Here is a 57,671-nt window from a genome sequence, read left to right as displayed (position 1 = left end):
AATGCGAGAAGCATTTAGCGTGTTGACGAGTGGCGATGAGCAAATGATAAAGGAGTGGGTGTCTAAGTTCGGTATGTGGGGTCCCTTGGCGCTTATCGTTGCCATGGTAATTTCGATGTTCCTTTTCGTGATGCCTAATCTACTACTGCTGATAATTTCATCTCTCAGTTACGGACCATTATGGGGGTCTGTCATATCATTAGTCGCAGTATTCGTTTCATCTTCAATTGCCTATGCTATTGGTTACTCAATCGGCCCGGTGATATTGAGGCGTTTGCTAAAAGAGGAGATGCGTTTAAAATTGACTCGATTAATTCGAAACTATGGAGTCGGCGCTATTATTCTGTTTAGATTATCGCCCATACTATCCAATGAGGCAATTAGCTTTATACCAGCCGCTTTAAAGATGAACTATAGGAGATTTATAACAGCTACGATGGTGGGTTCTGCACCCGTTATTGGAATCTTAGCTTTTACTGCAGCCGAGGGCAATTTCAAACCCGTCCTCATCTGGCTGTCAGTTATTAGTATCGTGGCTTATATAGTCTATATCTTTATAGATATCAGAACAAAAAAAAGACGGGAGACAGTTTCGGTACGCTAAGGGTGTTGGTTCCTTTGGTTACGCTCCTTGGCGAGGTCACTTTTTGCCATAAGCTCCTTGTAGCTCCTTTCGTTTTCAAAATAGGCTACCTGACCTTGGTCGCCGACTAAAACAATATATGCATCGGCTTTATCAACATCTTTCAAGGTGTAAGGGTCAACCGCAATTCGTGCTTCTTTTTCCTTAGGGATGCGTTCTTGACACATTTCACAACAGCCGTAATAGATTTTCCCCTCGTAAGAAACCTCCAATTGCGGAATGCCCATATAGGCATCATTAACCATACATACCAAATTGTTTGGCACTTGGTCACCAACTTGTGGAGCTACATTTGCCGCGGCCTCTGATGACTCATCGCTTCCGGCTAGATTGCACGCGGATATTGATATCAATGAAATGAAGATAATACTGATGTATTTTAGTTTACGAACGATCATGCTGTAAAGTTATCGAATTCTTTCGATTTGTTGTTATCTTTGTTTAAAACCATTATAAACTTTTTAATGCCGACGCGGTTACTATAACAGCATCAGAATCAACATGGAAAACTATGAAAGACAATCAAAATTCTTCTAAAGAAACATCATACCTACCAATATCGTGGGATGATATGGAACTACTATATACACTCATCAAAAATAAAAAGGAAGGCAAGGTGTTCTTTTTCGGTAAGGACGGACAATTGGACGAAACCAAAGGTCATATAACGGCTATACACGACGAGAAGAAGGACGGTGTTTACGCCATCATGAGTGGGGGAGATAAAGTCCGTGTTGACCGGATTATTACAATTTTTGGTCAGGTTGGTGCGGCCTACGATGAATACGAAGCATTTGGAAATGCATGCATGGTTTGTAAATAATAGTACATGAATGCATCTTGGCTTTCAGATCACTCTTTAATGGTCACCTATGTCGTCGGCGGAATAGGGACTCATTTGAGAACGATTAGCAAGTTAATAGATAAACGTGTAAAGCAAAGGATATGATTATTTTAAATTTTGAACAATTATAGCGCTTCTGAAGTTAATTCCTTAACTGAATCCTAAAAACCTCAGTAAGCTGAAATTTCTTATGAAGATAATCGATTTAAAATACCTTGTTCATGAGCTCATTACGTGGGCAGATAATCGTAAAAATGACGAATTCGTTGCTCTCCCTATCCTCAAAATAGGCGACGAGATTGAGTACATACTCGATCCTGAAGATCACGATTTTGATAAAGAAGACTACTATCTTTCCATCGTTTCAGCAATTGCGGATTTGGATATGGTTGGTCTTTACAACTACAAGATTATAAAAATATATAATGACCCGAACCGGGTTTTGAATAAAATGCAACAAATACGCGACAAAGAAAAGCAAAACTTCACTAACGGTTAAATCAATTAACTTTCTTATAGTCAATATATATTTACTATATTTATTCCATGGCATATCAGGCATCAATACCTAATTGCGAAAAATTAAAACGTGCATTACCTCGTTATGATTTTTTATACGAAAATAAAGCATTTGCACGTGTGGCTGCATCATCGATGCTTTATATGCCAACAACTATAAACCTTCATCCAAATAAAGTAGTAGCAAGCCGATGGAAACTTTTGCCTTTTTGGGTAGAAACTGAAAAGGAAGCACAAGAGTTTACACACACATTAAAGGCTGAAGCAGAGAGCCTGTTTGACAAAGGTTCCTATAAAAGCTATATACAGAGATATAGAGGATTGCTCTGGGTGGATGGTTATTTTGAAACACATTATGATGAAAAAAATGATGTAAAAGAAGATTTTTGCATACGAAAAGCTGATAATGGCGTTTTTTCTTTGGGAATTGTGGTGGCACCCTGGTTAAATCCGGAAACCAACGAGATTATTAACACTTTTTCTGTTATTACCACGGAAGCAAACGCTCAGCTGGAAAAAATCAATAATATCTCGAAACGTATGCCCTTAATTATTCCCGAAGGTTCAAGAGAGTCTTGGTTGAGCGAGGACCGCGAGGAAGCGATTAAAGCGTTGATGCTTCCTTATCAAGGAAGCCTAGACGCTGAGCGCATTGATCGTACTATTTATAGCCGAATGTAGTCGTTTTTGAAGAATTTTAAACCCGTAAACATGCCCTAAATCCTCTGACACCATAGTATGACTCGGCTCCATTATGGTAAATGAATACCGTATCGAAGCGACGATCCCCAAAGATAGCTCCGCCTAAATCACGAATGTGTTTCGGTGTGCGGAGCCAACTAGATGTTTTCAAATCGAATTCGCCAAGCGTCTGCAATTGCTTGTACTGTTCTTCCGTTAATATCTCAATACCGATCTCTGCTGCCATATCGATAGCACTATTTTTAGGTTTATGAGCCTTTCTCGATTCAAGTGCCTCTCGGTCGTAACAAATACTCCTGCGTCCTTTCGGGCTTTCTGCTGAGCAGTCAAAGAACATATATTCATCTGCTTTTTTATCATACGCCACTAGGTCAGGCTCTCCTTCGGTAGCCTCCATTTTTGAAAGAGCCAGTATTTTCTTAGGATTTTTCTCAAGCTTGGCTTGTACATCTTTCCACTGGATACCTTTATGACGATCTTTGTTTTTCTCGAAACGAGCTTCTAGGTTTTTTAAGAATTCTGATTGCTCGGGAGCTGATAATGACATTTTACTCATAAATTAGGGATATTAATACGATTCTTGAGTAAATATAAAAAAACAACAAAAGCTAATCCAAATATTCTCAATAAATAGGTCAACTATATGACATTATCGTTAGAATATGTAGATTATTTTTTAGTAATATGTGCAAGACTATCATAAACAATTTTGCTTGTGATAAAGTCATTAAACATGATATTAAATATTAATTAAGCGTATGAAAATAGGGATAACAGGAGCTACTGGACAGCTAGGTCGTTTGGTAGTAGAGAAATTGAAACAGAAAACAAAGGCAGAGGATCTAATAGCCTTGGTTCGTAGTCCGGAAAAAGCTACCGAATTGGGAATTGAAATACGTAAATTTGATTATTCAGAACCAGAAGGTTTAAAAGGTGCTTTACAAGGAATTGACCATTTGATGTTGATTTCAGGAAGTGAGGTCGGAAAACGGGCAGCTCAACATCAGAACATAATCAATGCTGCGAAAGAATCGGGTGTCAAATGGATTGTCTACACCAGTCTATTGAAAGCGGACACGTCAACATTGAGTTTAGCTGCAGAGCATGTTCAAACCGAGGAAATGTTGAATTCGTCGGGAATCCCTTGTACGATTCTGAGGAATGGCTGGTATACTGAGAATTATTTGATGTCTATTAAAGAAGCCCTTACTGCGGGATCCCTATTAGGAAGCGCGGGAGAGGGTAAAATATCGTCCGCCACTCGTGAAGATTTCGCCGAGGCAGCGGCCATTGTGCTAACGAGTGACGATCAAGTAGGTAAGGTCTATGAGCTTGCAGGCGATGATGGATATACGCTGGCAGACCTAGCGGCAGAAGTTGACCGCCAATCTGGCAAAGATTTTCCGTATGTTAATCTTCCCGAACCTGAGTATGTTGAAGTCTTGAAATCCATCGGTGTTCCGGAGGACTTTGCTCCAGTTATAGCTGGTTGGGACGTGAGTGCTTCGAGAGGCGACCTGTATGATGATTCGAAAAACTTGTCAAGGCTGATTGGTCGCCCAACTACACCGCTGAAGATTGCAGTTGAAGCAGCCTTGAAATAAAACCATTATTTAGAAACGTAATAGCGCTCCTAAACTTAGTTAGATTTAGGGCGCTATTTTTTTCCAGTTCTTTTTTGTGTTTCATCTAAATGTTCTTTAATTTGTGATTAATCCGATATGTGGACGTAATCAATATTTCGGAGTTACTGAAACCTCAACCTAAAATTATTACAATGATCTCCAGATTTGCAATTACGTTTTTATTATCGATTTTATTATGGTCAAACGCTTCTGCTCAGCAAGAATATACTGCACCTGCGCTGTCTTCGCCTGACTCGTGGTCGATGATTTTATTGCCTGATCCGCAAACCTATAATAAATTCGAAAGGAATCAACCTATACTTGAACTTATGACGGCTTGGATCAGTGAGAATATTGATCCGTTAAACATTAAGATGGTGTTATGCACTGGAGATCTAGTTGAGCATAATGAGTTTATCAATCCGGATGGGAAAGTAGGAAACCAACCTAGTATATCGCAATGGAAACATGTGTCCCATGCCTTCGAGCGACTAGATGGTAAGGTTCCTTATCTTACAGCACTTGGTAACCATGATTATGGGTATAAAAGCATCGAAAATAGAAAATCGAACTTTAATACGTACTTTCCGGTTGACAAGAACTTTCAAAACCAGAAACTACTTAGAGAAGTCGGATTAAATGCAGAGGGAATTCCAACATTGGAAAATGCTGCATTTGAATTTACTTCTCCTCATGGAAGGAAGATGCTATTTCTCGTATTGGAATTTGCACCTCGGGATACAACAGTAGCTTGGGCAAAAGAAGTGATTAGCCAAGAAAAATATAAGGATCATACTGTTGTTGTTTTGACTCATACTTACATGAATAGTGAGAATGAACATATTGTCAAAGAGGGGTATCCGATTGAGAATGGCAATTACGGGGCAGCATTATTTGAAAAGCTAATTGCTCCATCTAATAACATACAAATGGTATTTGCTGGTCATATTGGTGCACCCGACAATCCTCAAGCTCATATTGCTTTTCGTACTGATGAGAATGCTTCTGGAAAAAAGATTCATCAAATGGTTTTTAACGCCCAAGCCTTAGCAGGCGGCTGGATGGGTAATGGGGGAGATGGGTGGTTGCGGATTTTAGAGTTTACCGCCGATGGAAAAGTAAAGGTTAAAACCTTCTCACCCTTCTTTGCGATTTCTCCAACCACGCAAAAATACGCATGGCGAACGGAACCTTATGATGAATTTACATTTAAGCTGGAATAAAGCTAAATTGCACCCTTTTTTTCATGTCCAGGACCATGTTTCTTAACATGTGTTAATCCTTCTGCTTTCGGAGCTCCGTAACTTAGCATAAAATAAAAAAGGATTATGGAAAATAAAATATTAGGGTTGCATCATGTAACCGCAATTGCGAGCAACGCAAAAGTAAACCTTGATTTTTATACGAATGTTCTCGGAATGCGTTTGGTTAAGAAAACTGTGAATTTTGATGATCCCAGTACGTATCATTTCTATTTTGGGGACGAAATAGGAACTCCAGGAACTATCTTAACTTTTTTCCCATGGGCGGATGTACGACAGGGTGTTAACGGATCGGGGATGGCCACCCATATAGGATATTCTGTGCCTCAAGGAAGTTCGAGTTTCTGGAAAGATAGACTAACTCAGTTCAATGTTCCTATAAAGGAAGAAGAGGTATTTGGTGAAAAAACGATCTCGCTCAAAGATCCTGATGGGTTGAACTTGCAATTTATCGAGACGAACAACGAAGATCTGAGAGAAGCATGGACTACTGGTGCGATCACGCAGGAGGTGGCTACGAAAGGCTTTCATAACGTTACGCTAACATTGAGACAGACAGAACCCACTCTGAAAGTATTGACTGATATTTTGGGTTATGGATTTCAGAAACAAGACGGGGATAAGATGCGGCTAGTGACTGATGCTATTGAAACTGCAAATATTATTGATATTCATGAGTCTCCAATGGCTGGCTCGGGATTGAATGCTGCTGGCACCAATCATCATATCGCATTTCGAGTAAAAAACGATGATATATTAATGGAGTTCCATGAAAAGGTATTGTCAGCTGGATTGCATATAACTCCTAAGATTGATAGGGATTATTTCTTCTCTTTATATTTTAGAGAACCAGGAGGTGTATTGTTTGAATTAGCTACTGATAACCCTGGTTTCATGCGTGATGAGTCGCGCGCAGAATTGGGCACGAATTTAAAATTGCCTAAGCAGTATGAAGCCATGCGTTCTGAGATCGAAGAGGTTTTACCAGACTTATCTTAATATTATAAAAATTGGTATGTAAAAACTTTAGGATTATGAAACATAACTTAAGTATAGAAACAGCGGGACTCACTTTAGAGAAAGCATCAAAAGCGTTAATCATGATTCATGGACGGGGTGGAAGTGCTCGTGATACATTGAGTTTGTCTCAATATCTTCAAGTGGATGACTTTGCTTTATTGGCTCCGCAGGCAACCAATCATACTTGGTATCCGCATTCATTCATTGCTCCTGTGGATCAAAATGAACCATGGTTAAGCTCTGCTATAGAACTTATAGATGAAGCGGCTCAACGAGCTTTGGGTGCAGGAATTCCTAACGACAATATTTACTTTTTCGGTTTTTCACAAGGTGCGTGTTTGAGTTTAGAGTACTTGGCTAGAAATGCTCAAAAATACGGAGGTGCAGTCGCTATCATCGGTGGTGTCATTGGAGAGACTATAAACTCTAATCATTATAAAGGTGACTTTCAGCAAACTCCGATATTCTTAGGAACCAGTCATCCAGACTTTCACGTTCCATTAGAGCGAGTCAATGAAACGAGAGATATTTTAAGAGATATGAATGCTGATGTCACAGTAGAAGTTTATGAAAATGCTGGTCATGCGATTCTTCAAGAAGAAATAAATTGGGCCAATAAGCATATTTTTAAGTAAGGATTTGTTTTAAATATTACTAAAAGGCACCGGAAGGAGGAAGTTTTGCGTTATTGCAAGGCTTCCTCCTTTTTATTTCAATGCTAAATAATTTAGTATTATATTTGTATTGATTTCATAAGTCATATATATTTTAGCAAAAGATTATGGAAATGAAAAAGGGGTTAATTGACAAGTTGAAACGTGATATTCTATTATGGCAAGGCTATAAACCACAAAGCAATCATACTGAAGAAAAGATAGGACTGGGTGGACTTGAATCTGCTTTTCCTAATGGAGTATTTCCAAAAGGAGCAATTCATGAATTCATTTGTTTTCAACCAGAGAGTTCAGCAGCCAGCAATGGTTTTGTGGCAGCTCTTCTATCTGTTTTAATGAAGCAAAATGAAGTTTGTTTATGGGTCAGCACGTCCAGAAAGCTTTTCCCTATTGCTTTGCGAATGTTTGATGTGAAGCCTGAGCAAATTATCTTCATCGATGTAAAAACAGAAAAAGAAGCATTATGGGTCACGGAAGAGGCATTGAAATGCGAAGGCTTAACAGCTGTTGTTGCTGAAATCAATAATTTAAATCTCATTGAATCTCGCAGATTACAACTTGCAGTTGAAGAATCGGGAGTTACGGGCTTTATCATCCGAAAAAGTGTGCACAAAGCAATAACGACAGGTGCAGCCGCCCGCTGGAAGGTTATCCCGTTGCCAAGTGAAACAGAAGCAGGAATGCCTGGAATAGGTTTTCCTCGATGGAGTATCGAGTTGATCAAAGTGCGTAACGGAAATCCGGGAAATTGGGCATTTGATTGGATGGGAGATAAGCTTGTTGAAGTACTAAGCCATAAGCAAGAAAAGGAAACATCTTGGTTTGATCTTAATGTAAAGCTATTCGGTTAGAACATGAAAAAACGGTTTGCTTCCATATGGTTCAAACATTTGTTGACGGATTGGTTGATTATCCGTAGACCGGAGCTCAAAGAGAAACCTTTCGTTTTTGTTATGTCAGAGCATGGGGGTTTAATGATTACTGCAGTAAACCACCTCGCTCAACAACAAGGTATAAAGATAGGTATGCGTGCAGCTGACGCCAAAGCTATTTGTCCTGAAGTGGAAACCATTCAAAGTAAAGATGATAGATCCTTAAAGTTACTGAAAGGACTAGGAGAGTGGTGCATTCGTTTTTCCCCAATCATCATGATAGACGAATTTTCAAAAGATGGTTTATTTATGGATATCAGTGGCTGTACACATCTTTGGGGTGGCGAAGACCGATACCTTAAGGAGCTTGTTGGTCGGCTAAAATCTAAAGGATATACAGCCCAAATAGGGATTGCAGATTCTCTAGGAGCGGCTTGGGCGGTTTCTCGATTTAGAACTTTAAGTTCTTGGGTGACTACCGGAAAAGATATCGATGCGCTAATGCCCTTACCTCCTCAAGCGCTTCGTTTACCAGAAGATACGCTATCTAAACTAAAAAAGCTTGGTTTCTATCAGATAAGAGCTCTTTTAAATATTCCACGATCTGTACTAAGAAGACGTTTTGGAGAAAGCTTTTTGATGAGATTGGAGCAAGCATTAGGTACAAAAATTGAAGTAATAAAGCCGTTAAAAGAGCCTCTTCAATTTCAAGAGAGACTAGCCTGTCTGGAACCAATCAAAACAAGAGAAGGAATTGAGATTGCATTGGAAAAGTTACTTGAACAATTGTGTCTAAGATTACAGAAAGAAGAAAAAGGTGTTAGAGCAGCTACTCTGACTGGCTATCGAGTTGATAATAAATTAGTTAAAATTTATATTGGTACGAATGTAGCCAGTAATGATATGGAGCATTTGTTTAAACTTTTTCAGCTCAAAATAGAAAATATAAGACCAGGTTTGGGAATTGAATTATTCATTCTTGAAGCTGTAAAAGTTAATAATGCTAAGCCCGAGCAAGAAGCATTTTGGATAGAAAACAAAGGTATTAGCAGTCAGGGAGTCGTTCAATTACTCGACCGAATTGCAGGTAAAGTAGGAGTAGGTGCAATTCATCGTTACCTTCCTGCAGAACACTTCTGGCCAGAGCGATCTCTCAAAAACTCTTTAACCATAAGCGAGAAACCTAGTACCTATTGGCGTTTAGACCACCCTCGCCCAACAGAACTGCTTAAGAAACCTGAGCCTATAGACGTAATGAGTGTGATACCAGATTCTCCACCTAAGTTTTTTATTTATCAAGGTGTCAGGCATACAATTATAAAAGCTGATGGTCCAGAACGTATTGAAAAAGAATGGTGGTTAGATAATGAAAAACATCGTGATTATTATCAAGTAGAAGATGAAAGGGGGCAACGGTATTGGTTGTTTCGTTCAGGGTATTATGATAATATCGAGGGTGTAGAATGGTTTATTCATGGCTTTTTTGCTTAAAATGAAGTAAAATGGAATACAGCGAGCTACAGGTTACTTCTAATTTTAGTTTTTTGCGTGGAGCCTCTCATCCTTATGAATTGGTTCACAAAGCTGCTGATTTAGGTTATAAAAAAATCGCGATCACAGACCGGAATACAATGGCAGGAATTGTTAGAGCCCATGTTGCTGCTAAAGAAGCTAACATGAAAATAATACCTGCATGTCGACTTGATTTGCTTGATGGATCGAGCTTGCTTGCTTATCCAACAGACAAAGATGCGTATGGAAGATTGTCTGCTTTATTATCACTAGGAAATATACGTACAGAAAAAGGTGAGTGTCATTTATTTAAGAAAGACGTATATGAATATTCTGAAGGCATTATTTTCATAGCAATAAGCCCCTCTAAACTGAACCGTTATTTAACTTTTGAAGATGACTTTATTCAAAGCATTGCTGAATATAAGGAAGCTTTAGGTGAACAATTATACCTGTCGATATCCCGAACCTATTTAGGAAATGATGATAAACTTATTTTTCGAGTACAACAACTTTGTAATCAACACAATCTGTCTATAGTAGCAACCAATGATGTTCATTACCATGACCCTGTACGTCGTGAATTACAGGATATACTCACTTGTGTTCGAGAGAAATGTACTATTCATGATGCGGGTTTTCGACTTCATCAAAACGCAGAACGTCATCTTAAGCCTATAGATGAAATACACAGATTGTTTAAGAAGCACCCGGAAGCTATTCAAAATGCAATTGAGATAGCCGAAGCATGCACTTTCTCTCTCGACGAATTGAAGTATGAATATCCTGTCGAGATTAATCCTAATGGTCGTACACCGATTGAAGAGTTAGAATACTTGACATGGAAAGGTGCTCATACCTATTATGGTGAAAAAATACCGGAAAAGATAGAGGGGATGATTCGCCGAGAAATGGAATTTGTGAAAGAAAGAGATTATGCTAACTATTTTCTTTTTGTGGAAGATATAGTCCGTGAAGCACGTAGTAGAGATATATTATGTCAAGGAAGAGGTTCTGCTGCGAATTCTGCTATTTGTTTCTGTTTAGGTATCACTTCAGTTAACCCAGATAAGTTTGAGTTGTTATTTGAACGTTTCATATCATCCGAGAGAAACGAGCCACCAGATATTGATGTTGATTTCGAACATGAACGACGTGAAGAAATTATTCAATATATATATAATAAATATGGTCGGGATCGTGCCGCAATAGTAGCTACTGTTACTCAGGTACACCAAAAGGGAGCCATTCGAGACGTTGGCAAAGCAATGGGCTTATCCATTGATACGATCAATCGCTTATCAAGTTTGATTTGGAGATCAGGAGATGGTCAATTTGATGATGAAACAGTGACTAAACAAGGTCTCAATCCTAATGATCCACATTTAAAAAAAACATTGAGTTTAACCGCTCAAATGATCGGTTTTCCTCGACAATTAGGGCAACATACAGGAGGTTTTATTGTAACTCAAGGAAAACTGACTGATCTGTGCCCGATTTTAAATGCTCGTATGGATGGGCGTACGAATATCGAATGGAGTAAAGATGATATTGAAGAGCTCGGTTTTTTAAAAGTCGATGTGCTCGCCTTAGGCATGTTGACTTGTATAAAAAAGGCATTTGATATATGTAAAAAAAACTACGGAGAGAAATGGACATTAGCCACCGTACCCCAAGATGATTCCAATGTATATGAAATGATTAGTCGCGCTGATACGTTAGGTGTTTTTCAGGTAGAAAGTCGCGCACAGATGTCTATGCTCCCCCGGTTAAAACCAAAAAGGTTTTATGATCTCGTCATTGAGGTGGCTATTGTTCGTCCGGGACCTATACAGGGTGATATGGTTCATCCCTATTTGCGACGGCGTAATGGAGAGGAGGCGGAGGAATATCCGATGCCTGAATTGAAATCTATTTTAAAAAGAACACTCGGAGTGCCGCTTTTTCAGGAGCAAGCTATGAATGTTGCGATTAAGGCAGCTAATTTTACTGGCCATGAAGCTGATGGTCTCCGTAGAAGTATGGCTACTTTTAAGTCTAACGGGCAGATTAACCGGTATAAAGAAAAGTTAATTAATAGAATGATTGAGAGAGGCTATTCTCAAGAATTTGCAGAGAGATTATTTAAACAACTTGAAGGTTTTGGAAGTTATGGTTTCCCTGAAAGTCACTCAATAAGTTTCGCTTTATTAGTATATGTATCTAGTTGGTTGAAATACAAATATCCAGCTGTTTTTGCAACGGCTTTACTGAATAGCATGCCTATGGGTTTTTATCAGCCGGCGCAGATCGTAATCGATGCACAAAAACATGGAGTAGAAGTTCTTCCACCAGATATAAACCATTCGACTTGGGACAATCAGCTTGAGAGAAAAGAAAATAAACCCTATGCTATCCGTTTAGGCTTCAGACAAATAAAAGGTCTTCAAGAAAAGGAAATGAATCAGCTAGTGAAAACAAGAGGCTCTGGTTATAAGGCAATTACTTCATTAAGAAATACGGGTATAACTATTTCGACTTTAGAGCAATTAGCAGATGCCGATGCATTCAGGTCCATTGGTTTCGATCGACGAAAAGCTTTATGGGAAATTGCAGCCTTACATGATATGCCTATTGCGATTTTTAAAGATCAACCTTCTGAGAGTGTATTAGAAGGTCAGGTTGAATTACCATTGATGACACCGGGAGAGCATGTATTACAAGACTACAACACACTTGGGCTGTCGTTAAAAGCACATCCAGTAAGTTTTATTCGTCAACAATTGGAAATGTTGCGCGTGAAGTCAACCCAAGCTATCAATGAAGAACTTACAGATGGACAGTTTGTAAAGGTAGCAGGACTGGTGCTCGTTAGGCAACGTCCTGCTACGGCCTCAGGAATATGTTTCATTACTATTGAAGATGAAACAGGTTCTACTAACTTGGTGATATTTGAAAAGTTATTTAAAGTCTATCGTAAAGAAATTATGAACGCGAAGCTCCTGATGGTAGAAGGAAGGCTGCAGAAAGAAGGGACGGTCGTTCATGTTGTCGTTAGAAAGTGTTACGACTTAACAAAGCTAATGAGTAAGTTAGCACAACGCCTTCCCGTGATCCCGCAACACATTGAAAACCAGAACAATATCCCTTCTAAAGTATTTTATAAAGGCAGAAACTTCAAATAGAAACCTGTTTATAGTACCGAGTATGATTATAACAATGTAATGATATTCCCCAAAGCTGCATTTTGTACATTTGAGATTAAGGAAATTACAACAATTAAAACAATATAAAATGGATAAGAAAAACGTTTTGGTAATCGGAGCGAACGGAAAAGTGGGAACATTATTGGTGAAAAAACTTAAGGATACTAAGGAGTTAGCTCCTGTAGCTGGTATTCGAAAGCCTGAGCAAGTTGAAAAATTTGACAAATTAGGTGTTCAACATATCATGTTTGACCTAACAGCCACTGTTGAAGAGTTAGCTGCCAAAATGATCGATGTTCATGCGGTTGTATTCTCAGCCGGTTCGGGTGGACACACTGGCTATGACCAGACATTGGTTATCGATCTTGATGGCGCCATAAAATCCATAGAAGCCGCAGAAAAAATGGGAGTGAAACGATACATTATGGTAAGTGGTATTGATGCTGATAGTCGTGAAAACTGGGAAAATAGCGGTATAAAACCGTATTATATTGCAAAGCATTATGCCGACCGCTTTCTGAAATCTTCTAAACTTGAATATACAATCTTACGACCAGGACTACTGTTGGATGGTGAAGGCACAGGGTCAATTGCCTTGGAAGCAGGAGCCAATAAGCGACAAATATTCCGAGATGATGTTGCTTCAACAATTGTGGAATGTTTAACAAATGACAATACGATTGGCCAAAGTCTTGTTTTGGTAAACGGCGACCAGGCAATTGACTCTTCAGTACAGCAGCTTTAGTAAACATTTGTGTCCTTCTATTATGCATCTCCTTGCGTATATCTGCGTATAACGAGAACATAAAAAATTTCTATATTGCAGCGCAATAATTTAATTTGTCGCTATGGACATCCTAATGACCTCCCTTTCCGTTCTGCTAGTTGTATTGGGTCTTTTGCCGTTTATTCAAAACCAACACTGGGTGTTTCGTGTCCCAGAGTTTATTAAGTTACAAATACTGGTATTACAAGTTGTTGTTTTCCCTCTCACATTTGTGTTTGTTGAACTAACTCCATGGGTGTGGACTTTACAAGCTGTGCAATTAGGATTAATTGTCTATCACGTTTATATCCTAATGCGCTATACAAAGTTTTGGCGATCCCACAAGACTGAGAAAAGTGAAGACGCTTCAGATTCAATAAAGATAATTTCATGTAATGTTTACCAATTCAACGAAGAGCATGATAGGTTCATTGATTTGGTGAGAAATGAAAAACCAGACATATTCCTGACCATGGAAAGCGACAGTAATTGGGAACGTTCTATGCGTGTCCTAGAAGAGGATTACCCTTTTCAAGAAAAAATCACTCTCGATAATACTTATGGAATGCATTTCTATACCAGATTGAAAGTTATTAGTGCGACAACTCATTACTTTGTTGCTGATGATTTACCGAGCATAGAAGCAGAACTTGAAACCGAAGATGGTTATCGTTTCGTGTTTTTCGGAGTGCATCCGCCTCCTCCGAGTCCAACTGAAGAGGAAAACTCAAAAGAGCGTGACGGAGATTTGCTATGCGTCGCCAAAAAAATAAGAGGCACAAAAAAGCCGACAGTAGTTACCGGCGACTTTAATAATGTGGCATGGGCAAAGAGCTCCCTCTTGTTTAAGAAAACGAGTGAACTGATTGATGCGAGGATTGGTCGCGGAATTTTATCCACTTTTCATGCTAATTATTGGTTTTTTAGAGTCCCCTTAGATCTATTATTCCATAGCGCGAATGTATTAATCGACAAGCTGTTTATTTATCCTTCAGTTGGCTCTGACCATTTCCCAATTGGTTGTACATTTCATATCGACAAACAATCGGATGAGCAGGAGAAAGAAGTTAAAGAATTGGAAAAAGGGGAAATGGAAGAGGTAAATGAACTAATAGAGGAAGGTAAAGAAGAAGAAACAGATAATAGAGTAGAAGAATAATGAATGGAAATTATTTAATTTATGGTGCCGGCGGCCACGCAAAAGTATTGCAAGATTTGTTGGGGAAGTTGGATTTAGAGGTTGAAGTTTTCTTTGACGACTCAAATCAGCTTGACAACATCAGGGGCGTCAAAGTGTCCCCCTATGAAGCTGCATTTTCTCCGGATAGCCTGATCGTTCTGGGAATCGGGAATTCACGTGTGCGAAAACTACTTTCCGAGAAGGTGAAACACGGTTTTTCCGTACTGATACACCCAACTGCTGTGGTAGCTTCCGATGCGATAATAGAAGAAGGAACTGTCGTTCTTGCCGGTGCAGTTATTCAATCGGGAGCAAAAATAGGCAAACATGTTATTGTTAACTCTAACGTAACAATAGATCACGATGCGATCGTGGAAGATTTTGTTACCACCTATCCGGGTGTTTATATCGGTGCCGAGGCTGTAGTCGGTGAGGGTGCTGTCATCAATCCTAATAGTGTAATTATGCGGTTCTCCGAAATACCCTCTTATTATGAAATCGGTCCGAGTGAAATTGTGGACGGAAAGCTATAAAACATATTATAGAACATTAAAATAAAATAGAAATGTCGAAAAAAACTAAAGTAGCACTAATCACCGGAGGAAGTTCCGGTATTGGTTTGGGAATTGCTGAAAGCCTGTTGAAAGAAGGATATTGTGTAGCTATCACATCTCGTTCTCAAGAACGAGTAGACAAAGTTGTGGGTCAGCTAAAACAAATCGGAGCTGGTGAAATAATCGGTATCGAGGCCGATACACGATCCCTTGAACAACAACAAAATGCAGTTCAGCAGTGTATAAGTAAATGGGGACAATTGGACGTATTTGTAGCCAATGCGGGCGTCGGTCATTTTGCGCCGGTTGAAGAACTAAGCTTGGAACAATGGCATGAGACTATTGATACCAATTTGACTGGCCCATTTTATAGCATCAAAGCTTCCGTCGAAGCTTTAAAAGCAAGCCAAGGCTATTTTATTACCATCTCAAGCCTAGCCGGGACTAATTTTTTTGCAGGCGGTTCTGCTTATAATGCAAGCAAATTTGGTCTGACCGGATTTACACAAGCAATTATGCTTGATTTGAGAAATGCAGGAGTTCGTGTAACCACCATTATGCCAGGTTCTGTGGCTACAGCTTTCAATGATCACCAAGTAAGCGATGCCGATAAATGGAAGATTCAAAAAGAAGATATTGGAGAATTGGTAGTAGATATTTTAAAGCTGAACAGTCGCACTCTTCCAAGTAAAATAGAAGTTAGGCCTAGTAAAACAAGTTAAAAAATTATTAATCAATTTTATGGCTATCAATTGGATTAACTAATATATTTTGTATTTTTAATGGCTAATTGTTAAAAATGAATCATTGGTAAAATGATTGGCCACCAATTAGAAAAAAATAAATACAGAAAACCTTGGACAGAAAATCTTTTATAAAGAACTCATTTATATTTGCGGGCGGATTAGCCTTTTTACCATACCTGTCTTCTTGTGAAGACTCCGTAGAGCAAGCGAATCTGGTCTTAGCAGAATTGGGTGAAACTATAATTCCTGAGACGACTACTCCAGGAAGCAAAACTTTAGGGCTTCATAATTTTGTGAGGAAAATGGTTGAAGATTGTGGTGACGAGGAACAACAGAAACTTTTTGGTAAAGGTCTGGTTGCCTTCGAGTCGCGATTTAAGCGTTCCAATGACATCATCTTTGAAAACGCAACACCATCTCAGCGTTCGGAATTTTTAAAAACCATTGAAACAGGTGAACTTGAAGCTACGGATGAACGCGAGTTCGAAGAAAAGGAAATAATTGAAAGGTTCTATTCTTTAGTCAAAAGCCTGACTATTAGAGGATATAAAAATTCTAAGTATTATATGACCGAGGTTGTGCCTTATGAGTTGGTTCCAGGTCGGTATAATCCTTTTTACAAGATTGCATAGTATAGTATGATAAATAATAATAATTCTAGTAATAACTTCGATGTTATTGTGATAGGCTCTGGTATTAGTGGAGGGTGGGCAGCAAAAGAATTTACTGAAAAAGGATTCAAAACCTTGGTTCTTGAGCGCGGTAGAGATGTGAAACACATCCAAGATTATCCGACGACAAACATGGCGCCTTATGAGTTTGAACATAACCTAGAAGTGCCTTATGCTATTCGGAAAGAAAACCCAATTGTGAGTCGCTGTTACGCGTTTAAAGAAGATGCGATGCATTTTTTTGTTAAGGATAAAGAGCAGCCCTACATTCAAGATAAACCCTTCGACTGGATAAGAGGTTATCAAACGGGGGGGAAGTCACTATTATGGGCGCGACAAACTCAACGTTGGAGCGACTTTGATTTTGAGGGTCCTGCTAGAGATGGTTTTGCGGTCGACTGGCCGATTCGTTATAAAGATATTGCGCCTTGGTATAGCTATGTTGAAAAGTTTGCAGGTATCTCTGGTAACAAAGACAACGTGCCTCAACTTCCGGACGGTGAATTTTTACCTGCATACCCCTTAAACACAGTTGAAGACTACTTTAAAGGGTTTCTTGAAAATAATTATGCGAACCGCACGGTCGTATCTGCACGTTGTGCGCATTTGTCAAAACCTCAACCCATACACATAGAACAAGGAAGAGCCCAATGTATGAACCGAACGCTTTGCCAAAGAGGATGTCCGTTTGGTGGATATTTCAGCAGTAATTCATCAACGCTCCCATGGGCCGCAAAAACAGGGAATCTTACATTAGTTAATAATGCCATCGCAGAATCTATCATTATCGATGAAGATACAGGTTTAGCAAAAGGTGTCCGAGTGATTGATTCGAAAACAAAAGATGCTATAGAGTACTTTGCAAACGTCGTCTTTGTCAATGGTTCGGCGGTTAACTCCGTGGCTTTACTCCTCAATTCGAAGTCAAAAGTCTATGAAAACGGTATTGGCAACGAGAATGACTTAGTAGGTAAGTATTTTGCTTTTCACAATTACAGCGCAAGAATATCTGCACAATATGAAGGGGAACTGGATTTTTCTACCGATGGTAGAAACCCGGCTGGCGGAGGCTATATACCGCGATTCCGAAATCTGTATAAACAAGAGACTGATTTTCTACGAGGATATGCAGCTGGGTTCAGTGCCGGAAGATATTCTTATGCTGACACGGATTCGATTGGTATTGACCTTAAAGAATCCCTAGATAATCCGAAGCTCGGTATTTGGAGTGTCGGGTCCCATATGATGGGAGAGACTATTCCTAAAAAAGAGTCTTATATCAAGCTGGATTCTTCTGAAGCAGACGAGTGGGGAATGCCTCAAATACGAATCTCAGTCGACTACGACGATAATGATGTTAAAATGAAGGCTGATTATCTCGATCAATTTGAGGAGATGTTTGAAAAGGCTGGATTTATTAATATAAATAGAAATGATGCGACTCAAGCACCAGGATTGGATATCCATGAGATGGGAGGTGCAAGAATGGGGTTAGACCCCAAAACTTCGGTGCTAAATGCATATAATCAGGTTCACACATGTAAGAATGTGTTTGTAACTGATGGAGCCTGCATGACGTCTACTTCAACACAAAACCCGTCGTTAACTTATATGGCATTAACCGCACGTGCAGTTGATCATGCAGTTAATGAATTAAAAAAAGGAAATATTTAATAGATTTGCGGCATTAAAGGAAGATGTAGAAAAAGAATAATGAACGAACAACTTTTTAATGCCAAGGAACGCATTAAGGCTTTTTTACTTGAGGGCAAGACAATATCAAAATGGGTAATTTTATTTCTTGATTTCCTGATAATTTCTTGGTCCTTTTCATTTTCTTTTCTTCTGGTTAAAGGTTTTGATTTCTCTCAAATTGACGGAAACCGGTTTTTGATCTATGTGGCAGTGTTTTGTGTCAGTGCACTAACGGTCTTATATTTCGGAAGAATGCATACAGGTCTATTACGGTATTCGAATAGTGTTGACCTAATTCGTATTTTTTCCGCATCCATTACTTTTTCGGCAGTTTTTCTCGCATCGATATTACTCTTTGGTTCATCCGTAATTGACGGCGCATATTTGAATCTCTTCTTAGTTGTACTCATTAACTTTTTTATATGCACATCACTTCTGGTCATGCTTAGAATCATGGCTAGAAATACCTATCAGTTTTTAACCCGACGTTTTGCGGGAAAAGATTTTGTCAGAACATTAATATATGGTTCAGACCGAAATGCAGTCTTAGTAAAACAAGCGTTAGAGGCTAATCGCGAAGTGAACTATGTAGTTGTGGGCTTTATTGATACGAATAGGAAAAGACTTTACAGTTACATGGAGCAAAAAAAAGTTTATCATTTTAAAGAACTTCCGGATTTAAAGAAATATAAAAAGATTGAACAGTTAGTTATCGTTCATGAAAACCTTGACGAAAGATCAAAAAAAGTTGTAATTGAGCGGGCTATCAGACTCGGCATTAAGATCGTTACTGTACCTCCAACAAGTGAATGGTTGTCAGGCACCTTGGATAAAAAGCAGATGCAGAAACTTAAAATTGAGGATTTGCTGCAGCGTAAACCTATCAAAATCGACCAAAGCAAGGTTGAGAATGATCTCTGTGGAAAACGTGTTTTAATCACGGGCGCTGCCGGATCAATCGGGTCTGAGATTGTACGACAGGTAATGAACTACAAACCGGCTCTTTTGGTTCTCTGCGATAATGCCGAGAGTCCTTTGCATACAATACAGTTAGAGATTGAGGAAAAGTTTCCACAAGGAAAAATCGAAGTTGTCATATCGGATGTCAGGGATGAAAGCAGGATGGATAAACTGTTCCGTCTTTGCGCACCTCAGATAGTGTATCATGCTGCAGCCTATAAGCATGTTCCCTTAATGGAAAGTAATCCGCTTGAAGCCATTGCGGTTAACGTTGCAGGCACAAAGCATGTTGCCGATTTATCTGTAAAATATAAGGCTGAAAAATTTGTTATGGTGTCGACAGATAAGGCGGTAAACCCGACCAATGTGATGGGTGCTTCAAAGCGCTTGGCTGAGATCTATATTCAATCGCTGAATCAATTTGCGGAGAATAGTACACGTTTTATCACAACGCGGTTTGGAAACGTATTAGGCTCCAATGGCTCAGTAATTCCACGGTTTAGATCACAAATAGAAAAGGGTGGGCCTGTCACTGTCACTCACCCAGAAATCACACGATATTTTATGACCATTCCGGAAGCGGTACAATTGGTGTTAGAAGCTGGAACAATGGGTCATGGAGGTGAAATCTTCGTATTTGATATGGGGAAACCGGTAAAAATTATTGATATGGCAAAGAAGATGATTCAGCTTGCCGGCTACGAAGAGGGTAGAGATATCAAAATCGTATTTTCAGGTCTCCGTCCAGGTGAAAAACTCTACGAAGAATTATTAGCTACGGCTGAGTTAACATTGCCAACCCATCATGAAAAGATAAGTATCGCGAAGGTACGTGTTTATCCATATGATGATACGAGCAGATCTATCGATGAGTTAATAGGGGCTACGAAGACAAAAAATAATGAAGCAATTGTTCGTAAAATGAAGGAAATTGTCCCGGAATTTATAAGCAAAAATTCTGTCTATGAGCAACTTGACCAACCATCCTGATTCGAGACATGAGAACGATATCAAAATCGTCGATTCTCATGCTCATTTTTGGGACCTAAAGCAATTAGATTATCCATGGCTGGATCAGGTGCCCGCTATTAAACAAAATTTTCTAACGGAAGATTATCAAAGCCAGTCGAGTGGGATTCCGATAAACGAGATTGTATTTGTTCAAAGCGACTGTAGCGCAAATCAATCGCTTGATGAGGTTGATTTTGTAAGCAATCTGTCTTCGATTGAACCCAGGATAAAAGCGATTGTAGCGCACAATCCAATAGATAATGTTTCAAAGGCGATAAATGGACTTAAAGAATTAAATAAAAACCCATTGGTAAGAGGAATCCGCTGCATGTTTGATGATTCCAGTCGATTTCTTGCTGCAGATAGCATTCAAGTGTTGAGAATGCTTCCAGACTACGATTACAGTTTCGATATATGTATCAACTTTTGTGATGTGTCGACGGTCGTTAAAATGATAGAGCAATGTCCTGACACTCGCTTCATTATCGATCACCTAGCGAAACCGGCTATAAAAGACGGTCAATTCGAACAATTCAAGGTAGGTTTGAGTCAATTAGCAGCATTTCCCAATGTTTCTGCGAAAATATCTGGGCTGATAACCGAAGCGGGGAAAGATTGGACGGCAGACGATTTACAACCTTATGTGGCATTTTCCGTTGAACATTTTGGTTTTGAGCGCTTAATGTTTGGCAGCAACTGGCCGGTTGTTCTCATAAATGGGACATTTAAGGACTGGTATGAGACCATTACAAAGTTTATGAATCCATACTCCATAGAGGAGAACGACCAATTTTTCCGCGGAACCGCTCGGTCTGTGTACCGGCTTGAATAGCAGTTACCTAAGCAATTACATACACGTATATTCTGTTGTTCTAATAAAGAAATTGTCTCTATTGGCATGGTTTTTTCTTTTTCTTCATTGTTTAGATTGATTAATATAAATATCGACACTATGAAAAAGTTATTAATAGTATGTCTATTGGGTCTCGGAGCCTCGGTAACAATTTTACCTGCTTGTAGTAATGCCGATGGCAAACGATCTGAAGAAATGGCTGAACGCTTCGAAATAGAACAACGCATTAAAGATAGTTTGAAGCTTGATAGTTTTGAACGGGCCGAAGCAGCAAAGATAGCCTTGGAAGAAAAACAAGCTAGGGAACAAGCAGCTTTGGAGACTCAAGCTTCAAGCAGTACGCAGTCGAATCAAGTGCAATACGCTTCCGACAATGAATATGCTAATGAAGGATATCAATATCCCGTAGTTGAAAAGAAAAAAGGCTGGAGTGATGCTGCTAAAGGAACAGCAATAGGCGGTGCAGTAGGTGCCGGACTTGGTGCCCTAATCGATAAAGATAAGCGCGTAAGAGGTGCGATCATAGGTGCGGCTATCGGCGGTGGTAGTGGCTATGCTATTGGAAGAAAGAAGGACCGCCAAAGTGGGCGAGTACAGAAATAGTTTCTCGACACTTCTCTTATATAGAAAATTAAATTACCATTGTTAAAAGGGAATCTATTCGGGAACCTATCCGAATCGGTTCCCTTTTTAATCCTTAAAAATCCATTATTTACCTAAAAACGGCTGTGTATTTAAAGCAATAACTCTATATTAGTGTTGTATTTACTGGACCTTAAAACAAAATTATGACGACCCGTAGACTAAAAACACAATTTTATTTTCTTTTAACTACCTTATTTCTCGTTACCATAACGAATGCATATGCTCAGAATCCCAGAGTGGAAGATATTTTTGACGGGAAAACTTTACAAGGATGGAAACAACTAACCGGTTCGGCGACCTATGATGTCGTAGACGGAATGATTGTGGGAACAACGGTATCTGGATCACCGAATAGCTTTCTGGCGACCGAAAAAGAATATGGAGATTTTATTTTAGAACTAGAGGTAAAAATTGAAGGCGGAAAAAACAACTCTGGCATTATGACTCGGAGTCATTTTGATGCGAATGGTAATAACGGTGCGGGCCGAGTCTACGGAAGACAAGTAGAAGTAGATCCTACAGATCGGAAATGGTCGGGTGGTATCTACGACGAAGCAAGGAGGGGATGGCTTTATCCACTCGACCTCAATGAAGCTGCTAGAGCTGCATTTGATGTTGACAAATTTAATCACATTCGTATAGAGTGTATTGGTGATGAAACTAAAACGTGGGTAAATGGCATTCCGACGGCGCACGTTATTGACACGGTTGATCGCCAAGGTTTTATAGCACTACAAGTGCATTCTATTGCTAAAGATCATCAACCTGGAGAGAAAGTATATTTCAAAAACATAAAATTGAAAACCGACAATCTAAAACCAAAAGATTTTCCATCTAATATTAAGATTGTGAACTTGAAAGATGAAGAGCCCAAGTAATAAAAATAATACTTTCAATTGTTGGCAATGTGTATAATGTACACTATATTTGTATCATCATAATTTAGGTTTATAATTGGTTAGTAAAGGTTCCCATTCTCCCCGTTTGGGAACCTTTCTTTTTACCCATACTAAAAACCATAATATTTACCGAACACCATAATATTTACTAATTTAAGATAGCATTGATGTCTTTCATAAAACATCTGGAAAAATCAACTATTATAAATTTTATACAATTCCTTGGCTTTGCTTAGAAATATATTGACGGTTTACTATATTCGTAATTAAATCACTAATGAAAAAGCCAATTCTAGTCATAAAATTTGGGACAGCCTCCATTACAAATAAGGAAGGAGATTTAACAGATCACGTTATTGCGGATATTGCACGCCAAGTTGCTGAAGTCCATAGCTACTACAGGATCGTCCTGGTTTCCTCGGGGGCTGTAGCTGCAGGCCGATCATACATCAGCAACTATAAACAAAGATTAAGCGAGCGTAAAGCTGCTGCTGCAATTGGCAATACTCTCTTATTGAATAAGTATTCCGATTATTTTCGACCCTATGGAATATCGATCGCCCAGAGCCTTTGTGAACGAAACCATTTCTCCAATAGGAAACAATTCTTACAATTAAAAAAGACCTATGAAAAGCTTTGGGATAACGGCATTATTCCAATTGCTAATGAAAATGATGTTGTAAGTAACTTAGAACTGAAATTTTCCGACAACGATGAGTTAGCTACCCTAATCGCAGTCGGTTTTAATGCCTCGCTCTTATTATTCAGTACTTCCGTTCCCGGCGTACTCGATGAAAATAACGCAATTATTAGAGAGTTAGACACAAGTGACAAAAAACTGTTGGGGTTAGCTCGAAAAGAGAAGTCGGACGCTGGTTTGGGTGGAATGACGTCAAAATTGACCTATACCCGGCTCGCCAATCAGATGGGGATAAAAGCGGTTATTTTTGGTATCAATACACAAGATGGAATATTAAAGGCATTAAAAGATGAGGCAGGAACTGTTTGCAACGCACGTTTCTGTTCTGTGTCGGCCAAAAATCGCTGGTTAGCTAGCGGAAGCTTAATTAAGGGAAAGGTGAAAGTTGATTTAGGTGCGGAAAAGGCTCTAGCTAAGCGCTTTAGTCTTTTAGCCGTGGGTGTACAATCCGTAGTTGGCGACTTCGAAGTAGGAGAGGTCATTGAAATTATAGACCACGACGACACAACAATTGCAGTGGCTATCACAAAAATATCGTCAAAGTCATTAAAAGAAAATCTGAATACACAAAATTTAGAGGTCGCACATGCCAATGACCTCGTTTTGGTATGACGAGATCCTTCTGCTTTAGGAAAATTAGTCACAGAAAAAACTCTCATTCAATACTTATGATGAAAAACGTTTAACCTCTACCTTTTTTTGCTTAACTTTCAATTCGATAATTGGAACTGATGAGACTCCCCCTTTCTCAACATTTATTTTTTGTGGAGTGTACTCGGTGAAAACGTTATCTGGTAAGGAATCTTCGTCTACCTGAATAATGTATTCTCCGATAGGCGCAAACACGGTAAATTGGCCAAGAGTGTTACTGAGTGTTGATATTCGATTGCCTTCTTCATTGAGCAGCCAAACTCGAAGTCCTCCTAGTTGGTTACTCACTTCTTCGCTGAGACGTTCATCGTAATTATAGGCAAATCCACCCGTTACCCTACCTGTTTCCTGTAAGGGAATATCCAAACGATAACTCTTTGTATTAAGATAAATTTCTTCGGGAGTATTTGCATACCAATCAGACGAAGGCACGTCGATTGTATACGCTCCGTGGGGTACTTTTTTATAAACAACAGATCCGTCTGTCAAGCTAACAAAAGTGATATCACCAATTTTAACAATCCGGTCATTAGCCGGAATATCACCATCGTCAAACACGCCATTGGTATTCTTATCAAAAAACAGGAATAGCTCGATATTACCTCTTTTGCATAGTGCTCTATGGTTGGCGGCGGGTAGCTTATAGCTAATGCCAGTATGCATATTTACGAAAGAAGAAGATCTATAAAACGTACTTTTGTAATCGTAAACATATGCGTTCAAAAAGCCAGAAAATCGTTTCGAAAACTCGTAGGAATTATCGGTTGAAAAAGACCAATTATTCCCTACATATGAATCCCTGTTGAAATTGACAGATAAAGAGGTTTTCAGTCGATTATTAAGAAATGATTTATGAAATGTCGGGGATATATTCAATCGACTCATACCTCCATCGTTGTCCAGATAAACAGCTTCTCGAACACTAAAACTTCCGCGTTGATAATATGCATTCAATGTGAACGTTCGATAATTCCACAGGAAACTAGCTCGTACTTGTAACTGTCGCTCACCAGAACTACTCAACTGACCAAAGCCATTCTCGGAACTAAAATTAAACATGTGTTGCTCATTCTTAGTTTTCCAGCTAAAAGTTTCAGTCAGACGCCACGATTTTAGTTCTTGCTGGGACTCAGTCGTGCCAATATAGGAATTTACGTAAGCCTGATCTAACTGATGCTTCCCTGCAATATTCATGTTGAAGTTATTGGATATCGCAATGGAGGTTCCGGCTTCCAAGCTATTGCTCGTTGATTCAGAATTAAATAAAAAATATCTTTTCAGGTAATTGGGATCGTAGTTATAATAATTGTAACCTAACCAGATAGTAGCTTTATTAAAACGGCGACTTATTCTTTCGTTAAATTGAGCTAAACCGCGTCTTGTACCAGGATAATAGCCTGAACTATAGAAATTATTGCTCGTAATATTATATTCGCCTAACGACCCGTTTAATTTTGCTCCAAGTGCTAAAGAAGGTTGATAGTTGCTATTACCATCCAGTGTTCTCGTGAGCCCACCGCCGACCTGAACGGCTGCAGCCAATTCATTGTTAAGTTGAAATGCATAGTCGTTCATCAGAATTATACTCTCAGTTGTATGAAGTTCCGATTGGTCGTAGATAACCGACGCTTGATATTTCTTTTTATTCGTGGGGTTGTTGAAATAAGCATTTGCAAATGCGGTATAACCCCGATCGCCGACTAAGTGGCCTTGGCTGCCCAACAAGTTGTAATTCTTATCTGCGATACCAACTTCTATAGATTGAGTCTCCTTGTCATTACGATGATATAATTTTACACCACGTCCGTTTATAAAGGTTTCAAGGCTTTCATTCAAGCTACCTAACACGATTCCAGTGTTCTTACGTTCATAATTTAAATACGTATTGGTGACTAGAGGGTCAATATTATTTCTTGTATAGATGTAAGAATCCATATTAAAAGCGAGTGACCCTCCGACTGCGTTAAAGGTGCCTCGACCGTTAATCTGTACTGCTTCATTTCCGGTAAATATATTGCGTCCGCTAACGCTAATACTGTTCGGACTGAAGGAGTTATAGCTAAAGCCTTGATGAAGGGGATCCCGGTATGTCCGCGCTCCGGCTGCATTTTGTATCGGAACCATGATATTATTTATTAAATCACCGTTGGCATATAGCGCTGCAATATTCACAGTATAGTGATTGACTTCCAATAGCTCTTTTGTGATGATCCGTTTAAAACTTACTACCGTATCTTGGAAAGCAGAAAGTATAATCCTTTTATGCTTAATAATATTACCACCCGTCAGGTTAGGGAAAGAAGCCGTTATATTAATGTCCTCTCGATTATTCCCTTCATTCCTTAAAAGGGCTGTTACTTCAACTGAATCACCAACTTGCTTCATTAATTGTGTAGATCCATGATGTAGTAATCGCACTTTTGATATAGATTGAATGAACAGACTACTTTTAAAAGCGGTCACTAACTGTTCTTTAAGATCAATGAGCTGAACGGCAAAGGAGGTAGTCCCTGCAGGTACCAATTCACTTATTGATATCCGTAAAGGATAGTAAATAGAAGATTCGGCATCCAACTGAACAGGGATGAGATCGCGTCCGACGATAGAAACTCCGTGAGTTTCATTTATTTTAATATATCCTTGAAATGGACTCGGTTCCAGATTCTCTATTTTGAGTGTAAATGCAGCAATTGATCCGTTTTCAACCTGTTTTACGCTATCAGTCGATATGGTAACTTTCGCCGACCTAACCTGAGCGTGCAGAACACCGACACAACCAGCAAAGCCACCCCAAAGCAATACAGTTAAGAAAAAATATAGAGAATATTTTCGGCGTTCGATCATTTGTTATTTCTTAGACTATTGCGGTATAAGGGTATACATCAATGTTGTCTTGTATGAGTCTGGTTTTGCTTGGAGCATTCGCTCGTCATTGGGCTTTGTAAAATAACGCATATCAAAACTACGTGGCAGATTGTTTGAATTTATTCCATTAAAAACAGTTTGTAACTGATCTGAAAGCGCAACTTCACCTCCTAATGTTCCGTTAGCATCTGTTATTCTGAGATTGACCGCGTTTACTGGCAGCGAATTATTCACCGATGTTAGGTTAGGAGTTAGAGCTTTCACTTGCAGCGCATAAGGTGTAGTAGATGTGATCGTCAGTCCATTAAAGTAGTTTTGTGAAACTCCATTTACATAATCGCTTAACGTACGAAATTCCAATACGCCATCTCGTGCACTACCATTAATTTGGATAGAGTAAGTGGGTTCAACCGGTAACTGATCTTGTGGATATACTTGAAATGACCCTAAAGTCGTCGATTCAGCCACAAGTTTTCCCTCTCCATCAACCAAAGTAAAAGTTAGTTGCATGTTGTAGTTCTGCCAACTCTTTACTTTTTCCAAATAGGCACCACCGTCTATTATAATATCATACGTAAAATTCCATTGCCTATAATAGCCTCCCACTGGGAGCGGTGTCATTGAGTTCGCGATAATCGGCATATCAGAAAAGGAGAGAGGGATTGGCGTATCATTTGTACCGATCTCCTGAAGGGTCGGTGCCGGAGGATTAGGATTATTAATCCGTATTTTAACACGAGCTGGGTCAAAGACTTTGCCTTCTGAATTTGTCATTGGTTGCGATAATCGAATGTACAGAGACCAGTTCTGAATGCGGCGATCAATACGATCAATATGAAGTTCTGAGGCATAAGCCCCTTCTGTCATAGATCCTTTATATGAGCTCAGCGCTATCCAGTTGCCGACGTGAGCATTTAGTCGTACTTGCGAAAATGCCCCAAAAGGCCCAACCAGCAGAAGGGAAAAAACAACTAAGACAAAGTGCTTATTCATACGTAAAAGATAATTCGGCCATTTTTACAGCTGATGCATGTTCGTAGTCTACTATGGCGCTTGCAATATATTTTCCAACAGCTAGATTTTCTGGCAATTGGAAATATACGGTCCGTTTATCGCCCGGCATTGAGTAAAAAACGATGTCGTCCAGCTTTGTTTTTTTACCAGTATTTTGATTCAACACCTCACAAGTAATCGTTCCGTCGGACCATACGTTACCTTTGTTTTCAAAAACAAATTGGAGCTTATCATTTTGTTCTACTTTATGAGCAAAACCCATGATTTCCAGATCAGCTGCCCGACTTATATTATTTCGATGATAAACCTTAACTCCTGAACGTACAGCTATTTTAATGTTTGCACCCTTTTCGTCTACACCATCAGAGGGGTTAATCTGCGTTAAAAAAATCATCGCGGTATGTACAGGGATCTCTTCACTCAAGGTATCAGGAACTCGCATCCTTATATCCAATTCATGACTCGCCCCTGGAGCCAGTGAGAAGAAGGACTGAGGAAGAATTTCTATCCATTCCGCTGCAGACGTTTTTAGTTCTCCTGCTTCTTTAATCACGTTATTGCCCAGACTGTCATATTCCCAGTCATTAAATGAAACAGCCAACTCCAAAGTCTGTGTTTTACTGGGGTTACTTACTAAAAGCTTTTTGGTCTCAACTTGTCCGGGTCCTAAAGTAAAGTAGGTGCGGGGAGGGCTAACGGATAGGCTCGTTTGTGCGTGACCAAGTATGGGTAGCACAATAAAAAAGCTTATCAAGTAGCTTATAAGGGAATTAGTTTTTATTGTCATGGTTCAATATATTCAAAAAGTCGCAAAGAATAAAAGCAGTTCTGGTTTTCCCCAAAACTGCTTTTATCTGTTCATTTCCAGATTAGACTCAGATAGCAGAAGAACCTGCTTATTGAGCTATAATCGAATAGGTAACTTTCGTCGTATAAACAGTTGGATCTTCATCGTTAAAATACTTGTTAAGATATCCATCGTTTCCGATACCAGCATATTTGATGTTAAAAGTTTTATTCGCTCCACCTGTAGAACTGCTAATTAAATCTGTCTCGGTTGTAGAAAGTGATACATTGTTATAATTAGCTCCGGCTAATGGACTAGTCGATCCTTTACTCGCCTGTACCTTAATAGTAGATGCAGAAATTGTCTCTTCGCCCGCAGCTCGTTGAATATCGTTTGATTCACTCTTTACCCTAACGGCGAAACCACCTGTGCTGTATACTACCAAATGATCTGGTATATCTACTTCAACGCCGTCAGCGTAATCGGCTTCAGAATCATAAACTAAATCGATGTTATTAGAAGTCGCTGGGTTAATTTCAATTGTTTGAATTGGGTTCAACTTAACATTCAATGTAACTTCCGCAGATCCGGATCCGGTTTGTGCAAATGAAAATACGGTTGCTGTTAAAATAATCGCAGAAGTCAATAATAATTTTTTCATGGTTTTTTAAGTATTAAATTTGTTTTTTTTAATCATTATGCGCATGTCTATTATTTTTTTTGCGCACCACAAATTTAGATACAAGTCAAACCAAAGATTGTAGTAAAATATCTAGATTGTTGTAGTTTAATAACTACAACAATAGCGAAGAATTTTACGTGATCTACTGCGGTTCAATACTATAAACAACATCGACCAAAAGATGTTCTTTTTCTTTCGGAACGTAAACAACGTTATTCTTTTTATGCGATTTATTACGAGGTGACTCCTTTCGTATGGTTACGCGAGTCGGACGATCTATTTTGTTGATTACATAGGCTGTGGTAGCAAAGCTATTGACTTGATTAGCGAACGTGCTATCCATATGAGCATCGTTATAAGCAATTGCTTGAACGGGGTAAAGTTTAATATTAAGCTTTACTTGGGCTTGAGCGAGAACCATCATCGCAACAAGAACCGGAAGGGTTAATGCAATTCGTTTCATAGCCTTTCATTTTAGAATCCACTCCTTGAATTTACAGAATAAAATTAAAGAAAGCCATAAACGACTTGTAATTCTTTTATCCTATCAAACCTTCATAAAACCGGAAAACGTCAATCAATTCAGGAATATTTTTAACTTCTAATTTTTTAAATATCCTTGCTTTGTATGTACTCGCCGTCGATGAATGAAGGTTTAATTCCTCTGATATGTCTTTTAAGGATTCTCCCCTTATAAGCTTTTCAGCAATTTCCATCTCTCTTGTGGATAATGCTTTTAGAGGATTAGGTGATTTTTTGTCTTGAGATCGACTGGTGTTGGATATCAATTCATCTCTAACATCCTCGCTGACATATTTACCTCGTCGGAACATTTTTTCTAATGCACGTCGCACGGTGTCTTCATCCGCCATTTTCTGAAGAAAACCATCGGCACCCATTTTAAGATACCTAATAGCATAAACGCTTTCTTCCTGAGACGAGAAAACTAATATTTTAGCATCAGGCTGCTTTATTTTGATGAAATCAAACGTTTGTTGGAAACTGCCGTTCGGCATATTGATATCCAAAATAATTAGATCGTATGTGTTCTTTTTAACAAGCTCTAAAACACCCTTAAAGTCGACCGCTTCTTCTATAAGACTCTGAGTACGCAACTTCTTAACCATAATAGATAATCCGACCCGAACGATACTGTGGTCATCAGCTATCAATATTCTTTCAATCATGTATTCTGCTTTTGTAAAAACGTGTTAGGGATATTTAATTCAAATTTAGTCTCGGACGCCTCCGAAGTGACCCATATATCTATCGCTAAAAGGCTAGCTAATTCTTTCACGACAATTAAACTCAATCCAGATCCCTTTTCGCCTTGGGTGCCTGTAAATCGCGGACCATCAAATGAAAACAGCTTGGTTGTATCTTCAATACCCATACCTTGATCTACTACTGACAATTTAATTTTATCTCGACCGTCATTCATTACCGACACTGTAACAGTCCCACCATTATAGGAATATTTGATCGAATTCGCTAATATTTGGGTTAAAATAAATGAGATTAAATAGGCATCGGTTTGGATGGTTAGAGAATGGTCACCGATATACTGAAATCGTAACTGTTTTTCACTAATTAACACTCGTAGTCGCTCTACTAAAGCCACGTACAGGTTATACACAGAGACGGGCTCGATGTTAAGCCCTTTACCATGGGCCGTATATTTAACCCACTGAAGCGCATTCTCGGTTGCTTGACGATTAATCTCAACTTCCGTTTTTAATTCCGGTAACATTCCGAAAACTAAATCTTGAGGTACCTCCTTATTGTCCAATGAATCGACAACCCATTTTAAATTGCTGCTAATACCTCTTATATCATGCGCAAGCAAGCTCAAAGCGCGTTTACTCAAATCCAGTTGATGCTGAAGCTCTTCCTTTTCCTGCTGCAGCTTATCTAATTCTTTCTGAACTTCTTCCATTCACTTTCTCTATTCATGAGTCGCCCCCCTCGGTCAACATATTTACAACTATTGTGATCTCGTTATTCGTTTTCTCAAGTAGATCCTCTGTATAGTTTTTATCTAACTCTCCCAGCATCTCAAAGGCAACTGCCAATTTGCATAATTCAGTTAAACCGGCAGTGAGACTAGTTCCTTTCAGCTTATGGCCGAGTTTGTTCAAAGCTTCGAGGTCTTCCTCGTCCATCTTCTTTTTTAGACTTTGTTTGGTTTCGTTCAACTCTCCAACTAAAATCTCAACAAACTTGCTTTTGAATTCGGGGTTAATAATCGCATGTTCGTCAAACCAGCTTTCATTTATATGCTCAATTTGCCCGTCGTCTTCATTAGTAGTTAATTGCGGCTCTATATCGTCAGGTAGCCTATGACCGACCCATTTTTCGAACATTTCTTCAATTGTTTTTTTTACGACAGGCTTAGCCACAAAATCATCCATTCCTGCAGCCAAGCATCTTTCAATTTCTTCACTCGTAGTTCCAGCTGTCAACGCTAAAATCGGTATATGGACATCTTTATGAACTTTTCTGATTTCCTTCGTAGCGTCCAAGCCATTCATATTAGGCATTTGCACGTCCATCAACACCAAGTCAACTTCTTCTGATTTAAAGATATTAACAGCCTCTAAGCCATCTTTAGCTTCATATATAACGGCATCGGGTGATATTTGGTTAATGATCGATTTAGCCAGGAAGAGGTTTACACCGTTGTCCTCAGCTATTAATACTTTTACGTTATTGCATAGAATGGGTTCTATAGTCGACTGATTTAGTTTCTGTTCGGTATTTTCCTTCTTCAACCGTGCGAGCACTTGGTACATTTCTCGCATCTTAATTGGTTTAACTAAACGAGACTCGACTTTTAACTCATCACACGCTGATTGCAACTCATCGTTATCGGAAGAGCTATACAGCATAATTATAGGTTGCTCTTCATGACTGATATTTCCCTTAATTTTTCTGATGGTTTCAATGCCATCCATAATTGGCATATGATAATCCATGATTATGACGTCGTGTTCTATTTTGCCTTGAAGAATCAATAGAGCTTGCAAACCGCTATCGGCTTCATCCACCGTAATTCCTTTAAGCTCTAACATATGTCGCAAAATACGACGATTGCTTTCATTATCATCGACGACTAAAACACGTTTAATATCTTGGAGCGTTAAATCGTCAACTTCAGATTTTTCAGCTTTAAATTTGATGTCAAAATAAAAAGTACTGCCTTTACCAACCTCGCTTTTCAATTGAAGAGTACTTTTACCAAGTTTCAGTAGCCTGTTTGAAATCGTTAAGCCTAAACCTGTTCCTCCGTATTTTTTAGTGATCGAGCTATCTTCTTGTGAAAAAGCCTCAAATATTTCCTGTTGTTTTTCAAGCTTAATACCGATACCTGTATCTCTCACTTCGAATCGGATCAAGGTTGTGCCATCGGTATGCTCCTTAAGCGGTGTAATCCTTAGTTCTATTTCGCCTTCTTCAGTAAATTTCGCCGCATTTGCCAACAGGTTCACTAAGACTTGTTTTAACCTGACCCCATCACCCCAAACAACGTCTGGCAAATCCGGCGATAGGTTGATTAACAATTCCAATTGCTTTTTATCAACTGTATATGTAATTAAATCACATGCCTGAGCGGCAAGATCATGCAGATCGACCCTCTCGTTCGTTAGACTGATTTTGCCTGCTTCGATCTTCGAGAAGTCAAGAATCTTGTCAATGATCTCTAATAGGGTGGTTCCGGACTGATTAATAATATTGACATATTGACTTTGAACATCATCAAGAGAAGTCCTGCTCAGCAGGTCCGTAAAGCCAATAATACCGTTTAATGGTGTTCGGATTTCGTGGCTCATATTTGCTAGAAACTGTGATTTAGCTTTACTGGCTTGCTGAGACGCTTTACTGGCGTTTTTAAGATCTTCCTCTAATTGGATTCTTTCAGTTAGGTCAACTGCACTCCCGATAATATACATCTTGCCCGTATCGTCTTCCTTCACTACATTGCTAAACATCCATGTTCTTAACGTACGATCCTTTGTTACAACCTTCATGATTCCATCAGCCTTCCCAGTTTTCACAACCTCTTTTAAATATTCCTCCAGCAGATGATGACGATCTTCCGGGATAATATCAAACAAACTCATATTAGTAAGCTCCTCTGGATCATAACCGCTCATCAGTGAGCCGGTTTTATTTACGATTATAAACTTCCCAGTCAAATCGTGCATACATAGTAGTGATTGAGAGTTTTCAAAAAAAGCTTGAAACAGCCTTTCATTTTTGTAGCCCTCCAAAAGACCTGGTTGTTTATTTGTACTATCTTTCATTCGTTGTTATCCCTTTATTACCACAAAAATATGTTTTTTGTTTTATGTCTAAATGCTTTTATGTATTATATATAATATTCCCAATCAAAATTGGCGTGATTTTCGCTAGGATAGCCATTACAATTGTAGCTCCATTAGGTTTTCGGACGTGCTTATGAAACATAAATACATTTATACGCTGACACTTACTTTCGTTATCGTTGCTCTTATGTCAACAATCGACTCAGCCAGAGCTCAAATGACATATCAACCTTATTCTTACCATTTTTATCAGAAGTTGAACCGCTCTCTCTATAATAAAAATTCTAATCAACACACAGCTATCAAGCCGATGGTGCTTGATGCAGAAACAGAACTATTATACGACTCTCTGATGAACGTAGGCTATACTGAGCGAAGTACATGGGGGGGAAGGAAACTTTGGAATGAACATTTAATTGACATTCAAAAAGATGATTACACATTCTACGCGGATTTTATACCCGATTTCCAGGTTGGAAGAGACTTCGCTGGTAATGGTAAGACAACCTGGTTGAATACGCGGGGATTCCAAGCAGGGGGGACGATAACGGATAAGTTTTTCTTCTATACGAGTGGTTACGAAAACCAAGCGGTATTTCCCGACTATGTTGACGATTTTATAAATACTAATCGAGTTGTTCCCGGTCAGATGTACGGAAAGATAGGAAAGGAAACCCAAGATTGGGCTTACGTATCTGCAATTGTATCTTACGCTCCGGTTAAAAATATTAATCTATCGTTGGCTTACGGTAAAGACTTTATCGGTGATGGATACCGATCTATGTTATTGTCTGATGTGTCGTCCAATAAAACATCCTTTAAATTTAACGGTACATTCGGAGATGTGAGCATATTGAGTATTTGGTCGTATATGCTTAGCCCTAGAGAGACGGAAAACGAAGAGTTTAGCCGTAGTAGAAGCCTGAGAAAATATGGTGCATTTCAGTATATAGATTGGAACGCGACGAAGGAACTATCATTAGGTATTTTTCATTCCTTTATGTGGGGTAATCGTTCATCCATATATTATATGCCAGATTCTTCAGGTTTGGCATTGCCAGAAGGGGAATCCAATATGATACAAGTGGGAGTCAATGCTAAATACAAGGTATTAGATAAAGCATCTTTATATGGTCAAGTTTTACTAAGCAAAAACATCGGCGCTCAGATTGGTATCAGAGGTTTTGATGCATTTGGAATACGAAACTTGAATTTCTTAGGTGAGTTTAATATGGCACAGCCGTATACTTACACTGACGGAGACCCATTAACAAGTTACAGCAACTATCATCAACCGTTGGCTCATCCTTTTGGTGCTAACTTCAATGAGTTTGTAGGGATTGTAAATTACTCCTTTCAAAAATTCGATTTTTCACTCCAAGGGAATTACGGAACATATGGCTTGGATCCCAACTCGACTGATAATTACGGGAAAGATATATTCAAACCATACTATGAACCCTATGACCAAGGAGCTAGCATCGGCCAAGGCTTGAAAACTAACTTGGCATATCTAGACGGTCGAGTAGCCTATATTCTGAATCCTAGATATAATCTTAGGCTTGAAGCCGGCGCTGTATTTAGGCGAGAAAGTAATAAAGAATGGACCAAAAATACGGGAATGCTTACATTGGGATTGCGGGCTTCCTTCAGAAACCTTTACTATGATTTTTAAAAGTCATAGTAAAGGTTTCTGAACGATGATCGAAGACCGAAAGTGACCATAGCCGTTGTATTCCGACCTAACTCATTAGATTCTCGTCGTAGTACACCACCCAGTTCTAAACGTAAATTGTATTTAGGATTAAATAGATAGGAGATACGTCCGTCTAAATAACCTAGATTCGTTTTCAATCCTTGTCCAATTTTATTACCATACATATTTTCAATGCTTCGGTATGATTTAAAAATATCTTTACCGCGGTTAACATCATCGCTTTCATCTAAACCATAAACAGAATAGTTTCCTTGTAGCGATATATCAAAGCGATTATAGGAGTAATTAACAATACCTACGAACTCTCTGAAATTTGCTCCCATCGGGTGGGCGAGCGGTTGAGAAAAATGGCTGTAATTGCTGATAGGATCGAAGTGGGTGTAGGTGTACGGACGCGCCATATTCAACTCGCTCAAGAAATTTAGGTTTTGAACCCCAAATATATCAAAGCCGCGTAAACCAATCTGAGCACCCCACTTATTATGTGCATACCCATCGCCAGCGAAGAACTCTTTCGCCGTGAACTCACCAAGCAGGAATTGTCCATAGGCTGTTAGGTTGTTTTGAAGTTTATATTTAGTGTTTAATCCTAGATGCATTTTATCAGGAGAACCAGGATCTGAAGATTCGATCGGTCTAAGGAAAATGATTGGATTTAAATATGCAGGCTCGAACCCACGATGACCGTCGGTTTCCGTACGATTGGCCCATATAATGGACTGGAACAAGCCTATTGAAAATCTATTGGTCACGTTCCAATCGAGATATTGAAAAGTCCCCCATTTACCCCGTGTCTTATCCTGAAGCAACTGCGGTGCTAAGGGATCAATCATGTATGCCCACATCGTCATGTATTGAACGTTGCCCAAATTTCCAGTCAATTTCAAAGAAGTGTAGTTAGAGGCGACATCAGATAATAACATGGAACGATAACCGTCACCAATAAAAGTTTTGTCATAAGCCAGACTGATGTTGATGTATTTGCTGGGTGTATAAGACAGGTTAGCGGTCACATAATTCCAGTCTTGTATCCGCTCACTCACATCTCCTAAAGTTTGACCCGGTACAACTTCATATCGGTCGACAAAATCGTTCACATAATTCGGGAACGCTGCTCTGTTGTTATATGCACTAAGATAGTATGAGAATTGATTGTCAACTGAGCCACCTATTTGGACCCCGACAGTTCGCAAAAATAAATTTTTTCCACCGCCAGCAAAATCGCGCCCCAGATATAAATCGGGCAGGATGTCCGCATAAAAAACATTGCCATCATTCTTAACATTGATAAGGTGTTCGTTAAACAATTTCGTCTCCAACCACGAACTACCGTCAGAAGCTTGACTGTTCATAAGTGAATCCCAGGTCGGTTCTATCACTGAATCTATAATATACGGCTTCAAAGCCGTATGCTGCCTAGTATCGAGACTATACTGAGTTCGATTCAGTTTCTGATAAAAGTGATAATTATAGGGTTGATATGTTGCCTGGCCATATAAAAAAGTTGGCATAAAGCAGAGGATACCGAGGGAAAGCACCCATAGTCTCGGTGCAAAATTGTAAGATTGTTTCATAAGCAAAGCTAAACTGCCTTTTATAGCTATCAAAGTTAATGCAAAACAAAGCTAAAACCACGCCAGAATTAGCCGTCAAGGACGCAAAGCCAATTAATACATAATAAAACACGATCATTCTTGTAATTATAAGAATGATTTATGAAATTAGACGTTTGAAAAAAACACAACTAACGAAAACCATTTAATCATAGATATTAAATATCGATGAATATCAACGCAAATGCAGCAAGAGTTCTCGTGCTCTTATCAATAGGCTTACTGGTAGCCTTTCTTTCTTTTTCCGCATTCAATAATGAAAAAACTGATAGTCCGACTATCAATGATAAGATCAATACTGCTGAATCAACAAGTTCAAACTTTGTGCCAGAGTTTAAATATGGAATTGAGATTACTACATACAATACCGAGGAAAGCAATATTAAAAGGAATGAATTTTTATCTACGATTCTGTCACGATATGACGTTGACCCGCTTACGATTGCTACAATTGTAGAAAAATCCAAACCAATTTTCGACGTCCGCTCTATGAGGGTTGGTAAACCCTATACAGTCTTTACTGAGAAGTCAGATAATAAAAAATTAGCCTATTTTATTTACGAACCAAATCCAGCGGAGTTTATCGTTTATGACCTGCGCGATTCGATCTTTATCGAGGCACACCAAAAAGAATCTGAAACTAAAATCGAAGATATCGGAGGTACCATTACAAGTTCGCTATACGAAGCGCTTAATGAAAATGGCGGCGATCCGGATTTGGCAGTTTACTTGTCCAAAATATTCGGCGGTGTCGTTAATTTCTATTCGATAAAAGAAGGTGATTGGTTTAAAATCCGTTATGAACGTCAATACGTTGAAGGGGAACCTTATGGGACAAGCAAAATCCTTTCGGCAATATTTAATCATAACGGCAAAGAATTTCAAGCACACTATTTTCAGCCCGATAGTCTTAGCGATGGTGAATATTACGACGAAGAAGGTAATAGCTTGCGTAGAACGTTTTTAAAGGCTCCCTTAAAATTTAGCCGGATAAGCTCTCGCTATTCTAAAAGACGTCTTCATCCGGTTCAGAAAGTCTGGAAAGCCCACTTAGGAACAGATTTCGCAGCTCCTCATGGAACCCCGATAGTCTCAACCGCTGACGGTGTTGTTATCGCATCCGGTTATACCAGAGGTAACGGTAACTACGTGAAAATTAAACACAATAACACCTATACGACACAGTATCTCCACATGAGCAAAAGAGCGGCGAAGAGAGGACAAAGAATAAAACAAGGGCAAGTTATTGGATATGTTGGTAGTACTGGATTAGCCACCGGACCACATGTTTGCTATCGATTCTGGAAGAATGGACAACAAGTAGATCCGCTACGCCAAGATTTTAAAGCAGCAACACCCATTGAAGATAAACATAAAAATGCCTTTTTAAATCAGATCTCTACACTGAGAATGGAAATGGCCTCAATAAGTATTGAAAATGGCGTAACAGAAGAGCCTGAACTTGCTCTTTACGACGAACGTCCGCCTTCACTATTCAGGTACTTTGACGGCGAGATTTAAACGGAATACCGTAAGTTTCTCTGAAATATTTTTGTAACTTGTAGGCTATTCACATTCCCGTTATGAACAAGCACCACAAATATAATCTCACCATTAGGTGGACAGGTAATAAAGGCCATGGAACATTCGATTCACGACTGTATGGTCGGGATCATCGTATCGTATCTGCAAACAAACCCGATATTTTGGGCTCCTCTGATCCAAGTTTTAGGGGAGATAAAAATAAACATAACCCTGAAGAGCTATTAGTTGCTTCTCTCTCAAGTTGTCATATGTTATGGTACCTTGACCTATGTGCCAGTGCAGGTGTTGTCGTAGTTGATTATCACGATAATGCTGTGGGCATTATGGAGGAAAAATCAGATCGCAGCGGCCAATTTATCGAAGTTACACTACAACCCGTCGTAACCGTAGCAGAATCTTCTATGGTGGAAATCGCGAATGATCTCCACAAAGAAGCCAACAGGTTATGTTTTATTGCTAACTCAGTAAACTTTCCAGTATATCATAATGCCCACTGCTTAGTTTTGTAGATCAAGGGAAATATGGTCACAATCAACAATGTTCACGAACAGTTTGCCACTTTTTTCGAAGGCGAAAAGCTAAAGCCATTTGCTTATCTCGTTTCTAAGCAGCTGAGTGAGGGTCATATTTGCATAGATCTTAATGAAATCATTACGGGTGACATCGAGTTCCCAGTTGACTATCGGCGGGTTGCTGATATAGAGCGTGATCTGTCTGCTGAAAAACTTGTGGGAACGTCCTTTGAAGATCGCCAACCTTTTATCTTATATAATTCTCGTTTTTATATTCAACGCTATTTTGCTTATGAAACCTTAATATTAAAACGAATTAAACGCTTTTTAGAAAATGAAGAACAGGCGTTTATCGAAAGAAAAGAGCAGTTGCTGGCTCAGCAGGACTATATCAGGGAGCTTTTCGATAGCAAAGAGAATGTTGAGCATCTATCGTTAGAAGAACGGGTTGACTGGCAGCAAGCAGCAAGTATACTCGCAGTGCTGAACAATTTTACTATTATAACAGGAGGACCTGGAACTGGAAAAACGACAACTACAGCCAAATTATTGAGTATATTAAGAAAGGTAAATCCTGATCTAAACGTAGCATTAGCTGCGCCTACGGGCAAAGCCGCTGCTAGACTCGCAGAATCCTTATCAGGAGCTGAGTCGACAACCATTCATAGGCTTCTGAAAACCATACCGAATACGCATCATTTTTATTATAATGAAGCTAATACCCTACCTTATGACGTTGTTATAATTGATGAGGCATCCATGATTGATGTTACACTTTTTGCGAAGCTACTTTTAGCAATAGGCGATGGTACGCGTTTAATTCTACTTGGAGACAAAGATCAATTAGCTTCAGTCGAAGCCGGGAGTCTTTTTAGAGATCTGTGCCTCACACAAACTGAAAGCAACGCGATAACGCCTGAAATTAAACAGCTTATAAATTCCTTAATCCAGGACTCGCAAAAAAAAGTTCCGACAAACGATACTCAAGTCGTTGATAGTACATTGTTGACTAACCACATCATCGAATTAAAACGAAGCCGTCGTTTCGATAGTAATAAAGGTATTGGGAAACTGAGCAAAGCTATTATCAATAATGATGTAAATCAGCTAACAAGTTATATAAATCTAGGTAAGTCGGAACAGGTACAGATTGATACAACCTATTCAGAAGCTTTGTTCAATCAGTGTGTTGCGCGCTATCGTGATTTTATTGAGGAAGAAAATATAAAAATGGCGCTCAAGAAGTTCAACGAATTTCGGGTGTTATGTGCGATACGCGAAGGAGAGCAAGGCCTGTATCATATCAACAGACGCATAGAAGATATGTTGGCACGAATGGGCTTACTATACCCCCATATTGAGTTTTATCAGAATCGTCCGATAATCGTCACCAGCAACTACTACAACCTGGATTTATATAATGGTGATATCGGCATTATCCGGTTTAATAGAGACCAACAAGCCGTTGCTTTTTTTGATGACGGGGACGGACTAAAATCAATCGCACCAAGCTTGATCGGACACTGCGAAACAGTATTTGCGATGACTATCCACAAAAGTCAAGGATCCGAATATGGTGAAATCTTAATTGTTTTACCCGAAAAAGATGATTTAAACTTGCTGACTCGAGAACTATTATATACTGCAATTACGAGAGCTAAAAAAGGGGTAACCATTCAGAGTAGTGAAAAAGGTTTACAGAGTACAACTGATCGCCAAGTAAAACGAACCTCCGGAATAAGTGAACGATTTAAGATGAGCGTGATATGAGTTTGCAGTTAAACGTGTCGAATTCTTTATACCAATTGGTTGACGAGTTAGCTATAAGTCTTCGTAAACCACTCCCAACTGTTTTTCATCCCCATTATGTTGTAACACAGACCGACGGGATGAACAATTGGTTGAAAGTAGAGATAGCAGCTAGATTGGGTATCACTGCGAATATCCAATTCTTGAAGCCGAATGATCTAATAACAAATATCTATTATATACTAGGCGGCCCTCATGATCAGGTTCTGAGTACTCATAACCTTCAGTGGGTCATCTATGAAGTGTTAGACGAATCTCATTTTAAAAATAAATTCAGACACATCAGCGAATATTATATCAACAGCGATGTAAAACGTATTGCCATGGCTGAGAAAGTAGCTGATTTATTCGACCAGTATCAGATCTATCGTCCCGAGATGATTGAAGACTGGAATGAAATAGGAGACATAGGAGAAAGGGAAACCAACTGGCAGCGATATCTATGGCGATCTTGTTTAGAAAAGGTAGGGGATAAAATGCCGGATAAGACGCGGATTGGCAAGTTTATACTTACCGCGTTGGACGACCTCCAAAATCGTGAACGAATAAAAGAGCGAATCCCACTAATTAGTTTTTTCGGTATTTCAATTATTACATCCTATCATCTTCAAATATTTCATGCATTAGCACAGCATATTGATGTCTCATTTAACCTAATAAACCCTGCTCCGGATATCTATTGGTTTGAAGATCGTAGTGCGAAATATATCGCTAAATGGAGAATTAAAGATCGCCTTCAACCGCAACTTTATGAAGCTCCTCTCGAAGGAAATCCATTACTTACCAATTGGGGTAAAGTTATTCAGGACACCTTCAGCCTATTTTTAGAGGACGATATTCTCTTTAACCATTACCTGGACAATGGTCTGGAGCCTCAACCCGTAAAGCTTCTAGGTAAGTTACAGAATGATATTTACCATAACTCAACTCAAGACCATCGGAATAAATTAGAAATCAACGACCTACTAGATGAGTCAATATCAATTAACTCCTGTTACACGCCGATACGGGAAGTCGAGGTCCTTTATAATTATTTGACACATTTGGTAGACACGAATCCGAATCAATATTCTCCCCGGGATATCGTAGTGATGGTTACAGATATTGACTTATATGGTCCTTATATCAAAGCCATATTTAACTCGGCACCTTATCAATTTCCTTTTACAATAGCAGATGAGCGCTTAGATCGTGGAAATAGTCTCTTTGGAGCTATTAATGCTTTCTTAGAGCTAGACGTTAATGCTTTGCATGCAGAGGATGTTCTGCAATTACTAGATTGGGATTATATAAAGAATCGCTTTCAGTTACGAGATATAAACCTAATTAGGAGAGCGGTCGACTTAGCAAATATCAGATTGGGGATCAAAGGTGACCTCGAAAACGACACCGTTCACGTTAGCTGGCTAAACGGGTTGAATCGGATTATGTATGGTATTTGTATGTATTCGGAAGATGAATATTGTTTAAATGGCAATTGTTTCTTTCCGGTCGATCTGGCTGAAGGGGAGAGTGCGGAAGAGTTAATCCGATTTACTCATTTTGTCAACGTACTGATCGATAGTTTAACTCAACAACGTAAAAAAAGAAACCTGACAGACTGGGGCGATTACATAATAAACATCGTCAATAATCTAATGTATCTGCCCGAGGAAGATGAGAGTCAAGACTATCAGGTATTGCTTCAATACGTTGAACGACTGAACCTAGTTGCTTTAGATACGCATGAAACGATTAGCTATACCGTATTTAAACACAACCTGATAAATGTAATCTCGGGTGAAAGTCGCTCAGATAATTTTGCGTCGGGGGGAATTACTTTCTGTTCTTTAATTCCGATGCGAAGTATTCCTTTTAAAGTTGTTGCGTTACTAGGAATGAACGCTGGTCAGTTTCCAAGGAATGAAGTAAAAAATGGCTTTAACCTCATACAACAGAAGCCGAAAAAGGGTGATAGAGATATTAAAGGCAATGATAAACACCTTTTTCTAGAAACTATTTTATCCGCGCAAGAACATTTATTTATAAGCTTTATCGGAAGAAATGTAAAGGATAATACTGTTTTACCACCTTCCATTTTAGTGGATGAACTTATCGATTATATCACAAGTGGTGTATTGGATGAGAATGAAGAAGCTGTTCGTAATGCATTGATTATTAACCATCCTTTACATAACTTCTCAACGCAACCTGCACGAATAGTAAATTATATTGCTTCTGAAAACAACGCTTATCGTCGCAAAGACAGCATCATCGGTCATACAGCGAATAATATCGAGAGAATCGAATTTTCCGAAGTTACAGTCCGGGAGTTCATTAGTTTTTTCAAGGATCCTTTCAAATGCTATTATAACCGCATCTTAAATATCAACTATCAAGAAAATGATATCTTACTACGAGAGAGCGAGTGGTTTGAATTAGATTCTTTAGGTCAATGGGACGTCAAGAATGATCTATTAACTATTGACGACGATCAGTTGTCAGACTATATTCAAACAGGTATCAGAAAAGGCTATTTACCGTTAAAAAATTACGCTATATACACTATTAATGAAATAGTCGAAAAAGTAAGACCTTCTAAAGAAAAATTAAATCAATTAACAGCCGGATACAATGCGGATTTCATTTCTATTCAATTAGACGTAAACGGTGTGATGATTAATGGGCAGATTGAGAACATATACGGCGATAAAATCATCAGCGTATCATTCTCTAAAAATAAACATCCTTACTTACTTGATGTTTATATTAATTACTTGCTGGCCAAAGCTAGCGGAGTCTCGCTAGATGGAATTTTAATCGACAGTGAAGACAATGAAGTATTTAGGTTCCCTAAAGACGCCATTGATGAGACAGAAGCATTTGATAAATTGGCATCCTTGCTAGAACTATATCAGACCGGTCATCAAAACTTACTGATTTTTCATCCACGTTTTGAGAATGATCCCGTCAAAGTGGCCAAATTAAACCATCAAAACTTTCAAAAAAACATCGAGGAGTTGTCTCAATACAACAGCTATATTCAACGTGAACATCTAGATGGTTTATTTGAGAAAGAGTCTATTTATGAACAGTATTTAGAAACCACGGATAAGGTGTTTTCTGATATTTATTCTATACTACGACAATGAGCAATATTGAATCAGAAACAAGGCATCTTCATCACTTTGATGTTCAATCTGTTCCACTTCAAGGGCGAAACCTTATTGAAGCAAGTGCAGGAACCGGAAAAACCTATTCAATAGCCATTCTCGCTCTTCGTCTTATATTGGAGAACAAAGTCAGTATCAACAAAATACTGATGGTTACATTCACCAAAGCTGCGGTTGCTGAATTGGAAGAACGAATACGACTATTTGTTCGAAACGCGTATAAAATAGCTAATGGAGATTCAACTATCCAAGACCCAACACTCACAACGATCCTTTCAAGAGCTATTGACAAAAATGGGAGGAAGGAAACGCTTGAATTATTAAAAGAAGCTAAACTACTCCTCGACGAGACTGCAGTGATGACTATCCATAGTTTTTGTCAACTAACACTCGGTGAGTTTGCATTGGAAACCCATCAGCTTTTTGAGTCTGAAATGGTGCAAGATATGACGGCTATTCGACAAGAAAAGGTGGATGATTTTTGGCGACAAAATATTACTACGCTAGATCCTATTCTATTACAGAATATTATCCCGATGAATTTTAGCCGAAGTTCAATCGCGGAAATAATTGACAAGTCGCTCGGTGGCCAGCGTTTCCTTTTTTATGATAAGAACGCGAATCATTCGTTTACACAAGAAGACGAAATACGGGTACTGGGGCGACTGGGGGAGTTGAATAAAACACTCGACACGAGTTGGACGCAGCTGATTGATGAAGTAGTTGCGAACCGGTTGGAGTTACTTGCCAAGTGTGATAGCAATTTCTATACGCGGAAGAATTTATTGCCGCTTATCGACGATCCTCATAACTTTCTTACGAAGCTTACAGAGGTAAAAGAAAAAGCTAACGCGATCAAAACACTCGGAGATTGGATCGATAAACTCGCGCTAATAGATAAAATAAATGACGAAAAAAGAATACTAACTGAAGAATTAACAGATCACTTGTACTGTACGGCCATTGAACAAATTTCGACGAATATAAAACGCTACAAAGATGACCAAGGTCTCCTTTCTTTTGATGACCTGATCACGCGACTGTATCAAGCAATCAACTCAAATGGTAGTTCAAAACTAAAATCTGGTCTTAGAGAAAAATATCAAGCCGTTTTTATCGATGAATTCCAAGACACCGATAAATTTCAATACGAAATATTTGATAAGGCCTTTGACGACCAGACGGTCGTTTTTTATATTGGAGATCCTAAACAATCAATATATGCTTGGCGACAGGCTGATATTAACACATACTTTAAAGCGGGCAGGGAAGTAGATAATCGCTACAGCATGAATGTCAATTACCGTTCGGGTCGCATGCTGATTGAGTCTATGAACTCATTCTTTAGACCTACTGAGGATTTTGACACATTTAATTTTAAAAGTCAGGATGACGGAATTTCGTATATTCCCGTGGAAGCGCCAAAAGCGGGTAAGGAGCTCCACCTGTCATATCAAAAATCCGCACAGGCCGGGATTACGATATTTTCAAATGCTAATAAAGCAGAAATACTAGAAACACTTGCCAATCAAGTGTTGTTGCTGCTGACTGACAAGGACTATAGTCTTGATAAGGACGGACTTAAGCGGAGGATTCGACCGTCGGATATTGGGGTTTTAGTCCGATCAAACAGTGAAGGTCTAAACGTGAAAAAGCAACTAAGTAAATTAGGAATTACGGCGGTTACCATTGATACGAACAAAGTTCTTATGACAAGGGAGGCCCAATACATCTATCATTTGCTAAGGGCTTTCGTTGACATTAATATACATACGGTGAGTCGTGCCTTACTTAATCCGCTTACAGGTTTCAACACCAATGATCTACTGCAATTAAACTACGATGAAATCTTTCTCGAGTTTGGGATATTGAAACAAATATGGGAAACGTCTGGTACCTATTCAGCCTTGACCAAATTTATAAAGGACTTTAACGTCAAAGAAACGCTGCTGAGTACCAATAGGGCGCGTACACTGACAAACGTCCTTCAAATTATCGAGATCCTTCATAAAACACAGAGTCTAAAAAATCTATCCGCTTTGGAGTTGTTAAATTGGTTGAAAATGGCCAGTGAAGGAATGAAAATGGATGGTGATGAATACGAACAACGAATAGAAAGCGATGAAGAAGCTGTGGAGATCGTAACTATCCACAAAAGCAAAGGCCTGGAATATAATATTGTTTTTGCACCATTTCTTGATATGAAAGCTTCGTTTGAACGAAAGTCGCTTATAAGTTTAAAATCAGCATCTGATCAGGAATATATCTTTGCACAGCCTCATCGATTAAACGACGAGCAACGAGACGAAGCACTCACCCAAATCGAACAAGAAAACAGACGACTGATCTACGTGGCGATTACTCGTGCTGTTTATAAATGTTATATTTTCAGAAATAACCACAGTGCGAAAAACAGTTCGCTTACGCCATTTATCGAAGCCGCACGAAGTCATAAGGAGGAATCAGCCCACACTCTTATTGAATTTGCAGACCAACTGGAAATAGAGACGAACATGATATATCAATCAGGAAGAGGCACCCCTCCAATACAGGGTACACCTATTCCCGTTTCCAAATTCGAACTAAGGCAAAGAAATTGGGTAAAAATGAGTTATACATTCCTCGCTAGAAAGCCGGAATACATTCGAAGAGAAAACGATCGAATCAACCTCAATAGTTATGATCATTTTATCTTTAAACAATTAGTCAAGGGAAGCTTAGTCGGAAATTTCCTCCATGACGTTTTTGAAAACATCGATTTTACAAACGATACATCATGGGAAAAGCAAATTCAGGCATCTTTAGCACGTTATTTACCTAAGCACGACGATAGCATTGTACCGATGGTTAATGAGCTCGTTTATCATGTGGTTAATTCCTCAGTAAATATCGATGACGAAGTATTCACACTTTCTAAAATTGCATGGAAATCTCGATTAAACGAATTGGAGTTCAATTTTAATGTGTCCTCTTTTTTAGGACTGCAATTAAACCAGTTAGCGGAAAAGGAGAGGGCTTTTGTTGTAAGAAGTATAGAACAGCTAGAAGGGGTAATGAACGGTATAATTGATATGGTTTTTCAGCACAACGATCGCTATTATATATTAGACTGGAAGTCTAACTTTCTGGGCGACTTCTTGATTCATTATGAGCAAAATCAACTCAACGACATCATGACCGAGAATAACTATCACTTGCAATATTTGATATATGTTGTCGCGTTAAAAAAATATCTTCAGCAAAGATTAAGTAACTTTGATTATAATCGGGATTTCGGCGGTGTTATCTATTTTTTCATAAGAGGCGCGAGGGCTGGTCAACAAACCGGAATATACACCACCAAGCCTTCTATAGATTATATTAATAAACTCGAAAATCTTCTATCTGAAAAATGATGAATAAAAGATTTATATATTTACTTGTAATTTAAACGGATGAAAAAGTTAACAAGATCGCTCAAAATTGCTTTTTTCTTCATATTATCCACATTGATATGTGCATGCTCGATCGGACAGCAAGCAAAAGAGATAAAAACATTAGCCGATTGCAAGTATACGATTACACGTGTTGATGATATTTATATCTCGGGAACAAATATTCAAAAAATCATTGAAGACCGTGATTTCACATTGACCAATATGCCATCCTTGGCTTTAGGTTTCCTTAGCAAAAATATTCCCTTACGAGCTAATCTGCATGTTATGATTGACAACCCCACGGACAATGCAGCGTCGATTAACTATTTCGATTATGAGATTTTAGTAAACAATCATAGCTTTACAGAAGGCACGATTGACCAAGAAATAAATATCCGACCAAATGACAAGCAGGAGGTAGAGCTTGCGTTTAATACAAATATCTACGAATTTCTCAAGAATGACTCAATCAGAAATGATATACAAAATTTTGTTCTCGCTTCACAGGGGGGCAATGAAAAGAAAGCATCGGTTACATTAAAAATTAAGCCGGCCATTGTCATCAAGGACAAACTCTTTAAATACCCTGGCTTTATTAGTATAAATCGCGAATTAAGTAGCAACCTTTTAGGGCTTGATAGGTTTTAAGCTACTTTCCGACATATAATTTCAATTGCTCTTTGAACATCATTTTTGTCAAATGGCTTTGACAAAAATGCGCAGGCTCTATTCCGTTCCGACTGGTCAGCGATATCCACGGACGACATGTAGATGAACGGTCTTTTAGACTTTTCCAGAAATTTCCCTAGCTCGAATCCCTTTTTATCACCTTGAAGGTTTATATCTACAATAAACAAATCAGATGTCCGCATATGTATCTTTGATATAGCTTCGTCCACGGAGGATGAAATATTATTCACTTGATGCCCCATGTTCTCAATTATATCCTGTAAATCATAGGCAATGATCACCTGATCTTCAACAATATGAACTTTTAAGTCCGTCATATTTTTTATTTCCCTTTGTTTGATTCTCTCGCTGCCTTTGGAAAACAATATATGTGCCGTTTTATATTTTTCATACAAATAGAACCTGTAATCCTCGATTTGCAATATAAATATTACATAAAACTCTTCGTTAAGTGTAAATTGTACACTATATTTGTACTATCATAATTTAGGTTTATAATTGGTTAGTAAAGGTTCCCATTCTCCCCGTTTGGGAACCTTTCTTTTTTGCAACGTAATTCGTGTGTACGTTTGTTACGTTCAGTGATCCAAAACTCTACCTCAAAGACTCTATCTTGTATTTCTCAAAGACTCTATCATGTATTTAATTTTATCTATTTCTTGCTAAATCGTTTTATAAAAAATATATTTGGTGTATAAAATTATAATCCTCAATAAAACGCTTATGCAGACAATGAAATCTTTCGCAACAGTCCTATTATTATTACTAAGTTTCGGTGCATCAGCCCAATTCGTTGATAAGGTCAATGATCACGTGGAGTGGGTTAATCCACTAATGGGTACCGATTCCAAGCCTTCATTATCCAACGGGAATACCTATCCCGCCGTTGGCGTTCCATGGGGCATGAATTTATGGACTCCACAAACAGGAAAAATGGGTGATGGCTGGATTTACAAATACACTGCTGATAAAATCCGAGGCCTAAGACAAACACACCAACCATCGCCATGGATGAATGACTATGGACAATTTGCAATTATGCCCGTAACAGGAGATTTAAAATTCACTGAAGATGACCGTGCTAGTTGGTTTTCACATAAATCGGAAGTGTCAAAACCATATTATTACAGCGTTTATTTAGCAGACCACAACGTCACCGCAGAATTAACGCCTACAGAAAGAGCTGCTCAATTTAGATTTACCTTTCCGGAAGAAGATAATTCCTACGTAGTTATTGACGCATTCGATAGAGGATCTTATGTGAAAGTTATTCCTGAAGAAAATAAAGTAATCGGTTATACAACACGATACAGCCGGGGAAAACTGACAAACTTTAAAAATTATTTCGTTATCCAATTTGACAAAAGTTTCGATTTTACAGGGACTGCGGATACGGGTGTTTATAAGGACGGGAGATTGGAGCTCGAATCAGAACATGCTATCGCGGTTATCGGATTTAAGACTGATAAAAACGCGGTGGTAAACGCTAAGGTCGCATCCTCGTTCATCAGTTTTGATCAGGCTGAATTAAACCTCAAACGGGAATTAGCCAATGATGATTTTGAAGCGACAAAGTCAAAAGCCAAAAACCTTTGGAATGATCGTCTGTCTAAAATTGAAGTTGAGGGAGGTACAATTGACCAGATTCGCACTTTCTACTCGAGCATGTATCGTACCTTATTTTTTCCAAATAAATTATACGAGATAAACGAGAATGACGAAATCGTACACTGGAGTCCGTACAATGGCGAGATTTTACCAGGATACATGTTTGCTGGTACCGGGTTTTGGGATACTTTCAGAGCATTATATCCATTCCTAAACTTGGTATTCCCGTCCATTAACAAAGAAATGCAGGAAGGGCTTATCAATGCCTACAAAGAAGGTGGCTTTTTGCCAGAATGGTCAAGTCCTGGATTTGCAAATATCATGATCGGTAATAACTCCGCTTCTGTTGTCGCAGATGCGTACATAAAAGGTCTTCGGGGTTACGATATTGAAACCCTATACGATGCTTTAATTCACGGTGCAAATAATGAAGGACCAATGGATGCCGTAGGTAGGAGAGGTGCGCCGTATTACAATGAACTGGGCTATGTTCCATACGATGTAGGCATCAATGAGAATGCTGCTCGTACGCTCGAATATGCTTATGATGATTTTGCAATTTATCAATTAGCTAAAGTTTTAAATAAGCCTAAAAAGGAGATTGAACTATATGAAAAAAGAAGTCAAAATTTCCGTAATCTGTTTGATCCGACTACAGGATTGATGCGAGGTAAAAACGAAGACGGCACGTTTCAGGAACCATTCAATCCATTCAAATGGGGTGATGCTTTTACTGAAGGAAACAGCTGGCACTATACCTGGTCCGTGTTCCACGATGTAGAAGGACTGATCGGATTGATGGGCGGTAAAGAAGAATTTGTAAAGAAACTTGATTCAGTCTTCACCTTGCCTCCAATTTTTGATGAGAGCTATTACGGCAGTGTCATCCATGAAATCCGTGAGATGCAAATTGCAAACATGGGACAATATGCGCATGGCAACCAGCCGATACAGCACATGATCTATCTCTACAACTACGCTGGGACACCATGGAAGGCACAATATTGGGTACGTGAGGTTCTAGATCGCATGTATCGTGCTACGCCTGACGGTTATTGTGGTGATGAGGATAATGGACAAACATCCGCATGGTATGTGTTTTCCGCTTTGGGCTTTTATCCAGTGACCCCTGCCGTAAATCAGTATGTGATTGGTGCACCACTATTTAAGAAAGCAACGATTACATTGGAAAATGGAAATAAGATTGTATTAAATGCTGATGACAACAGTGCAACAAATAAATACATCCAGGCTATCGAGGTTGATGGTAACAAATACGAGAAGAATTGGTTTAGCCATTTCGATCTAATGGACGGAGCGACAATCGATTTCACAATGGATAGCGAGGCTAATAAATCGAGAGGTACAAAAGAATCTTCATTTCCATATTCATATTCAAACGACAAATAATACATAAATATCTTCGATTTATTTGCTTTTTGATGAATTCGTGCTAAATTAGATTTTTATATTCTAAATATTTTAGACCACGACTCAGATTCATGAAGTGTTATAATATACTGATACCGTTACTAACATTAACGTTCATTACACAAACAAGCACAGCTCAGCAAAAAGCAAATAAACTCGAAGATTACACCCAAGAAATAAACGGAACGAACCTATCGTTTACTATGCAAGCCATCCCAGGCGGCAGTTTCTTTATGGGGAGCGAAAATGGAGAATCGGATGAAAAGCCGGTTCATAAAGTTCAGCTGGATCCTTTTTGGATGAGTACCTTTGAGGTTACTTGGGACCTCTTTGAGCCTTTTCTATATAAAGATTACGAAGAGAGCAGTAGCACCGAACCAATTTCTCCTGAGGTTGACGCAGTAACCCGTCCGACAAAACCTTATCTGGACATGACTTTTGGCATGGGAAAGGTCAATTACCCTGCTCTAGCAATGACTCAGTATAATGCGATTCAGTTCTGCAAATGGATTTATACGCGTACTGGGGTATTCTATCGTTTGCCAACCGAAGCTGAGTGGGAGTACGCGGCGCGTGCTGGTGCTAGCACGGAGTATTTCTTTGGAAATACAGAGGATGACTTGAAAAACTACGCTTGGTTTATTGACAATAGTGAGGAAACAACTCATGAAGTAGGACAAAAAGAGCCTAATCCTTGGGGCTTACATGATATATACGGAAACGTTGCCGAATGGACCTATGATCAATATCACGAAGACTATAGTGCATTTGCGGAAAAAGAAAACATAAATCCAGTAGCAGAACCAATTACTCTGTATCCCCATAGCGTTCGAGGAGGCTCCTATCTCGATGAAGCGACGGACCTTCGTTCTGCTTCCCGATTAGCATCAGATCCATCATGGAAACAAATTGATCCACAAATACCTAAAAGCAACTGGTGGCTACCTGATGCTCCTTTTGTCGGTATCCGTTTAGTTCGACCTTCGGTTCAGCCAAGCAAAGAAGAAATTGAGGCTTATTACAATAAGGAGCCAATCCCGGATTTTTAAAGACTAACAAATTCCGAAAGCGATTAAAACTAATTAACTTATATAAAACTAAATAATAGAAAATGAAACAAGATCGACGTAGTTTTTTAAAGTCTTCTAGCGTGATTGCGGGAGCAGCTGCTCTTGGTACAGCACCCATGTCTAATGTCTTTGCATCCAATGATGATACAATTAAAATTGCCCTTATAGGTTGCGGAAGTCGCGGCACCGGAGCTGCTGTTCAAGCGTTGAGCACCAAGCAGAATATCAAATTAGTTGCCATGGCAGATGCTTTCCAAAACCGCTTAGATGATAGTTATAAACTATTGAAGCAAAAATTTGGGGATAAGGTCGATGTTCCGGAAGATCGTCAATTCGTTGGTTTTGACGGATATAAAAAAGCGATACCTTTAGCAGATGTGGTACTCTTAGTTACGCCTCCGGGGTTCCGTCCAGTTCATTTCGAGGAAGCTATCAAGCAAGGTAAGCATGCTTTTATAGAAAAACCAGTAGCTGTTGATGCACCGGGTATCAGAAAAGTATTGGCAACAGCTGAAGAAGCGAAGAAAAAGAAGTTAAATGTGGTTGTTGGTTTGCAACGTCGTTATCAAGACAATTACCGCGAGACAATTAAACGAATCCACGGTGGAGATATCGGCAAAATCCATTCGGGTCAAGTTTACTGGAACTCTGGTGGCGTTTGGGTAAACCCACGAGAAGAAGGACAGACAGAGATGGAGTATCAAATGCGTAATTGGTATTACTTTAATTGGCTCTGCGGAGATCATATCGTGGAACAGCATGTACATCAACTTGATGTAGCCAATTGGGTTTTAGGCGGGCACCCTGTTTCTGTACAGGGTACAGGTAGCCGTGCTTGGCGAACCGGTGAAGATTATGGTGAAATATACGACAATCACGCTGTTGAGTTCACCTATGGTGACGGAGCAGTGATATACAGTCAATGTCGTCACTTCGAAGGTACATCAAACCGTGTGGATGAAACGTTCCAAGGCACCGGAGGAAAAGTTTATCTTTCAGCAAATAACAGCGGTGTACTATGGGATCCTAGCGGCAAAGAGCTTTTTAGCCACCCTACTAAAAATAATAGAAACCCATACCAAACAGAACATGATGAACTGTTCGAAGCAATTGCAAATGGAGAGTTTAAATTCCAAGATGCTGAGTACGGAGCTACAAGTACGTTCACTGGAATCATTGGCCGACTAGCCACATATTCAGGAAAAGTTCTAAAATGGGATGAAGCATTAGCATCTGATATCAGTCTAATGCCTGATGAGCTGAGTTGGGATGCCTTGCCTAAAGTACTTCCGGACGAAAACGGTCTATATCCGTACGCACAACCTGGAAAAACAAAGGTTATCTAAGAAGCGATCTCTGTGAAGCGGTTGTTGATTTCTTCGCCGATAATCATTATTTGTCTTGCTTTCTTGTCCTTTCAAGAAGCAAGACAAAATAATTTTACGATAAGGGGGCGAGCACAGGGGACGAGCTATCACGTTTCTTACTATCATTCTAAAGAAATAGTCTCTAAATATCAGATCGACAGCATCCTCGAGCAGATCGACTACTCTATGTCGCTTTATGTACCCAACTCCCTAATTACACAATTTAACAAATCATCAAAAGCTGGTAAACTAGATGCACATTTTTCAAATGTACTGCAGAAGGCTTTTTTAATCAGCAAAGATACAAAAGGCATTTTTGATATTACAGTTGAACCACTACTGGATGCTTGGGGTTTTTCGGCAGTTAGGAGAGATTCATTACCAACAAAAGAAAAGATTGACAGTCTATTGCCATTCGTTGGTATGGGCAAGTTAAAACTAGAAGGGAATCGCCTAGTCAAAAAACAAGCAGCCGTACAAATTAATGTCAATGGAATCGCACAAGGTTATACAGTTGACGTTTTAGCGGATTTCCTAAAAGAACATGGTATCCGCAATTTTTTTATTGAACTTGGTGGAGAGATCAGAGCTGAAGGTCGCAAACCTGACAACTCGCAGTTTATGATAGGAATTGAAGGCCCTTTAGAAAAAGGAATAAGCAAGGTGGGCATCAAACACCGCATATATTTAGAGAACATGGCAGTCACCACTTCGGGTGGTTACAATCAGTTTGTTCGCGAAGACGACAAACAATATATTCATATATTAAACCCGACCACAGGCTTCCCAATCGAGTCTGACATCCTTTCTATAACCGTGTTAGCGAAGGATGCTATTACAGCCGATGGATACGATAATGCGTTAATGGCTATGGGAATGAATGAAGCACTTAGGTTTCTGCGAAACAGGCCATTCATTGATGCCTATATCGTTTACCGAACATCAGATGGAATCGTCCAAGATACCATGACCAAAGGGTTTAAAGCAATTATTAAAAACTAATTAATCATAATATGAAAAGAGGTAAGTTTATACAAAACAGCATACTAGCCGCAGGCGCCGTAGTTTCAGGGTCGACCATCCCTGCGTTCGGAGCAGAGAAAACTGTTTCAAGTGCTAATAATAATCAGCCATTCAAAATGAATTACGCACCACATCAGGGACAATTCCAAAATCATGCTGGAAAATCGTTTGTCGATCAAATTCAGTTTATGTATGATCATGGTTTTCGTGCGATAGAAGACAATGGCTATTTAGGCAGATCAGTTGAGGAACAAGAAGCAATTGGCAACAAACTAGCTCAGCTAGGAATGACGATGGGCGTTTTCGTAGTCGACGGCGGAGACAACTGGAAAACATCATTATCCACCGGAAAAAAAGAATTCCACGATCACTTTATTGAAACATGTCACCGTTGTGTTGAAGCTGCTAAACGTTGCAATGCCAAATGGCTAACGGTTGTACCCGGCTTTTTTGATCGTTCACAGCCTTTAGGTATCCAGACATCCAATGTTATCAATACTCTGCGTTATGCGGCGGAGATATTTGAACCAGAAGGCCTTATTATGGTAATTGAGACCTTAAGTGACACTCCCGATTTGTTGCTACAAAAAACCGATGAAACCTATTTGATATGCAAGGCTGTAGATAGCCCTTCGTGTAAAATCCTATACGATTTCTATCACATGCAAAGAAATGAAGGTGATCTATTAAAAACCATTGATCGTTGCTGGGATGAAATAGCGTATTTTCAAATTGGGGATAATCCGGGACGTAAGGAACCCGGTACCGGTGAGATAAATTATAAGAACGCGATGAAACATGTTTATGATAAAGGTTTCCGCGGAATCATGGGTATGGAACATGGGCTTTCAGGCTCAGGAAAAGAAGGCGAAATCAAGCTCATAGAGGCTTACCGGGAAATTGACAGTTTTTAAAGACGAATACAAAATCGAGAAGAGTATAGGTTTTCATAAAATAATCACTTACATTTAATGTGCATTAGTCGTATCGAAACCAATAACATTTATTAGAGTAATTAACATTTAATCAAAAAAAATAAAATATGAACGCTGGAATACGCTTTAAACTATCATTTATGATGTTCCTTGAATTTTTTATTTGGGGAGGCTGGTTTGTAACATTGGGAACGTTCCTGAGCCAAAATCTTCAGGCATCAGGACCAGAAACTGCAAACGTTTTTTCCACACAATCATGGGGAGCTATTATTGCCCCTTTTATTATCGGCCTCATTGCAGATAAATACTTCAACGCAGAGCGTATACTAGGAGTTTTGCATCTTGTTGGTGCGTTACTGATGTACCTCATGTATTCTGCGCCAGATGTATCAGTTTTCTTTCCATATGCGCTTGGTTATATGATTATTTACATGCCAACGCTGGCATTGGTTAACTCCATCTCATTTCGCCAAATGGACAATCCAGAGAAGAACTTTTCAGCGATACGCGTATGGGGAACCATTGGTTGGATAGCAGCCGGCCTAGCCATTAGTTATATTTTCCAGTGGGATTCGCAGCCAGGTGCGTTAAAATATACCTTCCTGTTATCGGGTATTGGTTCACTTATACTAGGGTTGTTTAGTTTTGCTTTACCGAAAACACCTCCCATTAAAAAATCGACCGGAGAAAAAAGTAGTATTTCTGATATATTAGGGTTAGACGCTATCAAGCTATTAAAAGATAGGAACTTTTTTATTTTCTTTATTTCATCTATACTCATATGTATCCCATTGGCATTCTATTACCAAAATGCAAACTTGTTCTTGCATGAAATAGGTATGGAAAACCCAACAGGGAAGATGACGATTGGGCAAATATCGGAAGCATTGTTCCTATTATTGCTTCCTGTATTTTTTACACGATTTGGATTTAAAAACACAATATTACTCGGAATGCTCGCTTGGGTATTACGCTATGTACTGTTTGCATACGGCAACGTAGGTGAACTATCCTACATGCTGATCATTGGTATCGCATTACATGGAATTTGCTATGACTTTTTCTTCGTGTCAGGACAGATCTATACGGATTCAAAAGCAGGAGAAAAATATAAAAGCTCGGCTCAAGGTTTAATTACACTCGCCACCTATGGAATCGGTCAATTGATCGGGTTCCAAGTTGCCGGCCTTGTTAGTGAACATTATAGCGGTCTTGCTACTTCTGAGTTTTGGCACAGCGTGTGGCTAATACCAGCAGGTATCGCAGCCGTCGTGTTTCTGATATTTTTATTTTCTTTCAAAAACGAAAAGACCGAAGCTCCAGTGCTCGAGCAGTAAAATGCAAGTTGACTTCATGTATTCATGCAGTCGGGCTTCGTAAATAATACAAAACAAGTTAAACAAAACAAAACAAGATTATGGCAGAGAATACTTATGATGCAATCGTAATCGGCTCCGGAATCAGCGGCGGATGGGCTGCCAAAGAATTAACGGAGAAGGGATTAAAAACGATTGTATTGGAAAGAGGCTGGAATGTTGAACACATTAAAGACTACCAAAACAACACGAAAGACCCATGGGAGTTCCCTCATCGCGGAGGACGCACCCAGGAGATGATTGAAAACTACCCAGTTCTCAGTAGAGATTACCCTCTTAACGAGAAGAATCTTAAATTCTGGGTGAATGAACAAGAAAGTCCGTATACAGAAGTCAAGCGTTTCGACTGGTACCGCGGTTATCAAGTAGGCGGTCGCTCGCTAACTTGGGGGCGTCAAAGTTATCGCTGGAGTGATCTGGATTTCGAAGGAAATGCGAAAGAAGGAGTTGCGATCGACTGGCCCATTCGGTATAAAGACATTGCTCCCTGGTACAGCCATGCAGAGCGCTTCGCCGGTATCAGTGGTAGTAAAGAAGGGTTATCT

48 protein-coding genes (2 of these 48 running past the window's edge) are annotated in these 57,671 nt (G+C 39.1%); 36 read left to right on the top strand and 12 right to left on the bottom strand.

Features of this window, described 5'->3' with window-relative positions:
- Positions 1-604, top strand: the 3' portion of a protein-coding gene (locus WKR92_RS14405) for a TVP38/TMEM64 family protein (protein ID WP_375558543.1). 92 nt of this gene lie to the left of the window's left edge; 604 of the gene's 696 nt are visible here — the last part of the coding sequence; its start codon lies beyond the left edge, outside the window; its stop codon occupies positions 602-604.
- Here WKR92_RS14405 and WKR92_RS14400 read toward each other — a convergent pair.
- Entirely contained in the window at positions 601-1,041 is a 441-nt protein-coding gene (locus WKR92_RS14400; RefSeq protein ID WP_375558542.1) for a hypothetical protein, read from the bottom strand. The two genes, WKR92_RS14405 and WKR92_RS14400, sit on opposite strands and share 4 nt — an antisense overlap.
- 113 nt (positions 1,042-1,154) lie before the next feature.
- Here WKR92_RS14400 and WKR92_RS14395 point away from each other — a divergent pair, with 113 nt between their 5' ends.
- The 3 genes from WKR92_RS14395 to WKR92_RS14385 all read left to right on the top strand — a co-directional run bounded on the left by WKR92_RS14395 (position 1,155) and on the right by WKR92_RS14385 (position 2,687).
- Positions 1,155-1,466, top strand: coding sequence for a hypothetical protein (locus tag WKR92_RS14395; protein ID WP_375558541.1), 312 nt, complete (start codon positions 1,155-1,157; stop codon positions 1,464-1,466).
- Between the two features lie 211 nt (positions 1,467-1,677).
- Positions 1,678-1,986 (top strand): hypothetical protein, encoded by a 309-nt coding sequence (locus WKR92_RS14390; RefSeq protein WP_375558540.1) that lies wholly within the window; start codon positions 1,678-1,680, stop codon positions 1,984-1,986.
- Positions 1,987-2,033: 47 nt separating this feature from the next.
- A complete protein-coding gene (locus WKR92_RS14385) occupies positions 2,034-2,687 on the top strand; it encodes an SOS response-associated peptidase family protein (RefSeq protein WP_375558539.1) in 654 nt (217 codons plus the stop codon).
- Between the two features lie 16 nt (positions 2,688-2,703).
- Here WKR92_RS14385 and WKR92_RS14380 read toward each other — a convergent pair whose 3' ends face one another.
- Positions 2,704-3,264, bottom strand: a complete 561-nt coding sequence (locus tag WKR92_RS14380) for a DUF4256 domain-containing protein (RefSeq protein ID WP_375558538.1) — start codon at positions 3,262-3,264, stop codon at positions 2,704-2,706.
- A 202-nt stretch (positions 3,265-3,466) separates the two neighbouring features.
- On the opposite strand from WKR92_RS14380, the gene WKR92_RS14375 reads away from it, so the two are divergent.
- The 18 genes from WKR92_RS14375 (at position 3,467) to proB (ending at position 24,150) form a co-directional block, all read left to right on the top strand.
- Complete coding sequence (locus tag WKR92_RS14375) at positions 3,467-4,312, top strand: SDR family oxidoreductase (RefSeq protein ID WP_375558537.1); 846 nt, start codon at positions 3,467-3,469, stop codon at positions 4,310-4,312.
- Between the two features lie 173 nt (positions 4,313-4,485).
- On the top strand, positions 4,486-5,556 hold the full coding sequence (locus WKR92_RS14370) for a metallophosphoesterase (RefSeq protein WP_375558536.1): 1,071 nt from the start codon (positions 4,486-4,488) through the stop codon (positions 5,554-5,556).
- A gap of 105 nt (positions 5,557-5,661) precedes the next feature.
- A complete protein-coding gene (locus WKR92_RS14365) occupies positions 5,662-6,594 on the top strand; it encodes a ring-cleaving dioxygenase (protein ID WP_375558535.1) in 933 nt (310 codons plus the stop codon).
- A gap of 35 nt (positions 6,595-6,629) precedes the next feature.
- Positions 6,630-7,250, top strand: coding sequence for an alpha/beta hydrolase (locus WKR92_RS14360; protein WP_375558534.1), 621 nt, complete (start codon positions 6,630-6,632; stop codon positions 7,248-7,250).
- Between the two features lie 152 nt (positions 7,251-7,402).
- The gene (locus WKR92_RS14355) at positions 7,403-8,140 is read left to right on the top strand and encodes an ImuA family protein (RefSeq protein ID WP_375558533.1); all 738 of its coding nucleotides are present in this window, start codon (positions 7,403-7,405) and stop codon (positions 8,138-8,140) included.
- Between the two features lie 3 nt (positions 8,141-8,143).
- Positions 8,144-9,652, top strand: a complete 1,509-nt coding sequence (locus WKR92_RS14350) for a Y-family DNA polymerase (RefSeq protein WP_375558532.1) — start codon at positions 8,144-8,146, stop codon at positions 9,650-9,652.
- An 11-nt stretch (positions 9,653-9,663) separates the two neighbouring features.
- The gene (locus WKR92_RS14345; protein WP_375558531.1) at positions 9,664-12,837 is read left to right on the top strand and encodes an error-prone DNA polymerase; all 3,174 of its coding nucleotides are present in this window, start codon (positions 9,664-9,666) and stop codon (positions 12,835-12,837) included.
- A gap of 109 nt (positions 12,838-12,946) precedes the next feature.
- Positions 12,947-13,603 (top strand): SDR family oxidoreductase, encoded by a 657-nt coding sequence (locus WKR92_RS14340; protein WP_375558530.1) that lies wholly within the window; start codon positions 12,947-12,949, stop codon positions 13,601-13,603.
- 103 nt (positions 13,604-13,706) lie between these two features.
- The gene (locus WKR92_RS14335) at positions 13,707-14,783 is read left to right on the top strand and encodes an endonuclease/exonuclease/phosphatase family protein (RefSeq protein WP_375558529.1); all 1,077 of its coding nucleotides are present in this window, start codon (positions 13,707-13,709) and stop codon (positions 14,781-14,783) included.
- Positions 14,783-15,337: a PglD-related sugar-binding protein gene (locus WKR92_RS14330; RefSeq protein ID WP_375558528.1), complete on the top strand. Its 555-nt coding sequence runs from the start codon at positions 14,783-14,785 to the stop codon at positions 15,335-15,337. The genes WKR92_RS14335 and WKR92_RS14330 overlap by 1 nt, the downstream gene beginning before the upstream one ends.
- A 32-nt stretch (positions 15,338-15,369) precedes the next feature.
- Positions 15,370-16,080 (top strand): SDR family oxidoreductase, encoded by a 711-nt coding sequence (locus WKR92_RS14325; protein WP_375558527.1) that lies wholly within the window; start codon positions 15,370-15,372, stop codon positions 16,078-16,080.
- Between the two features lie 134 nt (positions 16,081-16,214).
- On the top strand, positions 16,215-16,736 hold the full coding sequence (locus tag WKR92_RS14320) for a gluconate 2-dehydrogenase subunit 3 family protein (RefSeq protein ID WP_375558526.1): 522 nt from the start codon (positions 16,215-16,217) through the stop codon (positions 16,734-16,736).
- A 6-nt stretch (positions 16,737-16,742) separates the two neighbouring features.
- Positions 16,743-18,449 (top strand): GMC oxidoreductase, encoded by a 1,707-nt coding sequence (locus tag WKR92_RS14315; protein WP_375558525.1) that lies wholly within the window; start codon positions 16,743-16,745, stop codon positions 18,447-18,449.
- Positions 18,450-18,488: 39 nt separating this feature from the next.
- The gene (locus tag WKR92_RS14310; RefSeq protein WP_375558524.1) at positions 18,489-20,420 is read left to right on the top strand and encodes a polysaccharide biosynthesis protein; all 1,932 of its coding nucleotides are present in this window, start codon (positions 18,489-18,491) and stop codon (positions 20,418-20,420) included.
- A complete protein-coding gene (locus WKR92_RS14305; RefSeq protein ID WP_375558523.1) occupies positions 20,395-21,273 on the top strand; it encodes an amidohydrolase family protein in 879 nt (292 codons plus the stop codon). Before WKR92_RS14310 ends, WKR92_RS14305 begins: the two co-directional genes overlap by 26 nt.
- A 120-nt stretch (positions 21,274-21,393) precedes the next feature.
- Positions 21,394-21,897 (top strand): YMGG-like glycine zipper-containing protein, encoded by a 504-nt coding sequence (locus WKR92_RS14300; protein ID WP_375558522.1) that lies wholly within the window; start codon positions 21,394-21,396, stop codon positions 21,895-21,897.
- Positions 21,898-22,082: 185 nt separating this feature from the next.
- A complete protein-coding gene (locus WKR92_RS14295) occupies positions 22,083-22,817 on the top strand; it encodes a 3-keto-disaccharide hydrolase (RefSeq protein WP_375558521.1) in 735 nt (244 codons plus the stop codon).
- 298 nt (positions 22,818-23,115) lie between these two features.
- Entirely contained in the window at positions 23,116-24,150 is a 1,035-nt protein-coding gene (gene proB, locus WKR92_RS14290; RefSeq protein ID WP_375558520.1) for a glutamate 5-kinase, read from the top strand.
- 54 nt (positions 24,151-24,204) lie between these two features.
- On the opposite strand, the gene WKR92_RS14285 is transcribed toward proB, so the two are convergent.
- The 8 genes from WKR92_RS14285 to WKR92_RS14250 form a co-directional block, all read right to left on the bottom strand.
- A complete protein-coding gene (locus WKR92_RS14285; RefSeq protein WP_375558519.1) occupies positions 24,205-27,033 on the bottom strand; it encodes a COG1470 family protein in 2,829 nt (942 codons plus the stop codon).
- Between the two features lie 15 nt (positions 27,034-27,048).
- The gene (locus tag WKR92_RS14280; protein ID WP_375558518.1) at positions 27,049-28,047 is read right to left on the bottom strand and encodes a hypothetical protein; all 999 of its coding nucleotides are present in this window, start codon (positions 28,045-28,047) and stop codon (positions 27,049-27,051) included.
- The gene (locus WKR92_RS14275) at positions 28,040-28,804 is read right to left on the bottom strand and encodes a fimbrial biogenesis chaperone (protein ID WP_375558517.1); all 765 of its coding nucleotides are present in this window, start codon (positions 28,802-28,804) and stop codon (positions 28,040-28,042) included. Before WKR92_RS14275 ends, WKR92_RS14280 begins: the two co-directional genes overlap by 8 nt.
- Before the next feature lie 160 nt (positions 28,805-28,964).
- A complete protein-coding gene (locus WKR92_RS14270; protein WP_375558516.1) occupies positions 28,965-29,516 on the bottom strand; it encodes a hypothetical protein in 552 nt (183 codons plus the stop codon).
- Between the two features lie 163 nt (positions 29,517-29,679).
- Complete coding sequence (locus WKR92_RS14265) at positions 29,680-30,000, bottom strand: hypothetical protein (RefSeq protein WP_375558515.1); 321 nt, start codon at positions 29,998-30,000, stop codon at positions 29,680-29,682.
- Between the two features lie 76 nt (positions 30,001-30,076).
- On the bottom strand, positions 30,077-30,724 hold the full coding sequence (locus WKR92_RS14260) for a response regulator (protein ID WP_375558514.1): 648 nt from the start codon (positions 30,722-30,724) through the stop codon (positions 30,077-30,079).
- A complete protein-coding gene (locus WKR92_RS14255) occupies positions 30,721-31,473 on the bottom strand; it encodes a sensor histidine kinase (protein ID WP_375558513.1) in 753 nt (250 codons plus the stop codon). Before WKR92_RS14255 ends, WKR92_RS14260 begins: the two co-directional genes overlap by 4 nt.
- Positions 31,474-31,486: 13 nt before the next feature.
- Positions 31,487-33,841 carry a PAS domain-containing hybrid sensor histidine kinase/response regulator gene (locus WKR92_RS14250; protein ID WP_375558512.1) on the bottom strand — a complete coding sequence of 785 codons (2,355 nt, stop codon included), beginning with the start codon at positions 33,839-33,841 and terminating at the stop codon, positions 31,487-31,489.
- Positions 33,842-33,995: 154 nt separating this feature from the next.
- On the opposite strand from WKR92_RS14250, the gene WKR92_RS14245 reads away from it, so the two are divergent.
- A complete protein-coding gene (locus WKR92_RS14245) occupies positions 33,996-35,537 on the top strand; it encodes a gliding motility protein RemB (protein ID WP_375558511.1) in 1,542 nt (513 codons plus the stop codon).
- On the opposite strand, the gene WKR92_RS14240 is transcribed toward WKR92_RS14245, so the two are convergent.
- Positions 35,534-37,153 carry a gliding motility protein RemB gene (locus tag WKR92_RS14240; RefSeq protein ID WP_375558510.1) on the bottom strand — a complete coding sequence of 540 codons (1,620 nt, stop codon included), beginning with the start codon at positions 37,151-37,153 and terminating at the stop codon, positions 35,534-35,536. The genes WKR92_RS14245 and WKR92_RS14240 overlap by 4 nt on opposite strands.
- Before the next feature lie 207 nt (positions 37,154-37,360).
- Between WKR92_RS14240 and WKR92_RS14235 the strand changes: the two genes are divergently transcribed.
- The 6 genes from WKR92_RS14235 (at position 37,361) to WKR92_RS14210 (ending at position 48,274) form a co-directional block, all read left to right on the top strand.
- Positions 37,361-38,713 (top strand): M23 family metallopeptidase, encoded by a 1,353-nt coding sequence (locus tag WKR92_RS14235; protein WP_375558509.1) that lies wholly within the window; start codon positions 37,361-37,363, stop codon positions 38,711-38,713.
- 62 nt (positions 38,714-38,775) lie between these two features.
- On the top strand, positions 38,776-39,246 hold the full coding sequence (locus WKR92_RS14230) for an OsmC family protein (RefSeq protein ID WP_375558508.1): 471 nt from the start codon (positions 38,776-38,778) through the stop codon (positions 39,244-39,246).
- A gap of 12 nt (positions 39,247-39,258) precedes the next feature.
- Positions 39,259-41,019 (top strand): exodeoxyribonuclease V subunit alpha, encoded by a 1,761-nt coding sequence (recD, locus tag WKR92_RS14225; protein ID WP_375558507.1) that lies wholly within the window; start codon positions 39,259-39,261, stop codon positions 41,017-41,019.
- Positions 41,016-44,189 (top strand): exodeoxyribonuclease V subunit gamma, encoded by a 3,174-nt coding sequence (gene recC, locus WKR92_RS14220; protein ID WP_375558506.1) that lies wholly within the window; start codon positions 41,016-41,018, stop codon positions 44,187-44,189. Before recD ends, recC begins: the two co-directional genes overlap by 4 nt.
- Positions 44,186-47,605 (top strand): exodeoxyribonuclease V subunit beta, encoded by a 3,420-nt coding sequence (gene recB, locus WKR92_RS14215; protein WP_375558505.1) that lies wholly within the window; start codon positions 44,186-44,188, stop codon positions 47,603-47,605. Before recC ends, recB begins: the two co-directional genes overlap by 4 nt.
- A gap of 39 nt (positions 47,606-47,644) precedes the next feature.
- Positions 47,645-48,274: a hypothetical protein gene (locus WKR92_RS14210; protein WP_375558504.1), complete on the top strand. Its 630-nt coding sequence runs from the start codon at positions 47,645-47,647 to the stop codon at positions 48,272-48,274.
- On the opposite strand, the gene WKR92_RS14205 is transcribed toward WKR92_RS14210, so the two are convergent.
- A complete protein-coding gene (locus tag WKR92_RS14205; RefSeq protein WP_375558503.1) occupies positions 48,271-48,633 on the bottom strand; it encodes a response regulator in 363 nt (120 codons plus the stop codon). The two genes, WKR92_RS14210 and WKR92_RS14205, sit on opposite strands and share 4 nt — an antisense overlap.
- A 415-nt stretch (positions 48,634-49,048) precedes the next feature.
- Here WKR92_RS14205 and WKR92_RS14200 point away from each other — a divergent pair, with 415 nt between their 5' ends.
- The 7 genes from WKR92_RS14200 to WKR92_RS14170 all read left to right on the top strand — a co-directional run.
- Positions 49,049-51,334 (top strand): GH92 family glycosyl hydrolase, encoded by a 2,286-nt coding sequence (locus WKR92_RS14200; protein WP_375558502.1) that lies wholly within the window; start codon positions 49,049-49,051, stop codon positions 51,332-51,334.
- 92 nt (positions 51,335-51,426) lie between these two features.
- The gene (locus tag WKR92_RS14195) at positions 51,427-52,404 is read left to right on the top strand and encodes a formylglycine-generating enzyme family protein (RefSeq protein WP_375558501.1); all 978 of its coding nucleotides are present in this window, start codon (positions 51,427-51,429) and stop codon (positions 52,402-52,404) included.
- Positions 52,405-52,466: 62 nt separating this feature from the next.
- Positions 52,467-53,771: a Gfo/Idh/MocA family oxidoreductase gene (locus WKR92_RS14190; RefSeq protein WP_375558500.1), complete on the top strand. Its 1,305-nt coding sequence runs from the start codon at positions 52,467-52,469 to the stop codon at positions 53,769-53,771.
- A gap of 12 nt (positions 53,772-53,783) precedes the next feature.
- On the top strand, positions 53,784-54,794 hold the full coding sequence (locus WKR92_RS14185; protein ID WP_375558499.1) for an FAD:protein FMN transferase: 1,011 nt from the start codon (positions 53,784-53,786) through the stop codon (positions 54,792-54,794).
- Between the two features lie 11 nt (positions 54,795-54,805).
- Positions 54,806-55,729 carry a hydroxypyruvate isomerase family protein gene (locus WKR92_RS14180; RefSeq protein ID WP_375558498.1) on the top strand — a complete coding sequence of 308 codons (924 nt, stop codon included), beginning with the start codon at positions 54,806-54,808 and terminating at the stop codon, positions 55,727-55,729.
- Between the two features lie 128 nt (positions 55,730-55,857).
- Positions 55,858-57,087, top strand: a complete 1,230-nt coding sequence (locus WKR92_RS14175; protein WP_375558497.1) for a nucleoside permease — start codon at positions 55,858-55,860, stop codon at positions 57,085-57,087.
- Positions 57,088-57,167: 80 nt separating this feature from the next.
- Positions 57,168-57,671, top strand: partial view of a GMC oxidoreductase gene (locus WKR92_RS14170; RefSeq protein WP_375558496.1) — the beginning only. It continues 1,176 nt past the right edge of the window; only the first 504 of its 1,680 coding nucleotides appear in the window; its start codon is at positions 57,168-57,170; its stop codon lies beyond the right edge, outside the window.

This window comes from Albibacterium profundi (assembly GCF_042159835.1).
Taxonomy (GTDB): Bacteria; Bacteroidota; Bacteroidia; order Sphingobacteriales; family Sphingobacteriaceae; genus Albibacterium; species Albibacterium profundi.
The sequence above is the reverse complement of the archived record's forward strand: the minus strand, read 5'-3'. Positions and strand labels throughout refer to the sequence as shown.

What these genes read in the sequence shown, in the direction of transcription:
- WKR92_RS14400 (WP_375558542.1), bottom strand. Translation starts at nt 1,041, where the DNA reads ATGATCGTTCGTAAACTAAAATACATCAGTATTATCTTCATTTCATTG.
- WKR92_RS14395 (WP_375558541.1), top strand. Translation starts at nt 1,155, where the DNA reads ATGAAAGACAATCAAAATTCTTCTAAAGAAACATCATACCTACCAATA.
- WKR92_RS14390 (WP_375558540.1), top strand. Translation starts at nt 1,678, where the DNA reads ATGAAGATAATCGATTTAAAATACCTTGTTCATGAGCTCATTACGTGG.
- WKR92_RS14385 (WP_375558539.1), top strand. Translation starts at nt 2,034, where the DNA reads ATGGCATATCAGGCATCAATACCTAATTGCGAAAAATTAAAACGTGCA.
- WKR92_RS14380 (WP_375558538.1), bottom strand. Translation starts at nt 3,264, where the DNA reads ATGAGTAAAATGTCATTATCAGCTCCCGAGCAATCAGAATTCTTAAAA.
- WKR92_RS14375 (WP_375558537.1), top strand. Translation starts at nt 3,467, where the DNA reads ATGAAAATAGGGATAACAGGAGCTACTGGACAGCTAGGTCGTTTGGTA.
- WKR92_RS14370 (WP_375558536.1), top strand. Translation starts at nt 4,486, where the DNA reads ATGATCTCCAGATTTGCAATTACGTTTTTATTATCGATTTTATTATGG.
- WKR92_RS14365 (WP_375558535.1), top strand. Translation starts at nt 5,662, where the DNA reads ATGGAAAATAAAATATTAGGGTTGCATCATGTAACCGCAATTGCGAGC.
- WKR92_RS14360 (WP_375558534.1), top strand. Translation starts at nt 6,630, where the DNA reads ATGAAACATAACTTAAGTATAGAAACAGCGGGACTCACTTTAGAGAAA.
- WKR92_RS14355 (WP_375558533.1), top strand. Translation starts at nt 7,403, where the DNA reads ATGAAAAAGGGGTTAATTGACAAGTTGAAACGTGATATTCTATTATGG.
- WKR92_RS14350 (WP_375558532.1), top strand. Translation starts at nt 8,144, where the DNA reads ATGAAAAAACGGTTTGCTTCCATATGGTTCAAACATTTGTTGACGGAT.
- WKR92_RS14345 (WP_375558531.1), top strand. Translation starts at nt 9,664, where the DNA reads ATGGAATACAGCGAGCTACAGGTTACTTCTAATTTTAGTTTTTTGCGT.
- WKR92_RS14340 (WP_375558530.1), top strand. Translation starts at nt 12,947, where the DNA reads ATGGATAAGAAAAACGTTTTGGTAATCGGAGCGAACGGAAAAGTGGGA.
- WKR92_RS14335 (WP_375558529.1), top strand. Translation starts at nt 13,707, where the DNA reads ATGGACATCCTAATGACCTCCCTTTCCGTTCTGCTAGTTGTATTGGGT.
- WKR92_RS14330 (WP_375558528.1), top strand. Translation starts at nt 14,783, where the DNA reads ATGAATGGAAATTATTTAATTTATGGTGCCGGCGGCCACGCAAAAGTA.
- WKR92_RS14325 (WP_375558527.1), top strand. Translation starts at nt 15,370, where the DNA reads ATGTCGAAAAAAACTAAAGTAGCACTAATCACCGGAGGAAGTTCCGGT.
- WKR92_RS14315 (WP_375558525.1), top strand. Translation starts at nt 16,743, where the DNA reads ATGATAAATAATAATAATTCTAGTAATAACTTCGATGTTATTGTGATA.
- WKR92_RS14310 (WP_375558524.1), top strand. Translation starts at nt 18,489, where the DNA reads ATGAACGAACAACTTTTTAATGCCAAGGAACGCATTAAGGCTTTTTTA.
- WKR92_RS14305 (WP_375558523.1), top strand. Translation starts at nt 20,395, where the DNA reads ATGAGCAACTTGACCAACCATCCTGATTCGAGACATGAGAACGATATC.
- WKR92_RS14300 (WP_375558522.1), top strand. Translation starts at nt 21,394, where the DNA reads ATGAAAAAGTTATTAATAGTATGTCTATTGGGTCTCGGAGCCTCGGTA.
- WKR92_RS14295 (WP_375558521.1), top strand. Translation starts at nt 22,083, where the DNA reads ATGACGACCCGTAGACTAAAAACACAATTTTATTTTCTTTTAACTACC.
- proB (WP_375558520.1), top strand. Translation starts at nt 23,116, where the DNA reads ATGAAAAAGCCAATTCTAGTCATAAAATTTGGGACAGCCTCCATTACA.
- WKR92_RS14285 (WP_375558519.1), bottom strand. Translation starts at nt 27,033, where the DNA reads ATGATCGAACGCCGAAAATATTCTCTATATTTTTTCTTAACTGTATTG.
- WKR92_RS14280 (WP_375558518.1), bottom strand. Translation starts at nt 28,047, where the DNA reads ATGAATAAGCACTTTGTCTTAGTTGTTTTTTCCCTTCTGCTGGTTGGG.
- WKR92_RS14270 (WP_375558516.1), bottom strand. Translation starts at nt 29,516, where the DNA reads ATGAAAAAATTATTATTGACTTCTGCGATTATTTTAACAGCAACCGTA.
- WKR92_RS14265 (WP_375558515.1), bottom strand. Translation starts at nt 30,000, where the DNA reads ATGAAACGAATTGCATTAACCCTTCCGGTTCTTGTTGCGATGATGGTT.
- WKR92_RS14260 (WP_375558514.1), bottom strand. Translation starts at nt 30,724, where the DNA reads ATGATTGAAAGAATATTGATAGCTGATGACCACAGTATCGTTCGGGTC.
- WKR92_RS14255 (WP_375558513.1), bottom strand. Translation starts at nt 31,473, where the DNA reads ATGGAAGAAGTTCAGAAAGAATTAGATAAGCTGCAGCAGGAAAAGGAA.
- WKR92_RS14250 (WP_375558512.1), bottom strand. Translation starts at nt 33,841, where the DNA reads ATGAAAGATAGTACAAATAAACAACCAGGTCTTTTGGAGGGCTACAAA.
- WKR92_RS14245 (WP_375558511.1), top strand. Translation starts at nt 33,996, where the DNA reads ATGAAACATAAATACATTTATACGCTGACACTTACTTTCGTTATCGTT.
- WKR92_RS14240 (WP_375558510.1), bottom strand. Translation starts at nt 37,153, where the DNA reads ATGAAACAATCTTACAATTTTGCACCGAGACTATGGGTGCTTTCCCTC.
- WKR92_RS14235 (WP_375558509.1), top strand. Translation starts at nt 37,361, where the DNA reads ATGAATATCAACGCAAATGCAGCAAGAGTTCTCGTGCTCTTATCAATA.
- WKR92_RS14230 (WP_375558508.1), top strand. Translation starts at nt 38,776, where the DNA reads ATGAACAAGCACCACAAATATAATCTCACCATTAGGTGGACAGGTAAT.
- recD (WP_375558507.1), top strand. Translation starts at nt 39,259, where the DNA reads ATGGTCACAATCAACAATGTTCACGAACAGTTTGCCACTTTTTTCGAA.
- recC (WP_375558506.1), top strand. Translation starts at nt 41,016, where the DNA reads ATGAGTTTGCAGTTAAACGTGTCGAATTCTTTATACCAATTGGTTGAC.
- recB (WP_375558505.1), top strand. Translation starts at nt 44,186, where the DNA reads ATGAGCAATATTGAATCAGAAACAAGGCATCTTCATCACTTTGATGTT.
- WKR92_RS14210 (WP_375558504.1), top strand. Translation starts at nt 47,645, where the DNA reads ATGAAAAAGTTAACAAGATCGCTCAAAATTGCTTTTTTCTTCATATTA.
- WKR92_RS14205 (WP_375558503.1), bottom strand. Translation starts at nt 48,633, where the DNA reads ATGACGGACTTAAAAGTTCATATTGTTGAAGATCAGGTGATCATTGCC.
- WKR92_RS14200 (WP_375558502.1), top strand. Translation starts at nt 49,049, where the DNA reads ATGAAATCTTTCGCAACAGTCCTATTATTATTACTAAGTTTCGGTGCA.
- WKR92_RS14195 (WP_375558501.1), top strand. Translation starts at nt 51,427, where the DNA reads ATGAAGTGTTATAATATACTGATACCGTTACTAACATTAACGTTCATT.
- WKR92_RS14190 (WP_375558500.1), top strand. Translation starts at nt 52,467, where the DNA reads ATGAAACAAGATCGACGTAGTTTTTTAAAGTCTTCTAGCGTGATTGCG.
- WKR92_RS14180 (WP_375558498.1), top strand. Translation starts at nt 54,806, where the DNA reads ATGAAAAGAGGTAAGTTTATACAAAACAGCATACTAGCCGCAGGCGCC.
- WKR92_RS14175 (WP_375558497.1), top strand. Translation starts at nt 55,858, where the DNA reads ATGAACGCTGGAATACGCTTTAAACTATCATTTATGATGTTCCTTGAA.